This is a genomic window from Plantibacter sp. CFBP 8775, from assembly GCF_014839505.1.
Classification (GTDB): domain Bacteria; phylum Actinomycetota; class Actinomycetes; order Actinomycetales; family Microbacteriaceae; genus Plantibacter; species Plantibacter auratus.
Window position 1 is genome coordinate 227,620 of record NZ_JACYNV010000002.1, and the last position, 56,429, is coordinate 284,048.

Consider the following 56,429-nt stretch of genomic DNA (forward strand, 5'->3'; position numbering starts at 1 on the left):
CTCACCGGGCTCGTCTGGGGCGCACTCTGGAGCACCGGTCCGGTCGAACGGCGGGGCGGGATGATCGTCTTCCGCGGGATGCCGTCGTGGACGTTCGGCCGAGGTGGCTCATGCGTCGGCGGGGTGTACCTCACCGATCGGAACGTGTCGACCCGGGTGCTCGAACACGAGGCGGTGCACAAGCGGCAGTGGCAGCGGTACGGCATGCTCTTCCCGCTGATGTACGCGATCGCCGGTCGTGATCCGCTCCGGAACCGCTTCGAGATCGAAGCCGGTCTCGAAGCGGGAGGCTACCTGCCGAAACGCCGCTGACGAGCGTCGCGGCGTCTGTGCGCTGCTGTGCCGGTTCGAGGTCGTGTCAGTGCGATGCGCGCTCGACCGAGCTCGAGCGCTGACGCGCGCCGATGCTCGCCAGCGTCATCCTGAGGTCGTTCCGGAGGCCCGTGAGGTGCTCCGTCTCGCCGCCGATCCACACGTGGTAGTCGGCCGCGTCGTGTCCGTCGACGTCGAGCATCTCGCTCGCCCAGGCCCGGGTCGCTCGCGCGACGGCCTGACCGCGTGCGCACCGGTTGCCCGTTCCGGGTTCCCCCGTACGCGCTGCGCGGACGAGCCACGTCACGACGACGCGTCCCGGCGAGTCGAGGGTGGTGATCGACGCGGCGTCGTCGACCTCGACGAACACCTGACCGCGGGCGCAGATGGGGAGCAGCGCGAGGACGTCGGCCAGCTCGCCGACCGACGACTCGTCGCCCGCGAGCAGCACGTGGCGTGCGTCCGCGACGGCGAACTCCGCCGGATCCTCGAAATAGCTCACGCGATCAGTATAGGCGAGCCTAAGCTCACTTCGATCCCCTGCGCAGGGTCTTCCAAGGCGGCGGAGCACATCACGATCCGATCACTCTGTGACGCCCCCTGACACCGTGGCTGGCACCACACACGTCGACTGGGTACGCTCGCTGGAGCCCCAGCGATGCGGCTTTCCGGACGCGGTCCAGTATTCACGCGGCCCAGGCGGGAATGCCCGCTGCCCGGAACCGGTTGTGCGTCTCCAGATGCCGGCCACTCCAGCATCCCCGAAAGGACCTCCATGCGTCATCGTCAGCTGCGTCGTCAGCTCCTCACCGCCGCGATCGCGGTCACCGGCGCCGCCCTCGTCCTCACCGGCTGCGCAGGCCCGGCCGCGAAGCCGACGCCCGACGCCGACGCGACCCTGCGGGTCGGTCTCGTCCTGGAGCCCTCCGACCTCAACATCCGCACCACCTCGGGCGCCGCGCTCGATCAGATCCTCATCGACAACGTCTATCAGGGCCTCGTATCCCGCACCGAGGACAACCAGATCGTCGACACGCTCGCGAAGAGCCACGACATCAGCGCCGACGGCCTCACCTACACCTTCGTCCTCCGCGACGGCGTGACCTTCCACGACGGCGCCGCCCTGACCGCGGCCGACGTCGTCGACTCCATCACCCAGGTGCAGCAGGACCCGACCTTCGTCGACAACGTGGCGCTCCAGAAGGTCGCCTCGATCACGGCCGTCGACGACTCGACCGTGCAGTTGCAGCTCACCTCGCCCGACTCCAACCTGTTGTGGACCCTGACCGGACGCGCAGGACTCGTGCTGGAGTCGGGCGCCACCAACGACCTGTCGACGACCGCCAACGGCACCGGGCCGTTCACCCTGAAGACCTGGAAACAGGGCGACAGCATCACCTTCGACCGGAACGCGAAGTACTGGGGCGACGCCCCGAAGGTCAAGGAGGTCGTCTTCAGCTACATCCCCGACGCCTCCTCCGCCGTCAACGCCACCCTCGCAGGCGAACTCGACGTGCAGACGGCGCTCGACGCGAACCTCAAGGACCAGATCACCCGCGCCGATGGCTTCAGCATCACCGAAGGCAAGACGACCGACAAGTACACCCTCGCGTTCAACAACCAGCGCGCTCCCCTGAACGACCCCCTCGTCCGGCAGGCGCTCCGCTCCGCCATCGACCACGCCGCGATCGTCGAGGCCGTCGGCGGCGCCGCGGTCGAGCAGTACGGACCGATCCCCGAGCTCGACCCGGGCTACGAGAACCTCAGCGAGCTCGTGAAGTACGACCCCGAGCAGGCGAAGGCGCTCCTCGCCCAGGCCGGCCAGGAGAACCTGTCCCTGACACTCACGATCCCGAGCTTCTACGGCACCTCCGTGGCCAACGTCCTGGTGTCCGAGTTCAAGGCCATCGGCGTCACCCTCACGGTCAAGAGCGTCGAGTTCCCGACCTGGCTCAACGACGTCTACACCAACAAGGACTACGACCTCAGCTACGTGAACCACGTCGAGGCACGCGACTTCCAGAACTGGGCGAACCCGAACTACTACTTCGGCTACGACAACGCGCAGGTCCAGTCGCTCTATGCTGAATCCGTAGCGGCGACCGATCCGGCCGTCGCAGCCCAGAAGCTCAAGGAGGCGGCGTACCTCGTGTCGAAGGACAACGCCGCCGACTGGCTCTACACCGCGATCACCCTCACGGTGGTGCGCGACGGCGTGACCGGCTTCCCCGTGGACTCGGTCAACTCGCGCATCAACCTGGCGAAGGTCGCCGTGACCGGGTGACCCGGTTCATCCTGACGAGGCTGGTACTCCTCCTCGTCGGGCTCCTCGCCGCGAGCGCCCTGATCTTCTTCACCATCAGGGTGCTCCCGGGCGACGTCGCCCAGGTCATCGCAGGAACGGATGCGACGCCCGAAGCGGTCGCCGCGATCCGCGAACAGTTGGGACTCGGCCAGCCCGTCCTCCTGCAGTACCTCGACTGGATCGGCGGGTTGCTCCGGGGCGACCTCGGGAACTCGCTCATCACGGGCACCCCCGTCGCCAGCGAACTCGCCCAGAAGGCGCAGGTGACCGTCCCGCTCGGCATCATGGCCCTCGTGATCGCCCTCGCGTTCAGTGTTCCGCTCGGGGTGCTGGCGGCCGTCCGGCGCACCCGCGCGACGGGCGTCGTCATCTCCTTCGCGTCGCAGGGGCTCGCCGCCGTCCCGGTCGTCTGGGCCGGCATGATGCTCGTGCTCCTCTTCGCCGTCGTGCTCGGTTGGCTCCCAGCGCAGGGCTTCCCGCGCGCGGGCTGGAACGATCCGCTGGCGGCGATCCGCGCCCTCCTCCTCCCGGCACTCACGATCGGCGTCGTCGAGGGCGCGGTCCTGCTGCGCTTCGTCCGTTCCGCCGCCCTCGACGCGATCGGCCAGGATTACGTCCGGACGGCGGCGGCGAAGGGGCTGACCCGTTCGCAGGCGCTCATCCGCCACGGGCTGCCGAACGTGGCGCTCTCCGTCGTCACCGTGCTCGGGCTCCAGATCGCCGGGCTCATCGTCGGCAGCGTCATCATCGAACAGCTCTTCACCCTGCCGGGCATCGGGCGCATGCTGGTCGCCGACGTCGGCAACCGCGACCTCGTGAAGGTGCAGGGCGAGCTCCTCGTCCTCACCGGGGTGGTCCTCGTGATCGGTGCCGTCGTGGACGTCGTCCACCGCCTCGCAGACCCCCGACTCCGAGAACGGGAGCGGACCACATGACCGCCCGTCAGGATCACCCGCGCCGGCGCGCGGGATCAGGCGGACTCCGCACGCTCGTGTCCGGCCCGGCCGGTGTGTTCGGACTCGTCGTCGTCGCCCTCCTCCTCCTGAGCGCCGGCGTCTCCTTCCTCTGGACGCCGTACGACCCCCAGCTCACCGATCCGTTCGCGAAGTGGCTGGCTCCGTCGCCGGCCCATCTGCTCGGCACGGACGAGGTCGGACGCGACATCTTCAGCCTGCTGCTCGTCGGTGCGCGGGTGACCGTGGCCGTCGCGATCGGTTCCGCAGTCGTCTCGACGGTCATCGGGGTCGCCCTCGCCGCCCTCGGTTCGCTCACGCGGCGCTGGGTCCGGGAGACGGTCGCGGTGCTGATCGACATCCTCATCGCGTTCCCGACCCTCCTCATCGCCATGATGATCGCCTCGGTCTTCGGCGGCTCGCTGTGGGTCGTCATCTGGGCGGTTGGCATCAGCTTCGGCGTGAACATCGCCCGGGTGACCCGCCCCGAGATCCGCCGGGTCTCGCACAGCGAGTACGTGCTCGCCGGCAAGGCCGCCGGTCTCGGGCCGGTGAGGAACCTGACGCGGCATCTCCTGCCGAACGTCGCACCGGTGTTCATCGTCCAGCTGTCGTGGTCGATGGCGGTCGCGGTGCTCGCCGAGGCGGGCCTGTCGTACCTCGGCTACGGCGCCCCCTCCAGCGTCCCCTCGTGGGGTCGCATGCTCAGTGAGCTGCAGACCTACCTCGCGGTGCACCCGCTGTCGGTGCTGTGGCCGGGGCTCGCCATCACCATCACCGTCCTCGCCCTCAACCTACTGGGCGACGCCCTGCGGGACGCGACCGATCCGACCCTCGGTCGCCGAGGACCCGCCTCGACCCCCACCTCCCCCCAGGGGGTGACCGCATGAGTCTCGACGTCCAGGACCTCGTCGTCACGCTCGGCGGCCGCCGGGTCGTCGACGGAGTGAGCTTCAGCGTGCCGGCGGGCGCACGGTTCGGCCTCATCGGCGAGTCCGGATCCGGGAAGTCACTGACGGCGCTGGCGATCCTCGGACTGCTCCCGGACGGCGCCTCGGTGAGTGGCAGTATCCGCTGGCAGGGCGAGGAGCTCCTCGGCCGCGACGACCGCGAACTCGCGCGGATCCGCGGGCGTGAGATCGGGATCGTGTTCCAGGAGCCTCGGACGGCGCTCAACCCGATCCGCACCATCGGACGCCAGATCGGCGAGCCGCTGCGCATCCACGAGGGGCTGTCGAAACGGGAGGCGCTCGATCGGGCCGTCGAACTCGCCGCGCGGGTCCGTCTGCCCGACCCCGAGCGCATCGTCCGGCGGTACCCGCACCAGCTGTCGGGCGGGCAACGCCAGCGGGTCGCGGCCGCCATCGCCCTCGCGTGCGGACCCTCCCTGCTCATCGCGGACGAGCCGACCACGGCGCTCGACGTCACCATCCAGTCGGAGATCCTCGGCCTCTTCGAGCGTCTCGTGAGCGAGACCGGGGCGTCCCTCGTCTTCATCACCCACGACCTCGCGGTCCTCTCCCGGATCGCCAGTGATGCCGTGGTGCTCGCGCAGGGGAAGGTCGTCGAGGCCGGGCCGGTGGCCCAGCTGCTGTCGACGCCGGTGTCGCCCGTGACGCAGCGACTGTTGGCCGCCGCGAAGACCATGAGCTGGAAGGGCGAGGACGATGACTGAGCCGCTGCTCCACGCCCAGGGGCTCGGACGGGTCTACACCAACCCGCGGGAGTCGCTCTTCCAGCGCCCGAGCCGCACCGTCGCGCTCCACCCGAGCGACCTCGTCGTCGCCCCCGGTGAAGCCGTCGGCATCATCGGCGAGTCGGGGTCGGGCAAGTCGACGCTCGTCCGCCTCCTGCTCGCGCTCGACACCCCGAGCTCCGGGTCCGTCGCGTTCGACGGCCGTCCCGTCAGCGCTGCGGCGAGCGCCAGGAGCCTGCACTGGTTCCGTCGACAGACGGGCGTGGTGTTCCAGGACCCGTACGCGTCGCTCGACCCGCGCATGAGCGTCGGGCGGATCGTCGCCGAGCCCCTCTCGGCGCTCGGGATCGAGGGCGACCACCGTTCCAAGGTCCGCGCGGTGCTCCGGCTCGTCGGGCTCGACGCCGACGCGGCCGACCGCTTCCCGCACGAGTTCTCGGGTGGTCAGCGCCAGCGCATCGCCCTCTCGCGCGCGATCGTGCACCGCCCGCGCCTCCTCGTCGGTGACGAACCGCTCAGCGCGCTCGACGTCACCGTCCGCGCGCAGATCCTCGAGTTGCTCGGCGGGCTGCGGCAGGAGCTCGGGCTCGCGATCGTGCTCGTCTCACACGACATCGGCGTGGTGCAGCATCTCTGCGACCGGGTCGTCGTCATGCGCGACGGAGCGATCGTCGAGGAGGGTCCGGTCGCCAAGGTCCTCAGTCGGCCGTCACATCCGTACACGACCCAGCTGCTCGCCTCGGTCCCCCGCCTCTGACACCGTCCCGGTCCCTGAGCCACCACACGGTCCCTGGACCACCGTCGCTGGACCACCGTCTCGGCCCCTCAGCCACCATTCCCCGGTCCCTGAGCCTGTCGAAGGGCGACAATCCTCCGCGCAGAACCGCCCTTCGACAAGCTCAGGGACCGGAGACGGTTGGCGGCGCGATGACGCCCAAGAGGGCATGCCGACCTGCCGTCCGGTCCTGCGCCACCACCCGGTCCCTGAGCCTGTCGAAGGGCGAAGTACGGAACGCGGAGCGCAGCCCTTCGACAAGCTCAGGGACCGGAGACGACAAGCTCAGGGACCGGAGACAGCCGGCGGGTCCGCCAGGCGTCGATGCCGGCGCAGGGCCGCGCGCTGGCTCGGCGACTCACCGTGCAGGACGAGCCCCACGATCCACAGGACGACCCGGGTCGCCGTCACGACCGGCAGCGGGATCGGGCCGAGGTGGGCGGTGCGGAGCCCGAGGATGCGGCGGTACTCGGGTGGGATCGTCGCGACGGCTCCCGCGAAGAGGATCCCGTAGGCGGGGAGCAGCGAGCGGTCGAGCGGCGGTCGACGGAGGAACGCCAGGGTCTCGTCCACCCGCGGGCCGCCCGTCAGGTCGCCGGCGTCGAGGTACCCGCGCAGCTGCCTGGCCAGTTCGACCTCCGAGCGGGGCGGGTCGACGACGCCCATGAGCTCGCCCGCGAGCGCCCAGTCGGCCACATAGGCGTCCGCACCACCGGGGATCCGACCGCCCCAGGTCTGTCGCACGCTCAAGAAGGCGTCGGTGAACGCCAGGTGCACCCAGCGCAGGAGGTCCGGGTCGTTGGCCGCGTACGGGCGCACCACGCCATGGGCGTCGAGGTACTCCCCGACGACGCGTTCGTGGAGCTTGAGCACGTAGTCGCTCGTCCGACGGGCCGTGTCGCGATCGCCGTAGGTGACGGTGAAGATCCAGCGGATGGTGCCGTCCAGCCGTCCGAGCGGGTCCTCCCGGTACCGGGACCAGTCGTGCACGCCGGCGAGCGCCCCGGGGTGGGCCGCCTGCAGGAGGAGCGCCCGGATGCCGGCGACCATGGTCTCGACACCGCCGTGCACCGTCCAGGCCGCGGAGTCGGGGGTGAAGAACCCCACGTCGGTGCCGTCCTCGAGATCGAGCGTCCACTGCGGCGGGCGGTCCTGCTCCACCGCGAAGACCGCGAGGATGCGTGAGCGGAGCCCGGCGAGCAGGCGGGTGCGCAGGCGGGAGACCGGTCGCCGTCCGGTGCCGACATCCACCACTCGATCGTCCTCCACTCGCCGTCACGACGAGCCTACGTCGGGATGCCGGTGGCCCCACCCGTAGGGGGATCGTCTCCCGTCTTCCGGTCCCTGAGCTTGTCGAAGGGCGCCTCGGCAGGGCCGCGGTCACCGGGCGGGCTTGCGCGCTTCGATGAGGGTTCGGGAGGAGTGCGCGACGAACGGGCCGTCCTCCTGCAGGGAACGGTGCAGCTCCCGCAGGCGGTCGAGGTACCGCGCGGAGGTGAATCCGGGCACCATCCAGATCACCTTGCGCAAGAACCAGACGATCGCACCGACGTCGTGGAACTCGATCCGCAGCCGTTCGGTCCGCAGCTCCGCGATCTCGAGTCCGGCGGCGCGGGCGGCGTCGGCCTCGTCGTCAGGGTGACGTGCTCGACGGACGGCTTCGGGCTGCGGGCCGAGGAAGGCCTCGACGAGTTCGAACACGCTCGCCGGTCCGACGTGCTGGGCGAGGTAGCCTCCTCCCGGCGCGATCACCCGCGCTACGCCGGTCCAGTCCACGGCGACGGGATGCCGGCTCGACACGAGCGCGAACGAGTCGTCCGCGAACGGCAAGACGGCACCCTCCTCCGTGCGAACGACGACGACGCCGCGCGGGTGCAGGCGGGCGGCGGCTCGGGCGAGGTTCGGTGGCCAGGACTCGGTGGCGGCGGCGAGCGGCGGAAGCACCGGCACCGTGTCGAGCACCTCTCCCCCGCCGGTCTCGAGGTCGAGCGAGGACGGGACGCTCGCCAGACGTCTCCCGAGCAGCTCCGAGAACCGCCAGGAGGGGCGCTCCTCACTGGCCCGGCCGTCGAGCCAGGAGAAGTCCCACCCGTCGACCGAGGCGGCGTCGGCCTCGGCGACGAGGTCGTCGAACGATCGTGACATGGTCTCCTCCGTGCGTGGCTCGGTGGTCGGTGCGCTCATCCGACGGCCTCGAACCGGCTCGGATCGAGCCGCTCGACGTCGAACCTCGGCACCGCGTCGAGCAGCTCCCGAGTGTACGCGTGCTGCGGATGCCCGAGGACGGCCGTGGCCGGGCCCGACTCGACGACGCGCCCGTCCGACAGCACCGTCACCTCGTCGGCGATCTGCCGGACGAGACCGAGGTCGTGTGAGATGAACAGGTAGCTGAGCGCGTGCTCGTCCCGGAGGTCGAGGAGCAGTTCGACGATCTGCGCCTGCACCGAGACGTCGAGGGCCGAGGTGGGCTCGTCGAGGACGAGGACCGACGGCGCGAGGACGAGCGTCCTCGCGAGTGCGACCCGCTGGCGCTGGCCACCCGACACCTCCCGTGCACGACGCCCCAGCGCACTCGTGGGGAGGGCGACCTGGTCGAGGATGGTCGCGACGCGCCGCCGGCGTTCGGCGGCGCTCCGCACCCCGTGGATCCGCAGGGGCTCCTCGATGATCTGTCCGACGGTGTACCGCGGATCGACCGCCGAGAGCGGGTTCTGGTAGACCAGCTGGAGGTCGCGTGCGAAGGGGTTGGCGACGGCGTTGTCCCGTGGCAGCTCCCGGCCGGCCACCCGCACCGACCCGTCGTCGAAGGACGTGAGCCCGGCGACGATGCGCGCGAGCGTCGACTTGCCCGACCCGGACTCGCCGACGAGCGCGTGGATCGAACGCGGTCGGAGGACGAGCGAAGCCTCGTCGAGTGCGGGCGGCGTCTGGGGATCGCGCCCGTACCGTTTCGACACGTGGGACACCTCGACCACGGCGGATGGCACGATCGTCTCGCCGCGCTGCTCCGCCTGCACCTGCTCGGCCGCAGCGCGGATGCGTTCCCGGTAGCGCAGCGGCGACGACGCGGGCGAGTCCGAGAGCAGCCCCACCGTGTAGGGATGCCGCGGTGCGAGCAACACCTCCTCGGCCGGACCCGACTCGCGGACGTTCCCGTCCTGCAGGACCACGATCGCGTCGCTGCGCTCCTGCGCCAGCGCCAGGTCGTGGGTGATGAAGAGGATCCCGAGCCCGAGCTCCTGCCGGAGGCCGTCGAGGAGGTCGAGGATGCGCCGCTGGACGGTCACGTCGAGCGCGGACGTCGGCTCGTCGGCGATGAGCAGCTTGGGCCTCGCCGCGATGGCGATCGCGATGAGCACCCGCTGCAACTGCCCGCCCGAGAGCTCGTGCGGGTAGGACCGCACGCGGGCCGAGGCCTGACGGATGCCCACGTGCTCGAGCAACTCGATCACGCGCGCGGGGACCTCCGAGCGCGGGGTGTCGCCCGCCACCTGGACCGCCTGGGCGATCTGCACGCCGATCCGCTGCAGCGGGTCGAGTGAACTCAGCGGATCCTGCGGGATGAAACCGAGCGTCGAACCGCGCAGGGGGCGCCACTGCTTCCGGGAGAAGTCGGCCACCTCGTGTCCGGCGACCGCGACCCGACCGGCGGTGACCGAGCCGTTGCCCGGGAGGAGCCCCGCGACCGCCCGGGCGATCGTGCTCTTCCCCGAACCAGACTGGCCCACGAGCGACACCGTCTCGCCGCGCCCGACCTGGAACGACACGTCGCGCACCGTGTCGGTCGGCCCCCTCGAACCACGCGTCCGGTACCCGACGGCGAGTCCGTCGACGAGCAAGGGCACCGGAGCCGCGTCGACGACGTGGAGTGCGCTGTGCTGCAGGGCTGCCTGGTTCATGCGGTGGTCCTCTCGCGGGTGAGTTGGCTGAGACGGCTGATGGCGAGCACGGTGACGGCGATCACGAGGCCCGGGACGACGACGAGCCACGGCGAGGACACGACGTACTGACGACCCTCGGAGACGAGCAGGCCCCACTCCGGGTCGGGCGGCGGAGCTCCGTACCCGAGGAAGCTGAGCGAGGAGATCCAGATGATCGCGAGGCCGAACTGGAGGGCCGTGAGCGACAGCACCGCGGAGTACGAGTTCGGGAAGACGTGCTTCGCGAGGACGTACGCCCGCGAACCGCCGAGATGGTGACTCGCCTCGACGAACGGCAGGTCCTTCACCGTCAACACCTCGGAGCGCATGATCCTGGTGAACGCCGCGATCGAGGAGATCCCCACGGCGACGGCCGCGTTCAAGGTGCCGAAGCCGAGCGCCACGACGACGACCATCGCGAGGAGCAGCCCGGGGATCGAGAGCAGCACGTCGACGATCCGGCTGATGACGGCGTCGACGAGACCGCCGAACGACGCGGCGACGAGCCCGAGGACCGTGCCGGCGCCGAGACCGATGAGGACGGCGACCGCCGAGCCGAGCAGGGTCCGACCGGTGCCGTGGATCACCCGCGACAGCAGGTCGCGACCGAGGGAGTCGGTTCCGAACCAGTGCGCGACCGATGGAGCGGCGAGCGCGTTGGCGTCGTCGGGCTCGAGCGGGTCGTACGGCGTGAGGAGGCCGGGTGCGACGACGGACACGAGGACGAGACCGACGACGATGATCGCCAGGACGTCCGCGACCCCGAGGCGGCCGAGGAGTCGACGGAACACGTCCGGTCCGTCGTCGGCCGCGGTGACGTCGCGGTCCGGGTGGAGTCGGAGGCTCATGCGTCCACGCTCGCTTTCGACGGGATACCGTCGGGCACCGCCGTCCCCGTCGCCGCCGCTGTCGCGACAGCAGGCCTGGCGAGGCGGGAGCGTCGGGGCCGCCCATGCCCCGGGCGGACGATGCGCGGGTCGAGGACGGGGTAGACGAGGTCGGTCACGAGATTGATGCCGACGTAGATGGAGGAGATGAGGATGACGACGGCCAGGATCACCGGGGTGTCCTGATCGCGCACGCTCTCGAAGGTGATGAATCCGAGGCCGGTGCGGGTGAACACGGCCTCCACGACGACGGCACCGGCCAGCAACTCTCCGACGACGAGGGCGAGCATCGTGATCGACGGGATCGCACCGTTCTTCAAGACGTGGCCGAGGGCGATCCGGACCTCGCTCGTCCCCTTCGCGCGGAGCACGGTGACGAAGGGTTCGTCCGCAGCCTTCCGGAGTCCCTGGATCAACACCTGCGTCAACGGACCGTTGACGGCGAGCGCCAGGGTCAGCGCCGGGAGCACGTAGGACACGAAGCCCTGATCGCGGACCGACGACACCCAGCCGAGCTGGAAGGAGAAGATCGCGAGGAGCACGAAGCCGATGAGGAAGCTCGGCGCGGAGATGGAGGCGATGGGCGCCGATGCCGCGATGCTCCTGATCGCCCTGACGGGGGCGTACACGGCGGTGAGCGCGATCGCGAGCGACAGCACGATCGTCATGACGAACGCCACGCCCGCGAGCACGATCGTGTCCGAGAAGCCCTGCGCGACGAGGTCCGACACGGCACGACCGCTCACGAGCGAGTAGCCGAGGTCCCCGTGGAGCAGCCGACCGACCGTCAGCGTGAACTGTTCGATCGGCGACAGGTCGAAGTGGTAGTACGCCCGCAGCGCCTCGCCGGCGGACGGGGGTAGTGGGTTGAGCGGGCTCGTCAGCTTGTTCTCGATGGGGTCGCCGGGCAGGACGAAGAGGGTGAAGAAGACGAGCGTGTAGACGAGGGCGATCACGAGGAGCGCCTGGGCGACGCGCCTGATCACGTACTCGCGGTACTGCCGGCGTCGCGTGTCCGCCGCGCTGGCGTTCGGATGCTGGTTGGACATGTGGGGCCTCCTCTCGGAAGGGACGGGACCGGACACGGGAGGGCCGTCCGATCGACGGCCCTCCCGCTCGCTCAGTCCTCGATCGAGGTGTTGTAGAACTCCGGCAGGGCGCCGTCGGTGAGGGAGAAGCCCTTCACCCGATGCTGGGTGACGAACACCTGGCTGTCGTTGAGGATCGGGACGACGTAGGCCTGGTCGATCAGGTGGTCCTGGATCTGACCGAGGATCGCCGCGCGGGTGTCGTCGTCGGTCGCGGCGTTCTGCGCGTCGAGCAGCGACTGCAGGGTCGTGTCGGAGCCGGCGAGACCGAGGAGGTCTGAGCCGTCCTTGCTGTAGTACTCGCTGAGGCCCTTCGAGGGGTCAGGGTGCGGCCAACCGACCCGGAGCGCCCCGACCTCCGGGTCCGCGAACGCGGTCGCCCAGTAGGTGGAGTAGTCGAGCTCGTTGAGCGACAGCTCGATCCCGACGTCCTTGAACTGGTTCTGGATCTGCTGGAAGAGGCTCTTCGCCGTGTTGTCGTAGACGTCGATGTAGGTCTTCACCGTGAGCCGCTCGCCGCCCTTGGTGCGGTAGCCGTCCGCGTCGCGCTCGGTCCAGCCGGCTCCGTCGAGGAGGCGGTTCGCCGCATCCGGGTCGTAGGCGAACTTCGCCGATTCGTCGACGTAGCCGAAGGTGCCCGGCGACAGGACCGACGTCGCGGGCGTCCAGCTGTCGGTGTACTGCGTCTCGATGATCTGCTCACGGTCGATCGCGTGCAGCAGCGCCTTGCGGACGTCGACGTCGTCGAGGAACGGAGCCTGGCTGCGGAGGAACCACTGGTTGCTGAGACCGACACCCGTCTTGGACACGATGTCGTAGCCGGCGTCGACGAGCCCCTGCTCCTCGCTCGGCTGGACGTAGCGGATGACGTCGGCCTCGCCCGACTTCAGGGTGCCGAGCCGGACGCTGTCCTCCTGCACGGGGATGACCGTGACCGAGGCGAGGTGCGCCTCGCCCTGGTTCGGGGAGGACGGCGGGGCCCAGGCGTACCCCTCACGACGGTCGAGCACGATCTCCTTGCCGTAGGTCTCGGAGGCGACGACGAAGGGGCCCGAGCCGATGAGGTTCACGAACTTCGACTGCTCCTCCTTGCTCGCGTCGATCGTGGCGTCGGCGACGAGCCCGGATCCCCACCCGGTGAGCACGTTGAGGAAGGGCGCGTAGGGTGCGGCGAGGACGACGGTGACGGTGCTGGTCGCGTCGTCCGGCGTCGCGACGAGACCGGGCGGGAACTGCGCGTTCGGGGTCGTGCCCTTCGCCTCGTCGCCGGTCGACTGCCAGTTCAGGTTCTTCGCGACGCTCGTGGCGTCGACGGCGGTGCCGTCGCTGTAGGTGACGCCGTCCCGGATCACGAAGGTGTACGTGAGACCGTCGGGGCTGACGGTCCAGGAGTCGGCGATCCACGGTTCGAGTTCGCCCGTCTCCGCGTTCCGGTAGAGCAGGCGGTCGGTGATGTTCTGCTGGAGCGCACGGGTCTGCCACGTGCCAGCCTCCTGCACCTGCGCCGAGGTGGGGATCTCCGCGTCGAGGTAGGTGAGGCTGCCACCGTCCGCGTCTGACGAGGCCGACGCCGCCGAGCAGCCGGTCAGCGCGATGCTCACGGCGACGAGGGCTGCGGCGGCGAGTCGTGCTCGCCGTCTGGTGGTTCGGGTCATGACGGGTACTCCTGTGGGTCGGGGTGGTCCGGTGCTGTGCCGGTGTGGTTGCCCATCCTGGTCGGCGCACCGGGCCACCCCGCCGCTCTGTTACGACAGGTTTCCCGCGGGTTCCTTCGATGACGCCGTGTGACCGTCGAGCGCCCTCTCGTGCTGGTCGCCGAGGTTCCGTCCTCCGCGATATCGTGCGGCCGGGTGGTCGTCGGGGAGCCGGGCCGCCCCGCCCGTCAGGCGCTCGCGGAGCGTCTCCCCCGGTCGATACGCGTCGCGCAGCCGCCCTCGGCGACGCAGCTCCGGCACGACGAGTTCGACGAAATCGGTGAGCGTGTCGAGGCTGTGGTACTGCCGCAGGTTGATCCCGTCGATACCGACCTCGTCCAACCATCGCTCGATCTCGTCGGCGACGACCTCGGGGGTGCCGACAGCGAAGAAGTCCCGTTCGAGGTCGCTGCCGACCCGCACGATGAACTCGCCGACGGTGCCGGCCGTCACCTGCGGCGGCAGGGCGTCCGCCGGGACCCCCTCTGCGGCGAGCGCCTCGGCGACGGTCCGGTCCTCCGGGTGCGCCAGCGGGTCGAACGGCAGCCCGGCGTGCACGAACCGACCGACGATACTCGCATGCTCGCGGTACTGCGCGGCCTTGGCCTCGGCCTCCTCCTGCGTCCGCGCGACGATGACGGCCGCCTGGACGACGATCTTCAGCGCGGCCCCGTCGCGTCCGTTGTCGGCCGCTGCCGCACGGAACCGCTCCAGGAGGGGGCCTGCACCACCTGGACCCCGCACGCCCGTGAACACGGCCTCGGCGTGCCGTCCGGCGAACGCGATGCCGGCCGGTGAGGCGGTCGCGGTGTAGAGCAGCGGTGTCCGTTGGGCGCTCGGCTCGGACAGGTGCGGTCCGGCGACCTGGAAATAGCGCCCGACGTGATCGATGTACCGCACCTTGTCGGGGTCGGAGTAGACGCCGGCCTCCCGGTCACGGATGACGGCGTCGTCGTCCCAGGACCCCTCCCAGAGCTTGTAGAGGACGTCCAGGTATTCCTCGGCGATCGCGAACCGTTCGTCGTGCGGGATCTCCTCGACGAGGCCGAAGTTCCGTGCGGCGTTCGGCAGGTAGGAGGTGACGATGTTCCACGCGACGCGGCCGTTCGTCAGGTGGTCGAGGGTGCTCATGCGACGCGCGAAGGCGAACGGCGGCTCGTAGCTCGTCGAGAAGGTGATGCCGAAGCCGAGGTGCTCGGTCACGGCGGCCATCGCGGGGACGACGAGCAGCGGGTCGTTGTTGGGGATCTGCAGGCCCTCACGCAGGGCGTCGGCCGGGCCGCCGCGGAAGACGTCGTAGGCGCCGACCACGTCCGCGATGAAGATCGCGTCGAACCCGCCCGCCTCCGCTGTCCGGGCAAGTGTCGTCCAGTACCGGATGTCGGTGTACTGGTCGCGTCGGTTGTCCGGCAGGCGCCAGAGGCCGTGGGTGATGTGGCTCACGCAGTTCATCTCGAACAGGTTGAGGATGAGCTGCTTGGGGCTGGACCGCGTCGGGCTGGACTGTTCGCTGATGATCGACTCCTCCGGTGGAGCGGCGATCGGTCCGTCCGGACCGGGCCGCCTCAGCACCCTAGGCGCAGCGGGAGGGACGAGGTCCGGCCGCGGTGTCACATCCCGTCATACGCCACCGGGCGACGCGGGGCGACGATCGGTCAGCGGGCGACGGACGGGACGCGGTCCTGCCAGCGCAGTCGCCGTTCCAGTTGCGCACCGAGGGCGAGCAGGGTGGCCTCGCCACCGGGACGCCCGATCAGCTGGACGCCCATCGGCAGCCCCTCGGACGTCTCGTGCACCGGGAGCGTGATGGCCGGAAGGCCGGTCGCGTTCACGAAGGAGGTGTGCGGCGCGTAGCGCACCTGCTGCTCGAAGTTCAGCTCGGGCGAGTCCTGGTCGTACCACCCGATCGGCCGTGGTGTCTGGGCGAGCGCCGGCGTGATGATCGCGTCGAACGGCGCGAACTGCGCGAGGACGCTGCGTTCGAACCGGTGGAGACTGGCGAGCGTCTCCATGAGCCGGGTCGCCGGCAGCGCCCGACCGCGCTCGACGAGGGACCTCGTGACGGGTTCGAGGAGCGCCAGCTCCGCCTCCGAGGACGCCGGGACACCGGCCGCTGAGGCCTGCCAGATCGTCGTGAAGTCTGCCGGGTACCGTTCGGCGTCGCGGAGGGTGAGCTCCTCCAGGCCGTGCCCCATCGCGGTGAACGCCCGGGTGGCGACGTCGACGGCGGCGCGGGCCTCCGGGTCCACCGCCAGCTCGAAAGCGCTGTCCCAGGGTGAGCCGTCGAGGACCGCCAACTGGAACCGGCCTTCGCCGCGGACGGCGTGCCCGAGCAGTGGTCCGTCGTCGGCGTCGGGTGCGCGCAGCGTGAAGTGGTGGTCGATGCGTCCGTGCACGCGCTCGATCATCGCGTCGAGCAGGAGCGCCGCGTCGGCGACGGTCCGGGCGATCGGCCCGGGGACGACGAGGCCGGCGAGTCGGTCGACACCGGAGCCCGCGGGGACGAGCCCCCTCGTGGGCTTCAGGCCGACGAGCCCGCAGGCGGCCGCCGGGATGCGGACGGAGCCGCCACCATCGGAGCCGGGGGCGAACGGGAGGAGCCGCGCGGCGACGGCGGCTGCGGCCCCGCCACTCGACCCCGCCGCTCCGCGGTCGAGGGCCCACGGGTTCCGCGTCGGCACCCCGTCGAGCGGCTCCGTGTAGCCGTAGAGCCCGAACTCCGGGGTCGCGGTCTTCCCGAGGCTCACCGCTCCGGCCCGGTCGAGGACGCCGACCAGCTCGTCGTCGGTCGTCGCCACGACCTCCGCGGTGAGCCGTGACCCGAAGCGGACGGGCTGACCGGCACGGGACACGAGGTCCTTGTCGCCGATCGGGAGTCCCCAGAGCGGTGCGGTCCGAGGAAGTGCCTCGACCGCCTCCACGCGTTCGGCGAGCGATCCGGCGGCGACCGAGGTGAAGGCGCCGATCGCGTCGTCGAGGCGCTCGATGCGGTCGAGGTAGTGCCGGGCGAGCTCCGTCGGTGAGACTTCGTCCCGCTGCAACGCCTGCCACTGCTCGAGCGCCGTCAGCTCGTGGAGTTCCGCCATGCGACCAGCCTAGAGGCGGCACTCTCCTGTGGTCCCCGTTCCCCGGCCGTTCCGGTCCCTGAGCCTGTCGAAGGGTGTCGACCGGTTCAGCGCTTCAAGGACTTCTGGAGGAGGACCGTGCCGATCCAGCGGCCGAACTTGAAGCCGACACGGCCCATGCGGCCCACCTCGGTGAACCCGAACTTCTCGTGCAGGGCGATCGACGACTCGGCGCCCTTGTCGGCGATGACGGCCAGCATCTCCTTGAGCCCGGCGGCCTTCGAGCGCTCGATGAGCTCACCGAGCAGATCGGTGCCGAGGCCCTTGCCGGTCGCCGCCGCTCCGAGGTAGATCGAGCTCTCCACGGTGAATCGGTAGGCGCGCTTCTGCTTCCACGGTGCGCACAGCGCGTACCCGAGGATCTGTCCGGTCGGATTGACGGCGACGATGAACGGGAGCTGGAGCCGCTGCAGGTAGGCGAATTTGGAGCGCCACTCGGCGAGGGTCATCGCGTCCTCGTCGAAGGTGACCATGCTGTTGGCGACGTAGTGGTTGTAGATCGCCCGGATGTCGGGCAGGTCGGCCGCAGTGGCGTCGCGCATCGTGAAGGCGAACGGCGTCTCGGGGGTCGGCGGCTTGCGCAGGTGCGGCGGCAGCCGGCGCCTCGGCTCGTACTCCTCTTCCAGCATCCCCCAAGCCTAACGAGGGGGTGGGTCGCCGGACAGCCCTTGCGGCCGACGCCACGACCCGGTCGTCAGTCGAGCGACCAGTCGATCGGGTCCACGCCGCGGGAGACGAGGAAGTCGTTCGTGCGGCTGAACGGCTTCGAGCCGAAGAAGCCCCGCGAGGCGGAGAGCGGACTCGGGTGCGCCGAGACGATGACGTGGCGGTCGGGGTCGCCCGATGATTCGAGCAGCGGTGCCAGTCGTTCGGCGTCCTTGCCCCAGAGGATCGACACGAGCGGTGCGGGGCGTGCGGCGAGCGCGCGGATCGCCTGTTCCGTGACCGCCTCCCAGCCGTGTCGGCGGTGCGACCCGGCGGAACCCGCCTCGACCGTGAGGACGCGGTTGAGGAGCAGCACGCCCTGTCCGGTCCACGAACTGAGATCGCCGTGTTCCGGCGTCGGGACACCGAGGTCCTCGCGGAGTTCCCGATGGATGTTCGCGAGGCTGCGCGGCACCGGGCGGACCTCCCGGTCCGCGGCGAACGACAGGCCGATCGGATGACCCGGCGTCGGGTACGGGTCCTGCCCGACGATGAGGACCCGGACCGCGCTGAACGGCGTACGGAAGGCCCGCAGGACGAGCTCGGGTGCCGGCAACCATCGGGCACCGGCCGCTGTCTGCGCCGCGAGCCAGTGGTCGATCGTCGCGAGGTCGTCCGCGACGGGTGCGAGCGCGCCGGCCCACCCCTCGTCCATCGACCCCGCCGCGGCGAGCTGTGCCGGGGTGCCGCCGAGGATCCCGTTCGTCATGGACTACTGCTGCTGCGGCTGCTCGGCACCGATCGTGCGGACGACGACCCCGTGCTCGGCGGTGAAGACCTGCCAGACACTGCCGCCACCGAGGACGGAGAGCGCCCCCTGCCCGACGACGAGCGCCGTGTTCTCGTCGATCGCGACCCCGCCGTCGACGACCCCGGCCTCCGTCGCGGCGACGAGCCGCCCGAGGGTGCCCCACTGTGCGGCATGCGCCTCGACCGCGATGTCGACGAGCCCGAGACCGTCGCCGATCGTGACCTCGTCGAGTTCCTCGGACGCCGCCTCGGGGCTCACGGGGACCTCGCCGACACGCCATCCGCCGATGATCGCGTGCTCGGCGGCGATCATCGCGCCGGCCGAGATGCCGAGGTAGGGCAGACCGGACGCGACGAGGCGTCGGATGTCGGTGGCGACCGGCGCGACCGCCTCCGCGTAGGCCGAGGGCAGTCCGCCGCCGACGACGATCCCGTCGACCTCGGCCAGCTGAGCCTGCGCGACCACGCCGCCCTCGCGGACGACCACGCGGATCGCCTCGATCTCACCGGAGCGTGCGACGGCACGTTCCAGGGCGGCGGACTGCTCGAGCCCGTCACCGTCGTGCACGACGACGATCGCGATGCGCGGGGCCAACCGACCGGCGACGACCGCGAGCGCGGCCGCCTCGGCGATGAACGCTGCGTAGACGGTCGACTCGGTCTCTGGGGCGGCCGGACCGCCGAGGAGGAAAACACTCACCCTGAGACCCTACCCGGCACCCCGGATCAGGCGGGGACGATCAGGCCGTGATCGTCGGCAGCGTCGACCAGGGGAAGGAGATCCAGCGGTCGACACGCTTCCACACGTAGTCGGGGCGGAGCACCGTCTGCGGCTTCTCGTACAGCGTCACCGTGCGGACCTCCGCACCGCTCGCCTGCATGAGTTCCAGCACCATCGCGAGCGTGCGACCCGAGTCGGACACGTCGTCGACGAGCAGCACCCGGCTCCCCGGCAACCCGGCCACGTCGAGCAGCGGCGGGAGCACGACGGGCTCGGGGAGAGGCGCGTCGACCCCGGTGTAGAACTCGACGTTCAGCGCGCCGCACGCCTTCACGTCGAGGGCGTAGGCGATGGCACCGGCGAGCAGGAGCCCACCGCGCGCGATCGCGACGACGGAGTCGGGCCGGAACCCGCTCGCGACGATCGCACTGGACAGTTCGCGGGCCGCGTCACCGAACGTGGGCCAGTCGAGGACCTCTCGCTCCGGGGACGCTGCGCTGGGGTTCTCGGTCGACATCCTCCAACGCTATCCTGCCGGCCGGGCCGCCTGTACCATCCCCACATGGCGCGAGACAGCACGACGACCGGCGGAGCCTCGGCGACCGGATGGCGGACGTCGATCCGTGGGTCGGCAGCCGGCATCACCGCAGGACTCATCGGCTGGTTGTTCCTCGTCGAGATCACGAGCGGCGTCCTGCAGGGCTACTACGTCCCGCTCATCCCGGACCTTGTCGAGCACCTGGGCATCCACGACGCGGACTTCAACTGGTTCGAGGCCGCGCAACTGCTGTTGTCGGCGCTCGTCGTCCCCATCCTCGCGAAGCTCGGCGACATGTTCGGGCACAAGCGGGTCCTCCTCGTCTCCACCGTGTTGACGGCCGGCGCCAGCTGGTGGCTCGTCCTCGCCGGGGACTTCTGGTCGTTCCTCGCGGCCTGGGCACTGCAGGGCTTCTACGTCGTGTGGCTGCCACTCGAGATCGCACTCATCTTCGAGCGGGGCCGTCGCTCCGGAACCGGGGCCTCGCAGACCCGCCGGGCCGCCGGCCTGCTCGTCGTGGCGCTCGAGGCCGGCGCCATCATCGGTGCGCTGTCGAGCGGACGCATCCTCACCGCCCTCGGCGGCGACATCCCACTCACGATGATGCTGCCGGCCGTCGCGGTGACCCTCGTCTTCTTCGCCATCCTGTTCGGCGTCCCCGAGTCCGAACCCCTGCCGGGCAGGACTTTGGACCTCGCGGGCTTCGTACTCCTCAGCCTCGCGCTCCTGCTCATCACCTCTGGGCTCACCTTCCTGCGACTCAACGGTCCGCAGACGTGGTGGGTGTGGGGGCTCATCGCGATCGGCGTGCTCGCGTTCCTGCCGTTCGGGCGACATGAACTGCGGCAGCCCGACCCGGCGATCGACCTCCGGGTGCTCCGGCAACCCAACATGTGGCCGGTGCAACTGACCGCCGGGCTCATCGGGATCAGCCTGCTCGGCGCCCAGGCCCCGCTCAGCACCTATGCGGGGACACCTCGGGAGAACGGATACGGACTCGGGCTCGACGCCGGCGACATCTCCACGCTCATCGGCGCCTACCTGATCTCGATGATCGTCGGTGCGCTCCTGTTCCCACTCGTGTCGCGCTGGGCGACGCCTCGGATCGCGCTCATCATCGCCGCCTCACTCGTCGCGGTCGGGTACCTGCTGTTCCTCCCGTTCCACCTCGAGACGTGGCAGGTCTTCCTGAACATGGCGATCGCGGGGCTCGGCTCCGGTGCCCTCGTCGGAGCCATGCCGGCCGCGGCCGCGGCCGCGGCACCTCGCGGGCAGACGGGCGTCGCGTCGGCACTGACCAACACGACGAAGACGATCGGTGGCTCCTTCGCCTCGGCCGTCTTCGGCGTGGTGCTGTTCGCCGGCGCCGCGCAGGCCGTCACGGCCGGGGCGTCGAGCCTGTCCGGCTACCTCACGGTCTGGGCGATCTGCGGGGCGGGTGCGCTCGTCGCCGCCGTCCTGCTCTGCTTCGTCCCGAAACTCGCCTTCGCGGACGCGGCCCCGGTCGACGCGGAACCCGGGCCACGCATCGATCCCGCTGACGAGCACCCGACCGGTCACTGACCTCCCGCCCGGTCCCTGACTGCAACCGGTCCCTGAACTCCCGACCGGTCCCTGAACTCCCGACCGGTCTCTGAGCCTGTCGAAGGGTCTACTCCGCGACGCGCAACGGCCCCTTCGCCAGGCGGTACGGGGCGGCCTGGGCGACCGGCTTGATCGTGATGAGGTCGAGGTTGACGTGGGGCGGCAGGGAGGTCGCGTGGACGATCGCCTCGGCGACGTCGTCGGCCGAGAGCGGATCCGGCACGTCCTCGTAGACGGCGTCGGCGCGGTCCTGGTCGCCACCGAAGCGCACGAGCGAGAACTCCTCGGTGTGGACCATGCCCGGCGCCACCTCGATCACCCGGATCGGTTCGCCGTTGAGCTCGAGCCGGAGCACCTCGAAGAGCGCCCGCTCGGCGAACTTCGCCGCGTTGTACCCGCCGCCACCCACGTAGGCGACGTGGCCCGCGATCGAGGTGACACCGACGATGGTGGCGGCACCACCCTCCGGGATGCTCCGGCGAAGGATCGGCAGGAGCGCCTGGACCACGCGCTTCGTGCCGAGGACGTTGATGTCGAACATGCGGCGCCAGTCCTCCGCGTCGCCGTCCTCGACGGACGCGAGGCCGAAGGCACCGCCCGCGTTGTTGACGAGCGCCTGGGCGCCACCGAGTACCTCCACCCGGGCGGCGAGCGCGTCGACGTCCGCCTGCACGGTCAGATCCGCGACGACCGCCGTACCGCCGATGTCCGCGACGAGCGCTTCGAGCCGCTCTGCTCGGCGGGCCACCGCCACGACGTCCCAGCCGTCGGCGGCGAATCGCCTCGCGGTCGCCTCCCCGATCCCTGAACTCGCACCGGTCACCACCACACGTCTCGTCGTCATGCCTCCAGGGTAGCCACCGGTCCGAGGCGTTACGCCGTGTTTCCGCGTGGTTGGCGCGTGCAGGTGGGGCCGGTAGCCTCGGGGTCACGACGGAGCACTACCCGGAGCCACTCCCGGCGACATCGCTGTCGGACCGAGCGGCCACACCGGCGGCACCCATCACCCGAGCAGCACCGACCACCCGAGCAGAGGGGACCATCCACCATGAGCGATGCCACGAACGACTGGAAGTTCGAGACGAAGCAGATCCACTCCGGAGCTGCGCCCGACCCGGTCACGAAGGCTCGGGCCACGCCGATCTACCAGACGACGAGCTACGTGTTCGACAACGCCGACCACGCGAAGAACCTCTTCGCCCTCGCGGAGTTCGGCAACATCTACACGCGCATCCAGAACCCGACGCAGGCCGTCGTCGAGGAGCGCCTGACCGCGCTCGAGGGTGGCAGCGGTGCCCTCCTCCTCGCCTCGGGGCAGGCGGCGGAGGCCTCGGCGGTCCTCAACATCGCGCAGGCGGGCGACCACATCGTGTCGTCCTCGTCGATCTACGGCGGCACGTACAACCTGTTCAAGTACACGCTCGCGAAGCTCGGCATCGAGACCACCTTCGTGGAGAACCAGGACGACGCCGAGGAGTGGCGGCGTGCGGTGCGCCCGAACACGAAGCTGTTCTTCGCGGAGACCATCGGCAACCCGAAGATCAACATCCTCGACATCCGCCTCGTCGCCGACGTCGCGCACGAGGCCGGCGTCCCGCTGATCGTCGACAACACGATCGCCACGCCGTACCTCATCCGTCCCTTCGAGCACGGAGCGGACATCATCGTCCACTCGGCGACGAAGTTCCTCGGTGGTCACGGCACGGTCATCGGCGGGGTCATCGTCGACGGCGGCACCTTCTCCTGGACCGGGCACGCGGACAAGTTCCCGGGCCTCACGACGCCGGACCCCTCGTACCACGGCGCGGTCTACACGGACGCCGTGGGTGACGCGCTCGCCTACATCATCAAGGCGCGCGTGCAGCTCCTGCGCGACCTGGGTGCGGCCATCGCCCCGGCGAGCGCCTGGCAGCTGATCCAGGGCATCGAGACGCTCAGCCTCCGCATCGAGCGCCACGTGCAGAACGCCCAGCAGGTCGCCGAGTGGCTCGACGCCCACCCCGACATCGCGAGCGTCAACTACTCGGGTCTGCCGTCGAGCCCCTGGTACGCGGCGGCCAACCAGTACGCCCCGAAGGGTGTCGGAGCGGTCCTGTCCTTCGAGCTGAAGGGTGGGGTCGACGCCGGCCGCGCCTTCGTGAACTCCCTGCAGTTGTTCTCGCACCTCGCGAACATCGGCGACGTCCGTTCGCTCGTCATCCACCCGGCGTCGACGACGCACTCGCAGCTCACCCCGGAGCAGCAGCTCACGGCCGGCGTCACGCCCGGGCTCGTGCGGCTCTCGGTGGGGCTCGAGAACATCGACGACATCACGGCCGACCTCCAGGCCGGTCTGACCGCCGCGAAGCAGGTCGTCGAGGCCGCCCGGGTCTGAGTCCGTCCCGAGGCGTCTCCCTCCCGGGTTGCGCCAGCGCGGTGCGCTGACGCGAGCGCACCCCACAACCGCGAGCGCGGGTCTCCAGAGACCCGCGCTCGCGTCGTTCATTGCGCACTCGGACCGGTTCCGCGTCGCTCGGGCCGGTTCCCCGTCACGCGAGCCCGTTGCGGCGTGCCGGAGCCGACGGGAGCGCACTCGCGCCAGCGCACCGCGCCGACCTCGACTGATCGGGTGACGTAACACGGCCGGTCGACGCCCCAGGGCACGCCACAATGGAGACCTATGGACTGGCAGACCCCGGAAGACAGCGTGCCCTCCCGCTTCGTGACCGAAGCCGAGGTCGGCGCCCTGCTCGCGAACCCGCCCTCGAGCGGCGCCTGGCGCGACGGCGACCGGCCAGGCGACCGACTCTTCGCCCCGCTCGGCCGCCTCGACTTCGAGCACGGCGGGAGCATCCCGCACGCCAGACTCGCCTACGAGACCTGGGGCACGCTCGACGACGACGGCGGCAACGCGGTCCTCATCCTCCACGCGCTCACCGGAGACAGCCACGTCCTCGGTGGCGCCGGCAACGGGCATGCGACCGCCGGGTGGTGGGCCGGCATCGTCGGTCCGGGGCTCGCCGTCGACACGGACCGCTGGTTCGTCGTCGCGCCGAACATGATCGGCGGCTGCCAGGGCAGCACCGGCCCCTCCTCCTTCGCGCCCGACGGCGTCGAGTGGGGTTCGCGGTTCCCGTACACCTCGATCCGCGACCAGGTCGAGGCCCAGCACCGACTGCTCGGCCACCTCGGGCTCGACCGCTGGGCCGCGGTGATCGGCGGGTCGATGGGCGGCATGCACGCCCTCGAGTGGGCCGCCACCCACCCCGAACTCGTCGACCGACTGGCCGTGATCGCCGCACCCCCGGTCACGACGGCGGACCAGATCTCCCTGAACTTCGTGCAGCTCGAAGCGGTCCGCACGGATCCACACTTCCAGGGCGGCGACTACTACGACGCCCCGGACGGTGAGGGCCCGCACCGCGGCCTCGCCCTCGCCCGACGGATGGCCCTGCTCAACTACCGCAGCCCGGGTGAGTTGAACGCCCGCTTCGAACGCAGCTGGCAGTCGAGCGTGAGCCCGCTCGGGCATGGTGGACGCTTCGCCGTCGAGTCCTACCTCGACTTCCACGGCAACAAGTTCACCCGACGCTTCGACGCCGGGAGCTACGTGACCCTCGTCGAGGCGATGAACTCGCACGACGTCGGACGCGATCGTGGCGGCGTCGGGGCGGCGCTGCGGGCCTACACCGGTCCATCGCTCGTGCTCGGGATCGACAGCGACAGGCTCTTCCCGGTCAGCGGGCAGGAGGAGATCGCGCTCCATCTCCCCGGCAACCTCGACGGCACCCGACCGTCGGTCCTCCGGTCCGACTTCGGACACGACGGCTTCCTCATCGAGAACGCTTTGGTCGCCCCGCATCTCAGCCGGCTCCTCGCCGTCTGACAGCCGCGCCCCGTCTGTCCGACACCCGTTCCGCGGCGGTCGTGTCACCCGATAAGGTGACTCCTCAGAGGAGCGTGAGCATGGATCGGGTGGCGAGGACCCAGCGACGGCTGCTGCTGCGTACGACGCGTCTCTTCGGACTCGCGGGGTGCGTCACGGCCGCGATGATCCTCAGCGTCCCGGGCGTCGTCTCGGGAGGTCGGTACACCGTCCTCCTCATCCTCGTCGCCGCCCTCGCGCTCACGCACGTGGCCGCGGAGCAGTACGACGGCCGTCGCTGGCTGGTCCTGGTGTTCCTGGTCGGTGTCGGGGTCGTCGTCGTCATCGGTCTGTCCGACGGGAACACCGGCCAGGTCGGCTCCGCCAGCGCGATCGCCGCGATCACCTCCCTCGGCCTGGGCGCTGTCGCGGCGAGACTCGTGCCGCTCCGGCGCACCTGGCCGCTGCTCCTGACCGCGTTCGTCGTGACGGCGGTCACGATCATCGTCGTCACCGGGCCCACCGCGCTCACGATCCCGACCATCGGCCTGACCGCGGTCGTGTGGGTCGCGATCGGCGCCTTCGGCGGCTGGCTCGACACGAGCATCCCCCGACTCATCCGTCGGGTCGACACCATCGGCAGCGCCTACAACGCGGAGCGGCTCGCGAGTCAGGCCGAGTCGCAACGACGACAGGACGCACGACTCCTGCACGACACCGCGCTCGCGACCCTCACCATGCTCGCCCACTCCGGACGAGGCGTCGATGCCGCAGCCCTCCGCTCGCAGGCCGGGAACGACGCGCACCTGCTCCGCAGCCTCCGCCTCGGCGAGGAGCTGAGCCCCGTCTCCTCCGGCTCGTACATCCTGCAGCGCGGTGCCGACTTCACCCTCGACGAAGGTATCGAGGCCGTGACGGACCGGTTCGCCGGGCTCGGGCTCACGGTCAACGTCTACGGCGGTGGACAGGCGAACCTCGACCCACGTGTGCGGGAGGCGTTCCTCCTCGCGCTCGGGGAGTGCCTGGAGAACGTCCGGCGTCACTCCGGCGTGGATTCGGCCGACGTCACGGTCTCGATCGACGAGCTGACGGCCCGACTCCTCATCACCGACACCGGCACCGGGTTCGATCCGTCGGCGGTGCCGGACGGCCACCTCGGCGTCGCGGAATCGGTCGTCGCGCGCATCCAGGAGGTCGGCGGACAGGCCCGTGTCTTCTCCGCCCCCGGGGCCGGGACGACCGTCATCCTGGAGGTCCCGCAAGCATGAGTGTCGACGCCCTCGAGGAGACCACCGGACCGACCCGGCGCTACCGCCATCGGCGCGCCATCGACCGGCAACGCTCATCACTCGGAACGACACAGCTCGGCATCGGTCTCTCTGTGTCCGGCGTCATCCTCATCGTCTACGCCGCGATCCGCTTCGTCGGGTCGGTCCACCATTACCCGCGACCACTGCTCAGCGCCGTCGCGTGGCTGTTGCTCACCGCGGCGATCGCGTCGACCTTCCTCCTGCTCCGCCGTTCCGCGTTCCACCTCTCGGACCGGCTGTTCGTCGCGCTGCTGATCCAGCTGGTGGTGGTCGCCGCGCTCGACCTGGCGAGCGTCTGGAGTCGCGACGCCGTAGGGGTCTATCCGACGGCGGCAGCGGCGGTCGGCGGCGTCCTGCTCGCGGTCGTCACCCTCCGCCCGGTCCGCGACATCGCCGCCGCGACCGTGGTGCTCGGGCTGATGCTCGTGGGGTCGATCCTCACCGTCACGCGGACCCAGACCGCGACGCTCGGAGCCGAGTTGCTCTTCGCCGCGGTCGCCGTCGTCCCGCCGCTCATCGCCTGCGCGATCGTCTCCCAGTATCGGCGGATCGTCCGTCTCGAACTCGACCGGGTCATGGTCGCCTCCACGGTCGCGAGCGTCCGGGACGCACTCGGGTTCTTCGACTCGGAGGAACTCGTCACCCTCGACCTCGAAGCGGAGGAACTGTTCGTCGGTGTCGCCGACGGCTCGGTCGACCTCCCGCTCGGCCCCGAGCTCGCGGCGCGCGCCTCCCGCCTCGCGACCGAGCTCCGGCGTCATCTCATGTCCGAGGGCAAGGAGTCCTGGCTCGAGCACGCGTTCCAGGAGTCGTCCGTGCTGTCGGACCGCGCGACCCTGCGCGACCCCGAGCGACTCGCGACGTATCTCGCAACGGATCAGCGGGATGGCCTGCTCTCTGCAGTATGGTTGCTCCTCGGGGAAGCAGATGCGCAGAGTGCCAGAGCTGTGCTGACGCTCGGACCGGTCGACCGCTCCGAACGACCGGGCCGATCTGGTGCGCTCGTCATCCCGATCGTCCTCGAAGCGGTCGGAGTGCAACGCGCCAAGGTGGATCCCGCGGTGTGGGAAGCGCTCGGACGCGTGGGCAGCTCTACGGACACGTACCAGAAATCCCGGATCAGGATCGAGATCGACAGCACCGTCGACAATCCTGCTGCGGGCCAGCGGAAAGGGGAACGTCAATGACGTCACAGGAGTCTCGCATCAGGGTCGGCATCGTCGATGACCACCGGATGCTGCTCGGCGCGCTCACCGAATGGATCAGGAGCGTCGCCGACGACATCGAACTCGTCGTCGTGACCCCGTCCTGGCCGGAGCTGCTGACGCACCCCGCCTTCCCCGTCGACGTCCTGCTCCTCGACGTCGACCTCAAGGACAACGTCCCGGTCGCCGTGAAGCTCGCGACGCTGAAGACCACGGGCGTCACGACCGTCCTCATGAGCACCTACAGCGACCCGGCGGTCGTCCGAGAGGCATTGGCAGCCGGTGCCCTGGGCTACCTCGCGAAGAGCGAGGACGCCGAGACCATCGTGCACGCCCTCCGTGCGGCGTCACGCGGTGAGTCCTACATCTCCCCCGAGCTCGACCTCGCCCTCGCGAGCGGGGCCTCCGGCACCGGCCCTCGCCTCAGCGCGCAGGAGCGTCGCGTCATGGCGCTCTACGCCGCGGGTGAGCCCGTGAAGATGGTCGCAGAGAGCCTCGGTATCTCCGACGAGACCGCGAAGAGCTACCTCAAGCGCATCCGCGAGAAGTACCGCAACGCCGGCATCGACGTCGGCACGAAGGTCGCCCTGCGCAAGCGGGCGATCCTCGACGGCATCATCGTCGACTAGCAGCGCGGTGCGCCGACGCGAGCGCGCGGGTATCGGTTCCAGCGCGGTGCGCTGACGCGAGACCGCATTGTTCGGCGTGAGCGCTACCCGGAGACGTCGGCGCGCATCTCCGGAGACCCGCGCTCACGCGTGCGGGGTGCGCTCGTGCGAGCGCACCGCGCTGGCACCCCACCCCACGGGCCGGGACGGGCGCCGGGTATCGGTCAGACGGGGATCGGTGCCGTCGGCGGATTGCGGTCCGCGATCCTGCGCTCCTCGGCGTCGTTCGCCCGCAGGAGTTCGCGCCGGAGCTGCCGTCGTTCGACCGTGAAGCTCGTGATGACGATCCCGAGGCCGATCACGGTCAGCACCACGCCGGTCCAGACCGGGGCGAGGTAGCCGAGTCCACCGGCGATGACCACACCGCCGAGGAACGCCCCGAGCGCGTTGCCGATGTTGAGCGCCGAGTGGTTGAGCGCGGCGGCGAGCGACTGGCTGTCACCCGCGACGTCCATGAGCCTCGTCTGGATCGCCGGACCGAGGCCCTGCGACGCGAAGCCGACCGCGAAGACGAAGAGGAACATGGTCGGGGTCCACGTCGCGGTGAGTGCCAAGGCGGTCAGGACCACGATCATGAGCGCGAAGAAGACGATCAGGGCCCGCTTCACCCCGCGGTCCGCGAGATGCCCGCCGACCAGGTTGCCGATCGTCATGCCGACCCCCATGGTCGCGAGCGCCCACGGGACGAGTGTCGCCGACTCCCCCGCGACCTCGGTCACGAGGGGCGCGAGATAGCTGTAGACGGCGAAGAGCCCGCCGAACCCGATGGACCCGAACCCGAGCACGAACCACACCTGGCCGCGACGGAAGACACGGAGCTCCCGACGCATCGTCTGCTGCGGGTTGCCCGCCTGCACCGGCACGGCGAACCAGATGGTCACGGTCGCGAGCGCGAAGATGCCGGTGACGATGAGGTAGGCGGAGCGCCACCCGAACTCCTGGCCCACCCAGGTCGCGAACGGCACGCCCACGACGTTCGCGATCGTCAGCCCGGTCATGACGAGCGCGACGCCCTTGCCGCGCTTCCCGGGCCCCATGAGACTCGCGGCGACGAGGGCGGCCATGCCGAAGTAGGCGCCGTGCGGCAGCGCCGCGACGAACCGTGCGAGGAGGACGAGGCCGAAGCTCGGCAGGAGCGCAGACGCGAGCGTGCCGACGGTGAACGCGACGCCCAGCCAGAGGAGGACGGTCTTACGCCGGTATCGCGCGACGAGCGCGGCGATCGTCGGCGCACCGACGACGACGCCGAGCGCGTACGCCGTGATCAACCAGGCGGCCTGCGCGTTCGCCTGCTCCTGGCTGCGCGCGGCCAGCTCGGGCAGGAGGTCGGTCGCGATGTTCGGCAGCAGACCCATCGCCACGAACTCGGTCGTGCCGATGCCGAACGCCCCGACGGCGAGCGCGAGGATGGCAAGACGAACACGGGTCGGCGACAGCTGCGTCGACCCGTCCAGGATGGTGGGCATGGATCGAGTGTACGGGAATCCTCGAATCGATTCGAGTCCCCCGAGCGGCAAAACCGGACCACCGCCTCCCGGTGGGTTCAGCCGTCGTTCTCGAGCGCGGCGTCGAGGCGGTCGAGCTTGGCGGTCAGCTCACCCGTGTAGCCGGGACGGATGTCGGCCTTGAGGACGAGTGAGACCCGGCTACCGTAGGCGCCGACCGCCTCGGTGGCGTCCTTGATGACCGCGAACACCTCGTCCCACTCCCCCTCGATGGTCGTGAACATGGAGTCGGTCCGGTTGGGCAGGCCGGACTCTCGGACGATCCGCACGGCGGCGGCGACCGCGTCGTGGACGGAACCGTCCGAGTTGCCGGTGCCGCTGGGGGCGACGGAGAAGGCGACGAGCATGGTCACTCCTTGTGGGTTGGAGCGGGGACGGGGATGGACGCCGAGGAGACGTCCTCGTCATGGTGGGACGGGGTGAACAGTGCGTGGACGGCCCAGCCTGCGAGGACCAGGTAGGCGAGGTTGCGGACCGTCAGCACCGTCACGAGGACCGGGTCGACGTTGAGCAACCAGAGGTACAGGTAGGGGTAGACGAGCTGCGTGAGCGCGGCGATCATCAGCGCGAGCACGGCCGGCGCGAGGAAGCGCCGACGCTGCAGGACGATCCCGAGGATCACCGGTGCCGCCAACCACATCGCGAACTGCGGTGACCCGACCTTGTTGAAGATGATGAGCGTGAGGACGAAGAGGAGCGACAACGGCGCGAGCACCTGCACGAGGGGGCGTCCGGACCGCACCGCGAGCACCCCGAGGAGCACCGCACCGGCGACGGCGAGGCCGAGGAGCGGCGTCATGACGGCGATCGCCGTGTCGACGCCCGGGCCCGTCACCTGGAAGGTCAGGATGTCGCGGTCGTAGTAGACGAAGCTCTGCGGGACACCCAGGACGGCGAGCCACAGGTAGGCGTTGCCGATGGGCGACTCGATCTGGAGACCACGTCCGGTCTGCTCCGTCACGAAGCTGACGGCGTTCGCACCGCCGAGCACGAGGCCGACCCCGAGGACCACGACCGACGTCGCCGCCGCCGCGACCAGGACCTGACCGCGATGGCGGTGCGCCAGGACGATCGCGCCGATCAGCGCCGCCGGCCAGATCTTCATCCAGGCGGCGAGCGTCAGGAGGACGGCGGCGACCCGCGGGCGGCCGGCGACCCAGAGGAGCCCGACGATCGCGATGGGGACGGTCACGGAGTCGATCCGGGCGAGCGCGATCGGTCCGAGCAGGAGGAGGAACGCGAGCCACCACCATGCCGCGATCAGCCGTGGGCGCGAGTGGCCGTTGCCGAGGAGGACCGCGAACGCCCCGGCGTTCATCGCGGTCACCAGCAGGAGCCAGCCGACGCCGTACCCGGCACTGCCGAGCAGCAGCGGGATCAGCATCGGCACGATCGCGAGGATCGGATAGACCCAGGGCTGGTCGATGGCGGGGATCGGGCCACCGGACGTCGCCTGTTCGACCCACGGCCGGTACACGAGGACGACGTCGCCGAGCGGGAGGCCCTCCGCCACGAGGCACAGCCACCCGACGAGGAGGTGCACGAGGCCGAACCCGCACCAGAGGAGCCAACGCCGCATCACGTGGACCATCCTAGGCTCGTGCCGCCGATGGGACCGGTCCGCCACTCGCTCGACGCCCGAGTGGGTCGGCTCCGCGAGCCTGCTGATCAGTACCCGCTGAAGGCGTCGGTGCGGACGTGTCCGACGCCGATCCCGCGCAGGGCGGGCTTCAGGGCCTCGATCATCGCGGGCGGACCGGAGATGAAGACCTCCCGCTCGGCAAGGTCGGGGACGGCCTCGGCGAGGCGCTCGTGGTCGAGGCGCCCGGGTCCGAGGCCACGCCAGCCGTCCGGCAGCCGGACGTCGTCGGTCGGTCCCACGACGAGCACCGGTGTCCCCCAGGTCTCGAGCTCGGCCGCGTAGGCGAGCTCCTGCGGGTCGGACACGACGTAGACGAGGACGACGTCACGCTGGTCGGCACGGAGGTGCAGCCGGGAGAGCTGGCTGACGAACGGGGTGATCCCGATCCCGGCGGCGATGAGCAGGATCGGCTTGCTCGCATCCTTCGGCAGGACAAAGTCGCCCCACACGCCGGTCGCCGAGAGGCTCGCGCCGACCGGCAGCGCGCTCAGCGCCCGCTTGAAGCTACTGGCCCGCTCGGGCACACGCATGGCCACGCGGATCGTACGGTCGTCGTCGGGCGGCGAGGAGATACTGAAGACGCGCCTCGAACCGCGGACGTCGGCCCCACGGTGTGGCAACGACAGCTCGAGGTACTGGCCGGCCGCGAACGGGATCGAGCGCTTCGAGCTGAACTGGTACTCGACCGCCGTCGGGGTGAGCGCGCGGGTGCCTTCGAGCGTCAGTCGCATCCCCCGACGACGGGCGACGGCGAAGGCCAGCACGTTGCCCACGATGAGCGCGAGCTCGGGGGTCGACGCCACCTGGCCGAGCATGAACGGGATGGAGAACAGCACCGCGACGATCGCCGCCTCGGCGAGCTGCTGCCAGCGCCGCGGTGGAAGCGTGAGCGGCTCGGTGAGCATGAACGCTGCGAGGAAGAGGATCGGGTACGACGTGAGTGGGGCCAGCAGTGCCGGTCCCAGCTCTTGACCGCCGGTGACGAGCCGGACGGTGACGAGCGCCCAGGAGAGCACGATGAAGACGAGTGCCATCGTCAGTCGCTTCGTCCGGATGAGGACGAGTCCGCCGAGGATGACGACACCGGGCAGCAGCCACGGGTTGGCGACCCACCAGACCGACGGTGACACGCCGGGGAGGGTGACGTAGCTCGCCAGCACGCTCATCACGAGTGCGGCGATGGCCGCCGGGTTGAGGACGTGTCGGCCTCGGATCGCGAGCAGGTACTTCGACGCCGAGGCGACCGTGGCGGCGAGGGCGATCCAGGCCAGCGCGGTGGGCTCGCTCGTCGGCCACAGGATGAAGAACAGCAGGAGGGAGGTGATGACGGACGACTCGCTGTGCGGCTGCACCTGGAACAGCGCGCCGAACAGGCGGTTCGTCAGGTAGCCGACGACGAGCAGCGTTGCCAGGGTGGCGAGGAGCTCGAGCGGCTTGTAGAACACCTGCCCGAACAGCGACAGCACGAAGGCGTAGATCGCGAGGGTGCCGAGTGACAGCGTCACGAGGCGGTACATGGTGACCCGCCCGAGGACGGTGCCGAAGAAGGAGCCGGTGCGGCCGTTCATGTGCGGTCTGCTTTCTGGGAGATGGTGCCGTCCGGGCTCAGGCCCTGTGGCGCGTGACTCAGGTGAAGAGTTCGCCGGGGAACCCGACGGACCGGTCGGTGAGACCGGTCGTGAACATACGGACGCTCTCGAAGGTGAACGCCTCCGCCAGGGTCTCGTGATCGGTGAAGAACAGCGCGGTGGCCAGTCCGTCGGCGACCATCGCGTCCGGGGCGGTGACCCAGGTCGCCGCGACGGTCCTCGTCGGTTTACCGGTCCGGCCGTCGATGACATGGTGGAGCCCGTCGCCCCAGGCACGACGATTGGTCGCGGAGGCGCACAGGGCTCCGTCGTCGACCGTCGCGACCCCGATGGCCTTGCTGGGATCGTACGGATGCTCGAGCGCGATGCGGAGCGGGTCCGCCACGCGGGACCCGTGCTCGTGACGCAGGTCGCCCGAGGCGTCGACCGTGAAGGACTCGTGGCCGTGGCTGCGGAGGAGGTCCGCGACGAGGTCCACGAGCCGCCCCTTGCCGGCCGCGCCGATGTCGATCACGAGCGGACGGCTCGTCTCGAGCACCTCGCCGTCCCATCGGGCCACGTCGTCCCAGTGCGGGGCGGCGACCGCCGGGCCCTGGGGGACGAGCGAGTAGGAGGCGTCGTAGCCGAGCCGTTCGAGCGAGGTGCCGATGAACGGCGTCACGGCTCCGGCGGTGGCATCGTGCAGACGCCGGTACGTGTCGAGCAGCGCGACCGCATCCTCGCGCGCATCATCGGGGAAGGCGGTCGAGACCGGGCCGGCGGCGAACCGCGCGATGAACGCGTCGTCCCGGAACCTCGACCAGGTCCGGTCGAACCGGTCGATGCACGCGGCGACGGCCTCTGCGGTCTCGGGCTCGAGCGGCAGAGCCGTGTCGAGCTCCCATCCGGTGCCGATCGCCTCGAAGCGCAGTGTCGTCTCGCTCATCGTCGGTCCGGCCCCGCGGCTCAGCCCTTCGCTTCGGTCTTGATCGTGTCGATGGCCGAGTTGAAACCGCCGCTGGTGAGCGAGGAACCGGCGACCTTGGAGACCTTGAGGCTGTCGATGTCCTTGCCGACCACCTCGGCGGCGATCCCGGAGATGAACTCCGCCTGGTAGCGCTTGCTGTTCGCGCTCTCGGCGTGCGAGACGACGTCGACCGCCGTGACCTTGTCCTCGGCGAGTGTGACGGTCACCGTGATCGACTCGGTGCCGTTCGGCGACTGGTAGCTGCCGTCCGCGGTGTAGGAGCCGTCCTGGTAGTCGGTGGAGCCGGAGCCCGCCGCGGCGTCGGTGGAGGTGGTCGCCTCCGGCGCCGCCGTGCTCTTCGTCTCGGGCGACGTGGTCGTGGTCGAACTGCCGGCGTCGGCCGCCGAGCAACCGGCCAGGCTGCCGACGAGGGTGAGGCCGGTCAGGGCCGCGAAGGTCGTCTTCTTCGCCGCCACGGACAGGCGTGGCGTGCGGACGGGAGGCTGGGTGGTGGTGGGGTTGCGCATCGTTCAATCTCCTCGGGCGATGTGTGTGCCGCGGTGCGGCGACCGCCGCGGCGAGGTCTCTGCCGCGGTGGCACCAGTGTCCTGAGCTTCCCTATGGGCGAGCTATGAGCGTTCTGGGAGTTGTCCTTCGTCCACCGATGAACGATCGTTCAGCGGAGGAGACCACCGACGACGCCGCGCACCGCTTCGGCCACGTCGAGCGCGGCCAGCGGGCCCTCGGCTGCCGCGGCGTCCCCGGCGGCCGCGTGCAGCAGCACCCCGCTGGCGGCCACGCTCGCCAGGCAGCCGGGGTCGGCGAGCACGCGCTCGGCGTTCGTGGCGACGAGCGCCCCGATGATCCCGGCCAGGGCGTCGCCGGTGCCGGCGGTCGCGAGCCAGGGCGATCCGCCGGAGACCGTGATGGCGTCGCCGTCAGGCGCGACCACGTGGGTCGTGCCGCCTTTCAGCACCACGACGATGCCGAGGCGGGCGGCGACGTCGGCCGCGTACGACACCGGGTCGGCACGGATGGCCTCGACCTCGGCCGGGCTCCCCAGGCCGCTCAACATGGTCGCCAGTTCACCGACGTGGGGTGTGGCCACGATGCGCCACGACTCGTCGACACCGAACGCCCGCTGGTGGGCACCTGCGGCGACGCGACGGAGTGAACCGGCATCGGCGACGACCGGCTCGCCCCCGTGCAGGGCGGCGTCGAGCAGGGAGCTCTCCTCGCGGGTCAGCTTGCCGGGGTCCATGCCGGAGCCGATGAGCCACGCCTGCACGCGCCCCTCCGCCGTCACGATCTCGGGGCGGCGCTGCAGCACGAGGTTCGCCGGTCGGTCCGCGCCGAGGTAACGGACCATGCCGACGCCGGTGCGGATCGCCGCCTCGACACCGATGACGGCGGCACCCGGGTAGCGGTCGGACCCGGTCACGACGCCGAGGACACCCCGGGAGTACTTGTCCGATTCGGCGTCGGGCACGGCGATCCAGTCGCGTGCGTCGGCAGGGGTCCAGAGTCGCGGTTCGGCCATGCCATCACCCTAGGCCAGTCGTCGCGGCGGACTGACGCTGAGCCGTCGATCGTCGGTCATCCCGGAGACGGGAATCCGAGCGCGCGCCGGGACGTTGAGCCGGGTGGCGACGCCCGTCGCCCAGAGACCCGAGGAGTTCCGTGCCCCAGCTGTTCGATCCGATCACCATCCGCGACCTCACCATCCCCAACCGCCTGTGGATCGCCCCGATGTGCCAGTACAGCGTCGCCGCCCAGGACGGCGTCCCCACCGACTGGCACCTCATGCACCTCGGCCAGTTCGCGGCGGGCGGCTTCGGCCTCGTCATCTCCGAGGCGGCGGCGATCAGCCCCGAGGGTCGGATCTCGCCCCAGGACGCAGGCATCTGGAACGACGAACAGCGCGAGGCCTGGCGACGGATCACCGCGTTCATCACCGAGCAGGGTTCCGTCCCCGGCATCCAGCTCGCGCACGCCGGCCGGAAGGCCTCCACGTTCGCCCCCTGGGGCACCGACGGACACGGCAGTGTGCCGATCGAGGAGGGTGGCTGGTCGACGGTCGCTCCATCACCCGAGGCCTTCCCGGGCTACGCGGTTCCGGAGGCCCTCGACGACGAGGGGATCGACCGCGTCGTCGACGACTTCCGCGCGGCGGCCGTCCGGTCGGTCGACGCCGGCTTCCAGGTGATCGAACTCCACGCGGCGCACGGCTACCTGCTGCACCAGTTCCTCTCACCACTCGTCAACCACCGCGAGGACGGCTACGGCGGCTCGCTCGAGAACCGGGCCAAACTCCTCCTGCGGGTCGTCGAAGCGGTTCGCGGGGTCCTCCCGGCCGGTCTCCCGTTGTTCGTCCGGTTCTCGGCCACGGACTGGGTGGACGACGGATGGGATGAACATCAGACCGCTACCGTCGCCGCCTGGTGCGCCGAGCGCGGGGCCGACTTCTTCGACATCTCCACCGGTGGAGCCGTCGGCGGCGTCCGCATCCCGCTCTCCCCCGGGTACCAGGTCCCGTTCGCGGCGCACATCGGGTCGACGGGTGTCGACACGAGCGCCGTCGGGCTCATCACCGACGCCCAGCAGGCCGCGGCCATCGTCGCCGACGGGCAGGCGGAGGCGGTCATGGTCGCCCGCGAGGCGCTCCGTGACCCGCACTTCGCGTTGCGCGCCGCGACCGAGCTCGGCGTGGAGGTCGCCTGGCCGGGCCAGTACGAGCGGGCCAAGCCGCNTCCGATCAGCGACGCCGGGTGGCGTCCTGGACCTCGCCGACGAGTTCCTCGATGATGTCCTCGAGGAAGAGGACCCCGGTGGTGGCGCCCGCTTCGTCGAACACCCGGGCGACGTGCGCTCCCGAGCGGCGCATCGTGGTCAGCGCGTCTTCGACGTCCGAATCCTCGAACACCGACACGAGCTGCCTGATGTGCTTCGCGGGCACCGGCCGCTCCTCGTCGCCACTGCCGTCGAGGTCGTCGTACCGCAGCACGTCCTTCAGGTGCAGGTAGCCGATCGGCACCGACTCGTCGTCGACGATCACGTACCGCGAGTAGCCGTACTTGGCGACGGCGCGCTCGACGTCCGAGGGGGTGGCCTCCTCCGTGAGCGTGATGAGGCTCCCGAGCGGCAGGGCCACGTCGTGGACCTTCTTCTCGGTGAACTCGAACGCCGCCACGAGCGCACCCGTCGAGTCGGTGAGCACACCCTCGCGGGTGGACTGGTCGACGATGGTCGCCACCTCGTCCAGCGTGAACGCACTCGCGGCCTCGTTCTTCGGCTCCACCCGGAACAGGCGGAGGACGGCGTTCGCGGTCGCGTTGAGGGACACGATGATCGGACGGAAGACGCGCGCCACGAAGACGAGCGGCGGAGCGAGCAGCAGGACCGCGCGATCCGGGATCGAGAAGGAGAGGTTCTTCGGGACCATCTCGCCGAAGACCACGTGGAGGTAGGAGACGAGCAGCAGCGCGATGATGAACGCCACCGTGCCGATGGTCTCCTCGGGCCAGCCGGTGAGCGCCAACGGCACCTCCAGCAGGTGGTGGATCGCCGGCTCGGAGACGTTCAGGATGAGCAGCGAGCAGACGGTGATGCCCAACTGACTCGTCGCCAACATGAGCGTGGCGTGTTCCATGGCCCACAGCGCGGTCTTGGCGCTCCGGCTCCCCTGCTCGGCGAGGGGTTCGATCTGCGACCGACGCGCGGAGATGACCGCGAACTCGGCACCGACGAAGAAGGCGTTCGCGAGCAGCAGCACCACGAGCCAGGCGATTCCTGCCCAGTCGCTCATACGTCACCACCGTCCTCCGACACGACGGGTCTCGGGGTGAATCGGATCCGATCGATCCGTCGGCCGTCGAGTCGCTCGACGCGGAGCGTGCCGTCCTCGAGCTCGAGCTCGTCGCCCGAGACCGCGAGTCGTCCGAGCTCGCTCATGACGTAGCCCGCGACCGTCTCGTACGGGCCGTCCTCGGGGACGCGCACGCCGGCTCGCTCGAGGAGCTCGTCGGGACGGAGGCTGCCCGGGAAGGTCGTGGAGTCTCGTCCGCGGACCACTCCGGCACGCGAACGGTCGTGCTCGTCGGCGACCTCGCCCACGAGTTCCTCGACGAGGTCCTCGAGGGTGGTCACGCCGGCGGTGCCGCCGTACTCGTCGACCACGACGGCCATCTGGTATCCGCGTCCGCGCAGCTGCGAGAGCAGCACGTCCAGCTTCATCGTCTCGGGGACCCGCAGGGCCGGCGACTGCAGGGCCGAGACGGGCACCTCGCCGCGGCGGTCACGCGGGACCGCGATGGCCTGCTTCACGTGCACGACACCGGTGATGTCGTCGACGTCGGCATCGGTGACCGGGAAGCGCGAGTGGCCGGTCGACCTCGCCAGGGCGAGCACCGCCTGGGCGGGTTCGCCACGCTGGATCGACGCGATGCGCGGCCTGGGCGTCATGACGTCCGACGCATCGTGGCTCGAGAAGCGGAGGGTGCGGTTGAGCAGGGTCGCGGTGTCGGCCTCGAGTGTGCCCTCGAGCGCCGATCGACGCACGAGCGACGACAGCTCCTCGGCCGTCCGGGCTCCGGACAGCTCCTCCTTGGGCTCGATGCCCATCGACCGCAGCAAGCCGTTGGCGCTGCCGTTGAGGACGACGATGGCGGGCTTGAACACCCAGGTGAAGGCCGTCTGGAACGGCACGACGAACTTGGCCGTCTGTCGGGGCAACGCGAGCGCGAAGTTCTTCGGGACGAGCTCGCCGATGATCATGCTGAGCAGCGTGGCGAGGGTGATCGCGACGATCGTCGCCACGACGGCGACGACGCCCTCGGGGATCCCGATGGAGCCGAGCGGGCCGGCGAGCATCGACGACAGCGCAGGCTCCATGGTGTAACCGGTGAGGAGGGTGGTCAGGGTGATCCCGAGCTGCGCGCTCGACAGGTGCGTCGAGGTGATCTTGAGCGCCGCGATCGTCATCGTCAGGCGGGTCTCGCCACGGTCGCGGCGGGCTTCGAGGTCGGCGCGGTCGAGGTTCACGAGCGCGAACTCGGAGGCGACGAAGAAGCCCGTCCCGATGGTCAGTACGAGGCCGACGCCGAGCATGATCCACTCAGACATGACGATCCCGTCCGTGCTGAGCGGGCGATGCCGGAGTGGGGGTACCGTCGCCCGGGTGGGCGGTCGTCTCCCGTGAGCGGGTCAGCACGGGGCTGGGATGGTGGCCGGGGGATCTGTCTGAAGGAGGGTCGTCCATTGTGCGGACGAGTCTATCGGACATCCGCGGCTGTGGACCCCGGATTTCCGGGGTTCTTCTCAGCCTCCGCGAGACGCCGGCGATGCTCTGCCGCGCGACGCTTCCGACGCCGCACGAGGAGGAACCGCACGCCGATGCACGCCGCGGCGAGCGCCGGGACCCCGCCCGAGACGATCATGCCCACGTGTGCCCCGGCGACCTCGACGAGCCAGCCCATGAGCGGACCGCCGATCGCCTGACCGCCGAGCAGCACGAGGATGTACAGCGACATCACACGGCCACGGATCGCCATGTTGGACGACAGCTGGACGAGTGAGTTCGCCGCCGTGATGAAGAGGAGGTTCGCGACCCCGCCCGCGACGAGCAGGAGGGCGAACGGGAGGAGCACGGGCATCGCCCCGGCGGCCGCCTGCAGGACGCCGACCGCCGCCGCCGCGACGATCACGATGCGCAGGTCCACACCCCCGCGCCTCGTCGACGCGAGCGCCCCGGTCAGCGCGCCGACGGCGACGAGGGCGTTGAGGAACCCGTAGCCGCTCGCACCGATGTCGAAGACGTCCGAGGCGTAGGCGGCGAGCAGGACCGGCAGGTTGAAGGCGAACACCGACATGAACGCGACCATGATGACCGTCCACCGGATGGCCGGTTTCCGCATGGCGTAGCCGAGCCCCTCCTTGAGCTGGCCCTTCGCCTTCGCGACGACCGGGGTCGGGACGAGTTCCGAGACACGCATGAGCGCCAGGGTGAGCACGACGCCGGAGCAGGCGAGGGCGTTGATCGCGAAGGACCACCCGGAACCGACGGCGGTGATGAGGACACCGCCGACGGCCGGACCGACGAGCTGGCCGAGCTGGAAGACGGCGGAGTTGAGGCTGATGGCGTTCCGCAGTCTCGCCGGGCCCACGAGCTCGTTCACGAACACCTGTCGCGCCGGGTTGTCGACGACGGTGACGAGGCCGAGCATGAAGGCGATGACGTAGATGTGCCACACCTCGACCGCGCCGCTGAGCGTCAGGATCGACAACGCGACCGCGAGGACGGCGGCGAGCGACTGCGTGATCATGAGCAGCACACGCTTGGAGTAACGGTCCGCGATCACGCCGCCGAGCAGTCCGAACAGCAGCATGGGCGCGAACTGCATCGCGACCGTGATCCCAACGGCGGCGACACTGCCGGAGAGCTCGAGGACGAGCCAGTCCTGCGCGATGCGCTGCATCCCGATCGCGGTCGTCGCGACGATGTGTCCGATCGTGAAGAGTCGGAAGTTCGGGACGCGGAGCGAGGAGAAGGTGTCCCGCCAGGCGGGGCGCTCCCCCACGATCGGCATGGGGGCGGTGGGCGGCGGCGGAGCGACGGCGGTGTCGGAGGGAGGGGTCACGGAGAGAGCCAGCGTTTCGTATGTCGAGTGCGTGTCGTATGGGTGGAGCCGCGGAGGCCGTCGGCTCCCATCCACGCTATTGCCGACGCGGCCATTTCCGAGCAGGATGATCCCTATCAGTCCTATTCGATTCCCGAATGATCGGCTCACGCATGTTCGACCCCGCACTGCTGCGCACCTTCCTCGCTGTCGCCGAGACGAAGAACTTCACGCGCGCCGCCGCGCAGCTCGGGTTGAGCCAGCCGACGGTCAGTCAGCAGATCCGACGGCTCGAGGAGGCCGCCGGCCGGTGGCTCGTCGTCCGGGACACGAGGGCGGTCCGCCTGACCGACAACGGTGACGCGATGGCCGGGTTCGCGCGGACCATCCTCGCTGCACACGCCTCGGCGGAGAGCTACTTCACCGGCTCGGCGATGAGCGGTCGCCTCCGCTTCGGGGCCGCCGACGACCTCGCGATGACCCAGCTCCCCCGGATCCTGCGGCACTTCCGTCAGGGTCACCCGCAGCTGAACCTCGAACTCACCGTGAACCAGAGCGGGCCGCTCTACCGTCGGCTGAAGGCGGGCGCCCTCGACCTCATCTTCATCAAGATGCACCCCGGCCAGAACGAGGGCAAGCTCGTGCGGACCGACTCGATGGTCTGGGTCGGTCTCGAGAAGACCACGATCGAACCGGGCCAGCCCGTCCCCCTCATCGCCTACCAGGACCCGAGTCTCTCCCGGCAGCTGGCGATCGACGCCCTCGAGGCCGCCGGGCGCACCTGGCGGATCACCTGCAGCACCCGGGAGGTGAACGGCGTCCTCGCAGCGGTGCGGGCCGGGCTCGGCGTCGCGGTCTTCCCGCGCAGCCTCATCCCCAGCGACCTCGTCATGCTGAGCAACCGGCTGGAACTCCCGCCCCTGGGCGGCGTCGACTTCACCCTGCTCGCGAACCCGTTGGCGGCGGCCGGCCCGGTCGAGGCGCTCTCCTCGGCCATCATGGACCGGTCGCTCGCCTGAGCGAGCACACAGCGGTCAGGCGTCGACGGACTCCGACGCATCGGCGAACGGCGCCGGGATGAGGTAGGTCTCGCGGACCTCGGCCGATTCGTGCGGGCCGCTACCGTCGGGCGCGGTGAACGGTTCGTCGAACTCGACGATCCACGTCGTCAGCTGTTCGGTCCACACCGAGACGAACGCCGCGGCGCGCTGGCGGCCGGGCGCGACGATGACCCCGGAGGCACGCTCCCCCGTCGAGGGATCGGATCCCGGGTCCACGAGCACGAGGACCTGCATGCCGACACCGAACCCGTGCGTCCCACCGTTCACCACCATGGGCCCATCATCCCACCGCGGTCGTGCGCGCCGCACCAGCGCCCCGGCTCACCAGGAGACGGGCAGCGCCTTGCCCTCCTCGTACCCGGCGGCCGACTGGACACCGACGATGGCGCGCTCGTGGAAGCCGGGGACCGAGTCGGCACCCGCGTAGGTGAACGACGAGCGCACACCGGCGGTGATCATGTCGAGGAGGTCCTCGACCGAGGGCCGGAGCGGGTCGATCGTGATGCGGGAGGACGAGATGCCCTCGGCGAAGAGCGTCTTCCGCGCGAGTTCGAAGGGATCGAGTCGGCCGAAGCGCTCGTGCACGGCCTTGGTCGACGCCATGCCCCAGCTCTCCTTGTAGAGCGACCCGTCGGCGGCGCGCTGCAGCTCACCGGGGGCTTCGATCGTGCCGGCGAACCAGGAACCGATCATGACCGAGGACGCACCGGCCGCGAGGGCGAGGGCGACGTCGCGGGGGTAGCGGACGCCGCCGTCCGCCCAGACCTTCGCGCCGAGTGCGCGGGCGGTCGCGGCCGTCTCGAGCACGGCCGAGAACTGCGGACGTCCGACCGCCGTCATCATCCGCGTGGTGCACATCGCACCGGGTCCGACACCGACCTTGAGGATGTCCGCACCGGCGTCGACGAGGTCCTGCACCGCGACGGCGGACACGACGTTGCCGGCGACGATCGGGAGGCCGAGACCGAGCGCACGGACGGCCGCGATCGCGCGGAGCATGCCCTCCTGGTGCCCGTGGGCGGTGTCGATCACGAGGACGTCCACCCCGGCGGCGGCGAGCGCCTGCGCCTTGACGGCGACGTCGCCGTTGATGCCGATCGCCGCGGCGACCCGGAGCCGGCCCGACGCGTCGAGCGCCGGCGTGTAGATGGTCGACCGGAGCGCGCTCGTCCGGCTGAGGGTGCCGACGACGGCGCCGTGGTGCAGCACGGGCGCGAACTCGAGGTCGGCGGCGACCATGAGGTCGAACGCGGCCCGGCCACCGGTCACGTCGTCGGCGTCGATCGAGGCGAGCGACCCGCGAGCGAGGTCGCCGAGCCGTGCGTCGGGCAGCGCCGTGGCGAGACGTGCGGCCGGGATGCAGCCGGCGAAGGCGTCGCGCTCGTCGTGGAGCACGATGCCGTGACCGGCGACCGCGGGGATCAGGCGCAGGGCGTCGGCCGCGGTCTGATCGGCGCGCATGATCAGCGGCGTGTCGAAGGCGACCGGCTGCTCCTTGACCCAGCGGATCGCCGCGTCGAGCTCTTGGAGCGGCATGTCCTGCGGCAGGACGCCGAGTCCGCCGCGCCGCGCCAGTGCCGCCGCGAGGCGTGGCCCGGTGACGGAGTTCATGTTGGCGGAGACGATCGGGATCGTGGCGCCGGTGCCGTCGTCCGGAGCCAGGTCGACGTCGAGTCGACTCGTGATCCCGGAGCGGCTGGGGACGAGGAACACGTCCGAGTACGTCAGGTCGTGGCTGGGAATCTCACCGATGAACCGCATGAGAACACCGTATCCCGACCGGCGTCCGAGCCGCACCGACGACGGAATGGGTTTAGGCTTGATGACTGGATCGTGCGGGCATGTTCCCTGCCTGCAAACAGTGAGAATTCAACGGAGAGAGTGGGCGATCGACGGTGTCGAGCCAGATGACCGGAGTGGGCGCCGATGACGGCGCAACGAACGAATTCGGAGCCAATGAATGGCTCGTCGACGAGATGTACGAGCAGTACCTCGTCGACAAGGATTCCGTGGACCGCTCCTGGTGGCCGATCCTCGAGCACTACCGGCCGGTGAACGGCGCAGCCCAGGGAACGACGGGCGGCCAGTCGGACGACGATGCGGCAGCGGCCGGCGCCACGGCGTCGGCCCCCACCCCTGCGGCGGCGGACGAGGCGGCGGCCCGGGTCAACCCGCCGACGGCCCCGATCCAGGTCATCGGCGCGCAGCCGGTCGCGCGCACCACCTCGGTCCAGGCGAAGCCGGCCCCGATCCCGGCCGACGCCCCGATGACGAGCCCGAACCAGGTCCAGCAGCCGAAGAGCGACCAGACCGAACCCGCTCCGGAGGACGTCGACAAGGTCACCGTGCTGAAGGGCATGGCCAAGTCGCTCGCCACCAACATGGACGCGAGCCTGACGGTCCCGACCGCGACGAGCGTGCGCACCATCCCGGCGAAGCTGATGATCGACAACCGCATCGTCATCAACAACCACCTGAAGCGCGCCAGAGGCGGCAAGGTCAGCTTCACCCACCTCATCGGCTGGGCCCTCATCCAGGCGTTGAAGGACTTCCCGAGCCAGAACGTCTACTACGAGGAGGCCGACGGCAAGCCCACGGTCGTCGCCCCGGCGCACATCAACCTCGGCATCGCCATCGACCTCCCGAAGCCCGACGGCTCCCGCGCCCTCATGGTGCCGGGCATCAAGCGCGCCGACACCCTCACCTTCAACGAGTACCTCTCGGCGTACGAGGACCTCGTGACCCGCGCCCGCAAGGGCAAGCTCACCGGAGCCGACTTCCAGGGCGTCACGATCTCGCTCACGAACCCCGGTGGCATCGGGACCGTGCACTCGGTCCCCCGTCTCATGAAGGGCCAGGGCTGCATCATCGGCGCCGGCGCCCTCGAGTACCCGGCCGAGTTCCAGGGCGCCTCCGAGCGCACGCTCAACGAGCTGGCGATCGGCAAGACGATCACCCTCACGAGCACCTACGACCACCGCGTCATCCAGGGTGCCGGCTCGGGCGAGTTCCTCAAGGTCGTCCACGAGCTGCTCATCGGCAGCCGCAGCTTCTACCAGGACATCTTCGCCGCGCTCCGCATCCCGTACGACCCGATCCACTGGTCGCCCGACATCAGCGTCGACCTCGCCGACGCCGTCGACAAGACCGCCCGCGTCCAGGAGCTCATCAACGCGTTCCGCGTCCGCGGCCACCTCATGGCCGACATCGACCCGCTGGAGTACGTGCAGCGCTCGCACCCCGACCTCGAGATCGAGACCCACGGCCTGACCTTCTGGGACCTCGACCGCGAGTTCGTCACGGGCGCCTTCGGCTCGGCCCGCACGGCCAAGCTGCGCGACATCCTCGGCGTCCTCCGCGACTCGTACTGCCGCACCACGGGCATCGAGTACATGCACATCCAGGACCCCGCGCAGCGCAAGTGGATCCAGAGCAAGGTCGAGCGCAAGTACGAGAAGCCGACGCACGACGAGCAGATGCGCATCCTCGGCAAGCTCAACGAGGCCGAGGCCTTCGAGACCTTCCTGCAGACGAAGTACGTCGGCCAGAAGCGCTTCAGCCTCGAAGGCGGCGAGTCCACCATCGCCCTGCTCGACACCATCCTCCAGGGTGCGTCGCAGGCCCAGCTCGACGAGGTCGCGATCGGTATGGCCCACCGCGGCCGCCTCAACGTCCTCACGAACATCGCCGGCAAGACGTACGGTCAGATCTTCCGCGAGTTCGAGGGAACGCAGGACCCTGCGAGCCACGGTTCCGGCGACGTGAAGTACCACCTCGGCACCGAGGGCACCTTCAAGGCCGAGGACGGCCGCGAGATCCCGGTCTACCTGGCAGCGAACCCCTCGCACCTCGAGGCCGTCAACGGCGTGCTCGAGGGCATCGTCCGCGCGAAGCAGGACCGCGGGCCGATCGGCGCGTTCGGCACCCTCCCGATCCTCATCCACGGCGATGCGGCGATGGCCGGTCAGGGCGTCGTCCTCGAGACGATGCAGCTGTCTCAGTTGCGCGGCTACCGCACGGGCGGCACGGTCCACGTCGTCATCAACAACCAGGTCGGCTTCACCACGCCTCCTGGCGAGGGCCGCTCCTCCATCTACAACACCGACGTCGCGAAGACCATCCAGGCGCCGATCTTCCACGTGAACGGCGACGACCCCGAGGCCGTCGTGCGGGTCGCGGAGCTCGCCTTCGAATACCGCCAGGAGTTCAAGCGCGACGTCGTCATCGACCTCGTGTGCTACCGCCGACGCGGCCACAACGAGGGCGACGACCCGTCGATGACGCAGCCGCTCATGTACAGCCTCATCGAGGCGAAGCGCTCCGTCCGCAAGCTGTACACCGAGGCGCTCGTCGGCCGTGGCGACATCACCGAGGAGGAGTACGAGGCCGCGCACCGCGACTTCCAGGACCGCCTCGAGCGCGCCTTCATGGAGACGCACGCCGAGCAGACCTCGCCGACGCCGATCCCGACCGAGGTCCTCGACGAGGACGGCTACTCCGGCGAACTCGAGACGACCGGTGTCTCCGAGGGCGTCGTGCAGCTCATCGGCGACGCGTTCAACAACAAGCCCGCCGGGTTCACCGTCCACCCGAAGGTGCAGCAGCTCCTCGAGAAGCGTCTCGACATGAGCCGCAACGGCAACATCGACTGGGGCTTCGGAGAACTGCTCGCGCTCGGATCGGTGCTCATCGAGGGCACCCCGGTGCGGATGTCCGGACAGGACTCCCGCCGCGGCACCTTCGTGCAGCGTCACGCCGTCCTCCACGACCGGGTCAACGGCCAGGAGTGGCTGCCGCTCGCGAACCTCAGCGACAACCAGGCCCGCTTCTGGATCTACGACTCGCTCCTCAGCGAGTACGCGGTCATGGGCTTCGAGTACGGCTACTCGGTCGAACGTGCCGACGCGCTCGTGCTGTGGGAGGCGCAGTTCGGCGACTTCACCAACGGCGCGCAGACGATCATCGATGAGTTCATCTCCTCCGCCGAGCAGAAGTGGTCGCAGCGGTCGAGTGTCACGCTCCTCCTCCCCCACGGCTACGAAGGCCAGGGCCCCGACCACTCGTCCGCGCGGATCGAGCGGTTCCTGCAGCTCTGCGCCGAGGACAACATGACCGTCGCACGGCCGTCGACCCCCGCGTCGTACTTCCACCTCCTGCGTCGCCAGGCGTACGCCCGCCCGCGTCGGCCGCTCGTCGTCTTCACCCCGAAGGCGATGCTACGTCTGCGTGGCGCGACCAGCCCGGTGGCGGACTTCACCTCCGGCCGCTTCGAGCCGGTGATCGACGACGCACGGATCACCGACAAGGCCGCGGTCAAGCGGGTGCTCCTGCACTCCGGGAAGATCCACTACGACCTCCTCAGCGAGCTGCAGAAGCAGCCGAACGACGAGATCGCCCTCGTCCGCGTCGAGCAGTTCTACCCGGTCCCGGTGGCCGAGCTGAACGCCGTGGTCGCGCAGTACCCGAACGCCGAACTGGTGTGGGTGCAGGACGAGCCGGAGAACCAGGGCGCGTGGCCGTTCATCTGCCTGGAGGCCGCCAAGCACCTCGAGGGTCGGACGATCCGCAACGTGTCGCGCACCGCGTCCGCCTCCCCCGCCACGGGTTCGGCGAAGCGTCACGCCGCCGAGCAGGCGGAGCTCCTCCGCACCGCGCTGGCGCTCTGACCTCAGCCGCACGACCGACGACCGCCTGTTCCGACAGGCGGTCGTCGTCGTCTGCGTCGTCGTCTGGACGCGGGTGGTCAGCACGGCGACAGCGATCCGTGAGTGGCCGGTGAGCCACCGCCAATAGGCTGACGCCATGGACTTCGCATTCCTCGCCGTCGTCGCGGTGGTGACCATCGTCGCGGTCGCCCGCTTCGCGAACAAGCTGCGCGTGGCAGCCCCGCTCATCCTCGTCCTGGTCGGGCTCGCCCTCAGCTATCTGCCGTTCGTACCGGACGTCGAGGTCAAGCCGGAGTGGATCCTCGCCGGCGTGCTGCCACCGCTCCTCTATTCGGCCGCCGTCAACGTGCCCCTGGTCGACTTCCGCCGCAACCTCAAGGCCATCTCCGGACTCTCGGTCGTCCTCGTCGTGGTGTCGTCGGTCCTCATCGGCTGGATCCTGTCGACGATCCTCCCCGACCTGAGCCTGGCCGCCGGCATCGCCCTCGGCGCCGTCGTCAGCCCGACCGACGCGGTCGCCGCGACCTCCATCGGTAAGCGGCTGGGCATGCCGTCGCGCCTCGTGAGCGTCCTCGAGGGCGAGAGCCTCGTCAACGACGCCTCGGCCCTCGTCCTCCTGCGCTCCGCCATCGCCGCGACCGCCGGCACGGTCTCGTTGTGGGGCGTCCTGGGCGACTTCGCCTATGCCGTGGCCCTCGCGATCGCGATCGGGATCGTCGTCGGGTTCATCACGGTCCGGATCCGCTCCCGCCTGGGCGACCCGGTCCTGACGACGGTCATCTCCTTCGCCGTGCCGTTCATCGCGTATCTCCCCGCCGAGCACTTCCATGCCTCAGGCGTGCTGTCGGTCGTGGTCGCCGGGCTCTACACCGGACATCAGAGCGCGAAGTACTTCACCGCCCAGGACCGGATCAGCGAGCGCATCAACTGGCGGACGACGCAGTTCCTCCTCGAGAACGGGGTGTTCCTGCTCATGGGGCTCGAGCTCGAGGCCATCGTCTCGCAGGTGGAGCAGGACGACCTCGGCATCTGGTCGTCGATCGGCCTCGGGTTACTGACCGCGATCACCCTCATCGTCGTCCGCATCGTGTTCGTCGGCGTCCTCGTCTGGTCGTTGCGACGCGATGAACGGGAGGCCCTCGCCCGGCGGCCGAGACTGGAGCAGGTCTCCGCACGCCTCGAGGAGCATCCGACGGAGAACGCGCGTTCAGCCAAACGCAAGGCCGCCTTCTCGAGGTCGATCGCCCGGCGGAGCGCCGACCTGGACTTCCTGCAACGCGAGGGCCTCGGATGGCGGGGCGGCGCGGTGCTCGCCTGGGCGGGGATGCGTGGCGTCGTCACGATCGCCGCCGCGCAGTCGCTGCCACTCGACACCCCGTATCGGGCGGAGCTGGTGCTCATCGCGTTCACGGTCGCGATCGTCACCCTCCTGCTCCAGGGTGGTTCCCTCCCGCTCGTCATCCGGCTGACCCGGGTCGGCGGGACGGACGAGCAGGCGGCGATGGCGGAACTGGCCGGTCTCGTCGAGGAGATCTCGACCGTCGGTGTGGCCGCCCTCGACGACCCGCAGCTGCGCACGGACGGCGGGGAGCCGTTCGACTCCGCGGTCGTCGACCGGGTACGCACGAGCAGCCTCATCCGCGTCGAGTCGGCGGCGGAACGCACCGATGCCGGCGTGGGCCCGCACGAGCAGTTCCGACAGCTGCGACGCCGGGTGCTCGACGCCGAACGCGATGCGCTCCTCGATGCGCGGGCGACCGGGAGCTACTCCTCCGAGGTGCTGGCGAAAGCGCAGCGAATGCTGGACGTCGAGGAGTCACGCCTCGACGGCGCCGGCTGATGCGGTCGGTCCGTCGTCAGGCGCTCTCGTGGGTGGCCTGGGTGGCCCGCAGCGACGCCAGGACCTGGTTCTTCAGGTCTTCGGGTGCCGTCTCCTTGCACGCCCGCTGGACGGCCTCGGTGAGGGTCTGCGCGACGAGCGCCTCGTTCTGACACTCCGGGCAGTTCGCGAGGTGCTCGCGGATGTCTGCCGCTTCGGTCGTGCACACCTCGTGACGGAGGTACTCCTCGAGGTCCTTCTTGGCCTTGTCGCAGCCGCAGTCGCTCATTTCTTGCTCCCCTGCTTCGTCACGGTGAACCCCCGCGACTCGGCGTAGTCGGCCAACAGGTCGCGGAGGAGTCGTCGGCCACGGTGCAGACGACTCATCACGGTCCCGATGGGCGTTTTCATGATGTCGGCGATCTCCTGGTAGGCGAAACCCTCCACGTCGGCGAGGTACACCGCGAGGCGGAAGTCCTCCGGGATGGCCTGCAACGCGTTCTTCACGTCGCTGTCCGGCAGGTGATCGATCGCTTCGGCCTCGGCAGAGCGGCTGGAGGTGGCGCTGATCGACTCGGCGCCGCCCAACTGCCAGTCCTCGAGGTCGTCGATGGTGCCCTGGTACGGCTCGCGCTGCTTCTTCCGATACGTGTTGATGTACGTGTTCGTGAGGATGCGGTAGAGCCACGCCTTGAGGTTGGTGCCCTGTTCGAACTGCGCGAACGCGGCGAAGGCCTTCACGAACGTTTCCTGGACGAGGTCCTGAGCGTCCGACGGGTTCTTCGTCATGCGCATGGCAGCGCCGTACAACTGATCGATGAACGGCAGTGCCTGTGCTTCGAACAGTGATCGGGGGTCCGGCTCGGCCGGAAGGGCTTCTGGGTCGACGGAGGTCATCACCGGCCAGTCTACGGCCAGCGCCAGACGGCCGTGATCGGCCTCCGTCACCGGTCGTTCCAGTACCGCTGTGGACATCCGCTCCTCCTTCTGCTCTCGACCCCGACTACTGTTGGAACCAATGTTGACCAATCCGTATTCCGCACCAGATTTCGACGTGTACGGCGATGCCGAACCCGAGCACGACGACGCAGCCTGGCCGGCGCCCGTCGCGGGCGGTCCGGTCGATGCGACCGTCTCGCTCCCGGGCTCGAAGTCGCTCACGAACCGCGAGCTCGTCCTGGCCGCTCTGGCCGACGGGCCCTCCCTCCTGCGCGCCCCGCTCCACTCGATGGACAGCACCAACATGGTCGAGGCGCTGCGCGCACTCGGGACCACCATCGTCGAGCGACCGGCGTCGGGCGCGTTCGGCAAGGACTGGCTCGTCACGCCGGGTGAGCTGTTCGGCAGCACGACCGTCGAGTGCGGGCTCGCCGGCACCGTCATGCGGTTCGTTCCTCCGCTGGCCGCCCTCGCCCTCGGGCCGACCGTGTTCGACGCCGACCCCTCGGCCAGGAACCGGCCGATGGCCACCATGATCGGCTCGCTCCAGGCGCTCGGCGTCGACATCAGCGACGACGGCCGGAAGGCGCTCCCCTTCACGGTGCACGGCACGGGCACGGTGAAGGGTGGCAAGCTCACGATCGACGCGTCGTCGTCGAGCCAGTTCGTTTCCGGCCTCCTGCTGGCCGCAGCCCGCTTCGAGCAGGGTCTCCACCTCGTCCACGAGGGCGAGCGTCTGCCGAGCCTGCCGCACATCGAGATGACCATCGCGGCCCTCGCGGCCCGCGGGGTCACCGTGGAACAGCCCTCCGTCGGTGAGTGGGTCGTCGCCCCCGGCACGATCGCCGCGCTCGACGTCGACCTCGAGCCCGACCTCTCCAACGCCGCACCGTTCCTCGCCGCGGCGCTCGTCACCGGCGGAAGCGTCACGCTCCGCGGCTGGCCCACCTCCACCACCCAGGTCGGTGCCGACCTGGCGGACCTCCTGCCCCGCTTCGGCGCGACGGTCACCCTGGACGGCGACCGCCTCACCGTCACCGGCGGCGAGCGGATCACCGCGGTCGACCTCGACCTGACCACCGGCGGTGAGCTCGCGCCCGCCCTCACCGCGCTCGCGGCACTCGCCGACGGCCCGTCGACCATCACGGGCATCGGGCACATCCGTCACCACGAGACCGACCGCCTCGCGGCCCTCGCGACGGAGATCAACAAGCTCGGTGGCGCCGTCACGGAGCTGCCGGACGGTCTCCGCATCGAGCCGCGCCCCCTCCACGGCGGCGAGTGGTCGAGCTACCATGACCACCGCATGGCGACCACGGGAGCGATCCTCGGTCTCGTCGTGCCCGGGGTCACCATCGAGAACGTCGCCACGACCGCGAAGACGCTCCCGCAGTTCACCGAACTGTGGCACGCGATGCTCGGGGGCTGAGCCGATGAGCTGGTGGGACGACGGCGTCGACGACGACGAGCCGGAACTCGACGAGTCGAGCATCAGGATGCGGCCGAACCCGAAGGCGAACCGCCCACGGACGAAGACGCGGCCCGAGCACCTCGATGCACTGACCGCACGCGTCCTCGCGGTCGACCGCGGTCGCTACACCGTGCTCCTCGACGAAGGCACGCCCGAGGAGCGCGTCCTGACGTCGACCCGCGCTCGTGAACTCCGTAAGCAGGCCATCGTGACCGGCGACCGGGTCGACGTCGTCGGCGACACCTCGGGTGCCGAGGGCACGCTGTCGCGCATCGTGCGGATCGTGCCGCGCACGACGCTGCTTCGCCGCAGTGGCGACGACACCGACGCCATGGAGCGCGTCGTGGTCGCCAACGCCGACCAGATGCTCATCGTCGTCGCCGCCGCGAACCCCGAGCCTCGGGCCCGACTCGTCGACCGCTACCTCGTCGCCGCCTACGACGCGGGGATCACCCCGATCCTCTGCATCACGAAGACGGACCTCCAGGACCCCGACGAGTTCCTCGCGAACTTCGCCGGGCTCGGCCTGCGCGTGTTCCGCAGCCGGGAGGACGACGTCCCGCTCACCGAGATCACCGAGGCCCTCATCGGCCACGACACGGTCTTCGTCGGCCACTCGGGCGTCGGCAAGTCCACCCTGGTCAACGCCCTCGTCCCGACCGCTGAGCGCGCCACAGGGCATGTGAACGTCGTCACCGGGCGTGGGCGCCACACCTCCTCCTCGACCGTCTCGCTGCGCATCGAGGCGCCCGCAGGGTCCGGGTGGGTCATCGACACCCCGGGCGTCCGCTCGTTCGGTCTCGGACACGTCGACACCGCCAACATCCTGAAGTCGTTCACCGACCTCGCGGAGATCGCCCTCGAGTGCCCGCGTGGCTGCACCCATCTGCCCGACGCGCCCGACTGCGCGATCATCGAGGCCGTCGCCGAGGGACGACTCGGGGAGAACGGCCCGGCACGCCTCGACTCGCTCCAGCGGCTGCTGGGGACCTTCGCGACGATCAAAGCCGACCAGTACTCCTGACTAGGCTTGGGGTATGCCTGAAGCACTCCGTCTCTCCGCCGGCGACCCGGCCCCCGCGTTCACCCTCACCGACCAGGACGGCACCAGCGTGTCCCTGTCCGACTTCGCCGGACGACGGGTGATCCTCTACTTCTACCCCGCCGCGATGACGCCCGGCTGCACCACCCAGGCGTGCGACTTCCGCGACAACCTCGCATCGCTCGGCGGTGCCGGGTACGTGGTGCTCGGCGTCTCGAAGGACTCCGTCGAGAAGCTCAAGGCCTTCCAGGAGGAGGACGGGCTCACGTTCCCGCTCCTCAGCGACCCGGAGCTGACGGTCCACCATGCGTACGGAGCCTACGGTGAGAAGAACTCGTACGGACGTATCGTCACGGGGGTCCTCCGCTCGACGTTCGTCATCGACGAGACGGGCACCCTCACCCTCGCCCGGTACAACGTCAAGGCCACCGGCCATGTGAAGAGCCTCCGCAAGGCCCTCGGCCTCGACGCCTGACGCGTCGCTGCTGGACCATCACGACCGACCCGTCGCGCTCAGATCTCGCGTCGGGTCACGGCGGCGACCGCGGGCGTGAACAGGAGCCCGAGGACGGCCAGCGACGGCAGCAGCAGGAACCACCCGATCGCGGGTTGCGCGAAGACCCCCTGGAACGCGCCGACGGCGACGGCGATCTGCACGAGCTGCCAGGTGACCGCTCCCCCGCGGATCCAGCTCCGTCCGCGGATCGCGCCGAGGGCGAGCGCCGTGACGAACGCCGTGGCGATGAGCAGGATCACGAAGATCGCCAGTGCGCTCGTGAACGAGGCCGGCGTCGCCGCGACCAGCTCGAAGAGGAACCAGGCCGAGAGCCCGATCATGAGCAACGCCTCGGCGACGAGCAGGACGATGAAGGCCAGCACCGCGGGCTCACGACGCCTCCCCGGGTTCGGAGCGGAGGCGGCGTTTCGATCGGTACTCACAGGGTTCACCCAAACTTGACTATTGATTTGCTCTTACCGATATGAAACCATGTTTGAGGCCGACATGAGGTCCACGAGGGTGTGGACAGATCCCGATTCCCGGACGATCATCCCCCTCGCATTTCGGCTTTCGCTTCCCGAGACCCCTCACTCGGTTGAAGAAATCTCACCATGCAATAAAAGGAGCTCCCCTATGGATTGGCGCGATAAAGCTGCCTGCCTGACCGTCGACCCGGAATTGTTCTTCCCGGTCGGGAACACCGGTCCGGCGGTCGATCAGATCGACAAGGCGAAGGCCGTGTGCGCCACCTGCAGTGTCACGGAGCTCTGCCTCCAGTACGCGCTCGAGACCGGCCAGGACTCCGGCGTGTGGGGCGGCCTCAGCGAAGACGAGCGTCGCGCCCTCAAGCGTCGCGCTGCTCGCGCTCGCCGCGCCTCCTAATCGCAGACGAGAACCCCGGGTGCCGAACGGCCCCGGGGTTCTCGCATGTCTGCGGCCGTTCGTGACGGACCAGGACCTCAGCTCTTGGCGACCCAGCGCATCGGGATCGCGATCGTGACCTCGGTTCCGCTCCCCATGAGCGTGTGCCAGTCGATGGTCCCGCCCAGTTCACCCTGGATGAGCGTCCGCACGATCTGGGTGCCGAGACCGGACCCGACCTTCCCCTCCGGGAGCCCCACGCCGTTGTCGCGGACCTGCACGCTCAGCAGCTCGTCCGTGCGATCGGCCGTGATCTCCACGTCGCCGTCGCGCCCGTTGAGTCCGTGCTCCACCGCATTGGTCACGAGTTCGGTGAGCGCGAGGGCGAGTGGCGTCGCGTACTCGCTCGGGAGCACGCCGAACGAGCCGGAGGACTTCGGGCGGACCGTCGTGTTGTGCGAGCTCGCCACTTCGGCGATGAGCAGGAGCACGCGCTCGAAGACCTCGTCGAAGTCGACGTTCTGATTGAGCCCCTCGGACAGCGTGTCGTGCACGACCGCGATGGCGGCCACGCGCCGCATGGCCTGCGTGAGGGCGTCGTGGGCGTCCTCCGAGTGCGTCCGCCTGGCCTGGATCCGCAGGAGCGATGCGACGGTCTGGAGGTTGTTCTTCACCCGGTGGTGGATCTCGCGGATCGTCGCGTCCTTGGTGATGAGTTCCTGCTCCTGGTGACGCAGTTCGCTGACGTCGCGGCAGAGCACGATCGCGCCGACCCGCTCGCCGCGGCTCCGCAACGGGATCGCCCGGAGGGAGACCGTCACGCCCTTGTCCTCGATGTCGGTCCGCCACGGCGCCCGACCGGTGACGACGAGTGGCAGGGACTCGTCGACGGTGACGGTCCCCGTCCCGGAGAGCAGATGGGTCGTGACGTCCGCGAGCGACTCGCCCTCGAGTTCCTCGGCGAATCCGATCCGGTTGAAGGCCGAGAGCGCGTTGGGGCTCGCGAAGGTGACGGTGCCGTCGACATCGAGACGGATCAGGCCGTCGCTCGCGCGCGGCGCGCCCCGGCGCGGTCCGGTCGGCGCTCCGAGATCCGGGAAGTCGCCGACCGCGATCATCTCGAACAGGTCGCTCGCGCAGTCGTTGAACGTGAGTTCCTGGCGGCTGGGCGTCCGAGCCTCACCGAGATTGGTGTGGCGGGTGATGACCGCGATCGGTCCGTCGGCATTGGTCGTCTCGGTCGGAGATATCCGCCGGGCGACGGGTACGGCACGAACCCTGGTCGGGGTCTCCTCGTACCAGTCCGGTGCGGACGACTCGATGATCCGTCCACTCTCGAAACAGTCGGTGACCTGCTTGCGCCATTCCTGCTTGATGGATTGCCCGACGAAGTCGCGATAGAAGAGTGTCGCGGCACTCGACGGACGCGAATGCGCGACCGCTATGAAACTGCCGGAATCGGTCGGTACCCAGATGACGATATCGGCGAACGCCAGATCCGCGAGGAGTTGGCTGTCCGCGAGCAGCATGTGCAGCCACTCCACGTCGGCCGCACTGGAGCGGCCCTGGGCGAGAACGAGATCACTGAGCGTCGACACGATTCCAGTCTAGGCTCGGCCGGCCGACACCGAGTGCGCCGAGCCTGCCCTGACGACCACTGGTCAGGCAGGCGTGGAACGGCGACGGCGCTCAGCGGCGCGTGGGGGGCCGCTGAGCGCCGTCGCCGGACGTGATGTCAGTTGGCTGCGCGGTAGGCGTCCTGGACCGCCTGAGGGATGCGTCCGCGCGACGACACGGCGTGCCCGTTCTTCGCGGCCCACTCGCGGATCGCGGCGAGGTTCTCGGCGCTGTTACGGGTGCTGGTGCTCGAGGTGCGGCGCCCACGCTTGACCGGGCGTCCGGCTCCGATATAAGGCTTCAGCGACTCGCGGAGGTTCTTCGCATTGTCTGCCCCGAGATCGATCTCGTATTCGGTTCCGTCGATCGCGAACCGGACGGTCTCTCCTGCACCGGAAGCGAGTTCGCTGCCGTCGAGATCGTCGATGTATGTGGTGATGACTTTCTGAGCCATGGGGGGTCCTCCTGAAGATATCCGTGGTGGGTCCGACGGTTATCCGATCATATCGAACACCATCAAGCGAATTTGAATACCGACACGATACCGAAGTAATTCATCACCCAACGGATAGCGATGCTTCGGAGAAGAATGCAGATGCATATATCGGCGAGCCAATGCATATTCGGTTGATCACCCAATTGTATTGAGTGAATCTGTCGAGACTATTCCGCTCGGCGTGACCGACTCCGCGCACGACGCCCGCGTGCTCCACCCGCCGAGCGCCGCGAGCGGTCGCGCACCGGCGCCGGCTCCTGGTCGAGGAGGGTGGACACGAACCGCCGCAACGCGACGGGCAGCGCCCCGCGCGGGGCCTGGTCGCGGAAGCTCCTCCCCGCGATCACCGCGGCGTCCACCACCCGCTGGTCCTCCGGCAGGAGCGCGGCCGCCTCGATCCCGCCGAAGCGGGAGAGCGTGGACGCCAATTGACCGGCCGGGCCGGTACCGAGCGCGACGCCACGCAGCCGGTTCACCACCACCGAGATGCGCGACGGGTCGACGAGTTCGACGAGTTCCGCGTGGCCGCGGAGCAGCCTCGTGACCCCGACCGGGTCTGCCGCACCGACCTCGACCACCCGG

General features: G+C 70.0%; 52 protein-coding genes (2 of these 52 only partly in view). 20 read left to right on the top strand and 32 right to left on the bottom strand.

Annotated elements, in window-relative coordinates:
• Nucleotides 1-312: the 3' portion of a hypothetical protein gene (locus tag IFR14_RS13665; RefSeq protein WP_064295281.1), read on the top strand. It extends 99 nt beyond the left edge of the window; the window shows 312 of its 411 coding nt (coding positions 100-411); its start codon lies beyond the left edge, outside the window; the stop codon is at nt 310-312.
• Nucleotides 313-358: 46 nt separating this feature from the next.
• Here the strand turns inward: IFR14_RS13665 and IFR14_RS13670 are convergent, their stop codons facing one another.
• Nucleotides 359-814: an SIP domain-containing protein gene (locus IFR14_RS13670; protein WP_191941422.1), complete on the bottom strand. Its 456-nt coding sequence runs from the start codon at nt 812-814 to the stop codon at nt 359-361.
• 273 nt (nt 815-1,087) lie between these two features.
• On the opposite strand from IFR14_RS13670, the gene IFR14_RS13675 reads away from it, so the two are divergent.
• Genes IFR14_RS13675 through IFR14_RS13695 form a run of 5 tightly spaced genes read left to right on the top strand, consistent with a single transcriptional unit; the run spans nt 1,088 to nt 6,023 of the window.
• Nucleotides 1,088-2,596 (top strand): ABC transporter substrate-binding protein, encoded by a 1,509-nt coding sequence (locus tag IFR14_RS13675; RefSeq protein ID WP_191941423.1) that lies wholly within the window; start codon nt 1,088-1,090, stop codon nt 2,594-2,596.
• Nucleotides 2,593-3,552, top strand: coding sequence for an ABC transporter permease (locus IFR14_RS13680; RefSeq protein ID WP_079707217.1), 960 nt, complete (start codon nt 2,593-2,595; stop codon nt 3,550-3,552). The genes IFR14_RS13675 and IFR14_RS13680 overlap by 4 nt, the downstream gene beginning before the upstream one ends.
• Entirely contained in the window at nt 3,549-4,460 is a 912-nt protein-coding gene (locus IFR14_RS13685) for an ABC transporter permease (protein WP_191941424.1), read from the top strand. Before IFR14_RS13680 ends, IFR14_RS13685 begins: the two co-directional genes overlap by 4 nt.
• A complete protein-coding gene (locus IFR14_RS13690) occupies nt 4,457-5,245 on the top strand; it encodes an ABC transporter ATP-binding protein (RefSeq protein ID WP_086473981.1) in 789 nt (262 codons plus the stop codon). Before IFR14_RS13685 ends, IFR14_RS13690 begins: the two co-directional genes overlap by 4 nt.
• Nucleotides 5,238-6,023 carry an ABC transporter ATP-binding protein gene (locus IFR14_RS13695; protein ID WP_086473982.1) on the top strand — a complete coding sequence of 262 codons (786 nt, stop codon included), beginning with the start codon at nt 5,238-5,240 and terminating at the stop codon, nt 6,021-6,023. The genes IFR14_RS13690 and IFR14_RS13695 overlap by 8 nt, the downstream gene beginning before the upstream one ends.
• 303 nt (nt 6,024-6,326) lie before the next feature.
• Here the strand turns inward: IFR14_RS13695 and IFR14_RS13700 are convergent, their stop codons facing one another.
• The 12 genes from IFR14_RS13700 to IFR14_RS13755 form a co-directional block, all read right to left on the bottom strand.
• A complete protein-coding gene (locus IFR14_RS13700; RefSeq protein ID WP_342365707.1) occupies nt 6,327-7,292 on the bottom strand; it encodes an oxygenase MpaB family protein in 966 nt (321 codons plus the stop codon).
• Between the two features lie 129 nt (nt 7,293-7,421).
• Nucleotides 7,422-8,186 carry an SAM-dependent methyltransferase gene (locus IFR14_RS13705; RefSeq protein ID WP_191941425.1) on the bottom strand — a complete coding sequence of 255 codons (765 nt, stop codon included), beginning with the start codon at nt 8,184-8,186 and terminating at the stop codon, nt 7,422-7,424.
• Nucleotides 8,187-8,221: 35 nt separating this feature from the next.
• On the bottom strand, nt 8,222-9,940 hold the full coding sequence (locus tag IFR14_RS13710) for a dipeptide ABC transporter ATP-binding protein (protein ID WP_191941426.1): 1,719 nt from the start codon (nt 9,938-9,940) through the stop codon (nt 8,222-8,224).
• On the bottom strand, nt 9,937-10,809 hold the full coding sequence (locus IFR14_RS13715) for an ABC transporter permease (protein ID WP_191941427.1): 873 nt from the start codon (nt 10,807-10,809) through the stop codon (nt 9,937-9,939). The genes IFR14_RS13710 and IFR14_RS13715 overlap by 4 nt, the downstream gene beginning before the upstream one ends.
• A complete protein-coding gene (locus IFR14_RS13720; protein WP_194718993.1) occupies nt 10,806-11,897 on the bottom strand; it encodes an ABC transporter permease in 1,092 nt (363 codons plus the stop codon). Before IFR14_RS13720 ends, IFR14_RS13715 begins: the two co-directional genes overlap by 4 nt.
• Nucleotides 11,898-11,968: 71 nt before the next feature.
• A complete protein-coding gene (locus tag IFR14_RS13725) occupies nt 11,969-13,591 on the bottom strand; it encodes an ABC transporter substrate-binding protein (protein ID WP_124769614.1) in 1,623 nt (540 codons plus the stop codon).
• 90 nt (nt 13,592-13,681) lie between these two features.
• Nucleotides 13,682-15,172, bottom strand: a complete 1,491-nt coding sequence (locus tag IFR14_RS13730) for an NtaA/DmoA family FMN-dependent monooxygenase (RefSeq protein WP_342365768.1) — start codon at nt 15,170-15,172, stop codon at nt 13,682-13,684.
• 113 nt (nt 15,173-15,285) lie between these two features.
• The gene (locus IFR14_RS13735) at nt 15,286-16,716 is read right to left on the bottom strand and encodes an amidase (protein WP_191941428.1); all 1,431 of its coding nucleotides are present in this window, start codon (nt 16,714-16,716) and stop codon (nt 15,286-15,288) included.
• A gap of 86 nt (nt 16,717-16,802) precedes the next feature.
• Nucleotides 16,803-17,384 carry a GNAT family N-acetyltransferase gene (locus tag IFR14_RS13740; protein WP_079707223.1) on the bottom strand — a complete coding sequence of 194 codons (582 nt, stop codon included), beginning with the start codon at nt 17,382-17,384 and terminating at the stop codon, nt 16,803-16,805.
• A gap of 65 nt (nt 17,385-17,449) precedes the next feature.
• Nucleotides 17,450-18,169, bottom strand: a complete 720-nt coding sequence (locus tag IFR14_RS13745) for a uracil-DNA glycosylase (protein ID WP_124769616.1) — start codon at nt 18,167-18,169, stop codon at nt 17,450-17,452.
• Between the two features lie 3 nt (nt 18,170-18,172).
• The gene (locus IFR14_RS13750) at nt 18,173-18,910 is read right to left on the bottom strand and encodes a Type 1 glutamine amidotransferase-like domain-containing protein (protein WP_064295268.1); all 738 of its coding nucleotides are present in this window, start codon (nt 18,908-18,910) and stop codon (nt 18,173-18,175) included.
• Nucleotides 18,911-18,950: 40 nt separating this feature from the next.
• The gene (locus IFR14_RS13755) at nt 18,951-19,448 is read right to left on the bottom strand and encodes a phosphoribosyltransferase (protein WP_191941429.1); all 498 of its coding nucleotides are present in this window, start codon (nt 19,446-19,448) and stop codon (nt 18,951-18,953) included.
• A 45-nt stretch (nt 19,449-19,493) separates the two neighbouring features.
• Between IFR14_RS13755 and IFR14_RS13760 the strand changes: the two genes are divergently transcribed.
• Nucleotides 19,494-21,032, top strand: a complete 1,539-nt coding sequence (locus IFR14_RS13760) for an MFS transporter (protein WP_124769617.1) — start codon at nt 19,494-19,496, stop codon at nt 21,030-21,032.
• An 88-nt stretch (nt 21,033-21,120) separates the two neighbouring features.
• Here the strand turns inward: IFR14_RS13760 and IFR14_RS13765 are convergent, their stop codons facing one another.
• On the bottom strand, nt 21,121-21,897 hold the full coding sequence (locus IFR14_RS13765; RefSeq protein WP_191941430.1) for an SDR family oxidoreductase: 777 nt from the start codon (nt 21,895-21,897) through the stop codon (nt 21,121-21,123).
• Between the two features lie 204 nt (nt 21,898-22,101).
• On the opposite strand from IFR14_RS13765, the gene IFR14_RS13770 reads away from it, so the two are divergent.
• From IFR14_RS13770 to IFR14_RS13790, 5 genes are all read left to right on the top strand, one after another.
• Complete coding sequence (locus IFR14_RS13770) at nt 22,102-23,427, top strand: bifunctional o-acetylhomoserine/o-acetylserine sulfhydrylase (protein ID WP_086473990.1); 1,326 nt, start codon at nt 22,102-22,104, stop codon at nt 23,425-23,427.
• A 285-nt stretch (nt 23,428-23,712) separates the two neighbouring features.
• On the top strand, nt 23,713-24,918 hold the full coding sequence (gene metX, locus IFR14_RS13775) for a homoserine O-acetyltransferase MetX (protein ID WP_137243323.1): 1,206 nt from the start codon (nt 23,713-23,715) through the stop codon (nt 24,916-24,918).
• An 89-nt stretch (nt 24,919-25,007) separates the two neighbouring features.
• The gene (locus IFR14_RS13780; RefSeq protein WP_159453432.1) at nt 25,008-26,165 is read left to right on the top strand and encodes a sensor histidine kinase; all 1,158 of its coding nucleotides are present in this window, start codon (nt 25,008-25,010) and stop codon (nt 26,163-26,165) included.
• Nucleotides 26,162-27,394 (top strand): hypothetical protein, encoded by a 1,233-nt coding sequence (locus IFR14_RS13785; RefSeq protein ID WP_191941431.1) that lies wholly within the window; start codon nt 26,162-26,164, stop codon nt 27,392-27,394. The genes IFR14_RS13780 and IFR14_RS13785 overlap by 4 nt, the downstream gene beginning before the upstream one ends.
• Nucleotides 27,391-28,041, top strand: a complete 651-nt coding sequence (locus IFR14_RS13790) for a response regulator transcription factor (RefSeq protein WP_056012577.1) — start codon at nt 27,391-27,393, stop codon at nt 28,039-28,041. The genes IFR14_RS13785 and IFR14_RS13790 overlap by 4 nt, the downstream gene beginning before the upstream one ends.
• Nucleotides 28,042-28,244: 203 nt before the next feature.
• Here the strand turns inward: IFR14_RS13790 and IFR14_RS13795 are convergent, their stop codons facing one another.
• The 7 genes from IFR14_RS13795 to IFR14_RS13825 form a co-directional block, all read right to left on the bottom strand.
• Nucleotides 28,245-29,546 (bottom strand): MFS transporter, encoded by a 1,302-nt coding sequence (locus IFR14_RS13795; protein WP_191941432.1) that lies wholly within the window; start codon nt 29,544-29,546, stop codon nt 28,245-28,247.
• A 77-nt stretch (nt 29,547-29,623) separates the two neighbouring features.
• A complete protein-coding gene (locus IFR14_RS13800) occupies nt 29,624-29,932 on the bottom strand; it encodes a thiamine-binding protein (RefSeq protein WP_064295260.1) in 309 nt (102 codons plus the stop codon).
• Between the two features lie 2 nt (nt 29,933-29,934).
• Nucleotides 29,935-31,164: a glycosyltransferase 87 family protein gene (locus IFR14_RS13805; RefSeq protein WP_249407023.1), complete on the bottom strand. Its 1,230-nt coding sequence runs from the start codon at nt 31,162-31,164 to the stop codon at nt 29,935-29,937.
• Nucleotides 31,165-31,253: 89 nt separating this feature from the next.
• Complete coding sequence (locus IFR14_RS13810; RefSeq protein ID WP_191941433.1) at nt 31,254-32,795, bottom strand: FAD-dependent oxidoreductase; 1,542 nt, start codon at nt 32,793-32,795, stop codon at nt 31,254-31,256.
• Nucleotides 32,796-32,853: 58 nt separating this feature from the next.
• Nucleotides 32,854-33,741, bottom strand: a complete 888-nt coding sequence (locus IFR14_RS13815) for an FAD:protein FMN transferase (RefSeq protein WP_191941434.1) — start codon at nt 33,739-33,741, stop codon at nt 32,854-32,856.
• Nucleotides 33,742-33,761: 20 nt separating this feature from the next.
• A complete protein-coding gene (locus tag IFR14_RS13820) occupies nt 33,762-34,289 on the bottom strand; it encodes an FMN-binding protein (RefSeq protein ID WP_191941435.1) in 528 nt (175 codons plus the stop codon).
• A 149-nt stretch (nt 34,290-34,438) separates the two neighbouring features.
• Nucleotides 34,439-35,302, bottom strand: a complete 864-nt coding sequence (locus tag IFR14_RS13825) for an ADP-dependent NAD(P)H-hydrate dehydratase (protein ID WP_137243331.1) — start codon at nt 35,300-35,302, stop codon at nt 34,439-34,441.
• A gap of 140 nt (nt 35,303-35,442) precedes the next feature.
• On the opposite strand from IFR14_RS13825, the gene IFR14_RS13830 reads away from it, so the two are divergent.
• Nucleotides 35,443-36,511 (top strand): NADH:flavin oxidoreductase/NADH oxidase (locus tag IFR14_RS13830; protein WP_191942095.1); only part of this gene is annotated, 1,069 nt, incomplete at its 3' end.
• Between the two features lie 6 nt (nt 36,512-36,517).
• On the opposite strand, the gene IFR14_RS13835 is transcribed toward IFR14_RS13830, so the two are convergent.
• From IFR14_RS13835 to IFR14_RS13845, 3 genes are all read right to left on the bottom strand, one after another.
• The gene (locus IFR14_RS13835) at nt 36,518-37,567 is read right to left on the bottom strand and encodes a hemolysin family protein (RefSeq protein ID WP_064295254.1); all 1,050 of its coding nucleotides are present in this window, start codon (nt 37,565-37,567) and stop codon (nt 36,518-36,520) included.
• Nucleotides 37,564-38,883 carry a hemolysin family protein gene (locus IFR14_RS13840; protein WP_137243333.1) on the bottom strand — a complete coding sequence of 440 codons (1,320 nt, stop codon included), beginning with the start codon at nt 38,881-38,883 and terminating at the stop codon, nt 37,564-37,566. The genes IFR14_RS13835 and IFR14_RS13840 overlap by 4 nt, the downstream gene beginning before the upstream one ends.
• Nucleotides 38,884-39,032: 149 nt before the next feature.
• Entirely contained in the window at nt 39,033-40,346 is a 1,314-nt protein-coding gene (locus IFR14_RS13845) for an MFS transporter (RefSeq protein ID WP_191942096.1), read from the bottom strand.
• 203 nt (nt 40,347-40,549) lie between these two features.
• Between IFR14_RS13845 and IFR14_RS13850 the strand changes: the two genes are divergently transcribed.
• Nucleotides 40,550-41,395 (top strand): LysR substrate-binding domain-containing protein, encoded by an 846-nt coding sequence (locus IFR14_RS13850; RefSeq protein ID WP_121292042.1) that lies wholly within the window; start codon nt 40,550-40,552, stop codon nt 41,393-41,395.
• 15 nt (nt 41,396-41,410) lie between these two features.
• Here the strand turns inward: IFR14_RS13850 and IFR14_RS13855 are convergent, their stop codons facing one another.
• Together IFR14_RS13855 and guaB1 are read right to left on the bottom strand one after the other, a co-directional pair.
• Nucleotides 41,411-41,710: a hypothetical protein gene (locus IFR14_RS13855; RefSeq protein WP_137243334.1), complete on the bottom strand. Its 300-nt coding sequence runs from the start codon at nt 41,708-41,710 to the stop codon at nt 41,411-41,413.
• 48 nt (nt 41,711-41,758) lie between these two features.
• Entirely contained in the window at nt 41,759-43,198 is a 1,440-nt protein-coding gene (guaB1, locus tag IFR14_RS13860) for a GMP reductase (protein ID WP_071262471.1), read from the bottom strand.
• A gap of 134 nt (nt 43,199-43,332) precedes the next feature.
• Here guaB1 and IFR14_RS13865 point away from each other — a divergent pair, with 134 nt between their 5' ends.
• Both IFR14_RS13865 and IFR14_RS13870 read left to right on the top strand, forming a co-directional pair.
• The gene (locus tag IFR14_RS13865; RefSeq protein WP_191941436.1) at nt 43,333-47,103 is read left to right on the top strand and encodes a multifunctional oxoglutarate decarboxylase/oxoglutarate dehydrogenase thiamine pyrophosphate-binding subunit/dihydrolipoyllysine-residue succinyltransferase subunit; all 3,771 of its coding nucleotides are present in this window, start codon (nt 43,333-43,335) and stop codon (nt 47,101-47,103) included.
• A gap of 136 nt (nt 47,104-47,239) precedes the next feature.
• The gene (locus IFR14_RS13870; RefSeq protein WP_085513347.1) at nt 47,240-48,943 is read left to right on the top strand and encodes a cation:proton antiporter; all 1,704 of its coding nucleotides are present in this window, start codon (nt 47,240-47,242) and stop codon (nt 48,941-48,943) included.
• A 16-nt stretch (nt 48,944-48,959) separates the two neighbouring features.
• Here the strand turns inward: IFR14_RS13870 and IFR14_RS13875 are convergent, their stop codons facing one another.
• Both IFR14_RS13875 and IFR14_RS13880 read right to left on the bottom strand, forming a co-directional pair.
• On the bottom strand, nt 48,960-49,211 hold the full coding sequence (locus IFR14_RS13875) for a zf-HC2 domain-containing protein (RefSeq protein WP_079707242.1): 252 nt from the start codon (nt 49,209-49,211) through the stop codon (nt 48,960-48,962).
• On the bottom strand, nt 49,208-49,897 hold the full coding sequence (locus IFR14_RS13880; RefSeq protein ID WP_079707243.1) for a sigma-70 family RNA polymerase sigma factor: 690 nt from the start codon (nt 49,895-49,897) through the stop codon (nt 49,208-49,210). The genes IFR14_RS13875 and IFR14_RS13880 overlap by 4 nt, the downstream gene beginning before the upstream one ends.
• Nucleotides 49,898-49,940: 43 nt before the next feature.
• Here IFR14_RS13880 and aroA point away from each other — a divergent pair, with 43 nt between their 5' ends.
• From aroA to bcp, 3 genes are read left to right on the top strand one after another with little or no spacing between them, the layout of a single operon-like run.
• The gene (aroA, locus tag IFR14_RS13885; protein ID WP_191941437.1) at nt 49,941-51,290 is read left to right on the top strand and encodes a 3-phosphoshikimate 1-carboxyvinyltransferase; all 1,350 of its coding nucleotides are present in this window, start codon (nt 49,941-49,943) and stop codon (nt 51,288-51,290) included.
• Between the two features lie 4 nt (nt 51,291-51,294).
• Nucleotides 51,295-52,356 carry a ribosome small subunit-dependent GTPase A gene (gene rsgA / locus IFR14_RS13890; protein ID WP_191941438.1) on the top strand — a complete coding sequence of 354 codons (1,062 nt, stop codon included), beginning with the start codon at nt 51,295-51,297 and terminating at the stop codon, nt 52,354-52,356.
• A gap of 13 nt (nt 52,357-52,369) precedes the next feature.
• Nucleotides 52,370-52,849 (top strand): thioredoxin-dependent thiol peroxidase, encoded by a 480-nt coding sequence (gene bcp, locus IFR14_RS13895; RefSeq protein ID WP_124769632.1) that lies wholly within the window; start codon nt 52,370-52,372, stop codon nt 52,847-52,849.
• A 38-nt stretch (nt 52,850-52,887) separates the two neighbouring features.
• Here the strand turns inward: bcp and IFR14_RS13900 are convergent, their stop codons facing one another.
• A complete protein-coding gene (locus IFR14_RS13900; RefSeq protein WP_124769633.1) occupies nt 52,888-53,313 on the bottom strand; it encodes a hypothetical protein in 426 nt (141 codons plus the stop codon).
• A 193-nt stretch (nt 53,314-53,506) separates the two neighbouring features.
• Here IFR14_RS13900 and IFR14_RS13905 point away from each other — a divergent pair, with 193 nt between their 5' ends.
• Nucleotides 53,507-53,755: a WhiB family transcriptional regulator gene (locus IFR14_RS13905; protein WP_056012627.1), complete on the top strand. Its 249-nt coding sequence runs from the start codon at nt 53,507-53,509 to the stop codon at nt 53,753-53,755.
• Between the two features lie 77 nt (nt 53,756-53,832).
• Here the strand turns inward: IFR14_RS13905 and IFR14_RS13910 are convergent, their stop codons facing one another.
• From IFR14_RS13910 to IFR14_RS13920, 3 genes are all read right to left on the bottom strand, one after another.
• Complete coding sequence (locus IFR14_RS13910; RefSeq protein ID WP_079002802.1) at nt 53,833-55,332, bottom strand: sensor histidine kinase; 1,500 nt, start codon at nt 55,330-55,332, stop codon at nt 53,833-53,835.
• A 137-nt stretch (nt 55,333-55,469) separates the two neighbouring features.
• Nucleotides 55,470-55,805 carry a histone-like nucleoid-structuring protein Lsr2 gene (locus tag IFR14_RS13915; protein WP_085513359.1) on the bottom strand — a complete coding sequence of 112 codons (336 nt, stop codon included), beginning with the start codon at nt 55,803-55,805 and terminating at the stop codon, nt 55,470-55,472.
• A gap of 209 nt (nt 55,806-56,014) precedes the next feature.
• Nucleotides 56,015-56,429: the 3' end of an AAA family ATPase gene (locus IFR14_RS13920; RefSeq protein WP_124769634.1), read on the bottom strand. Its footprint extends 851 nt past the window's final position; only the last 415 of its 1,266 coding nucleotides appear in the window; its start codon lies off the right edge, out of view; the stop codon is at nt 56,015-56,017.

Bases quoted from the DNA above. Each gene is read 5' to 3' on its own strand.
- IFR14_RS13675 (WP_191941423.1), top strand. From the start codon at position 1,088: ATGCGTCATCGTCAGCTGCGTCGTCAGCTCCTCACCGCCGCGATCGCG.
- IFR14_RS13685 (WP_191941424.1), top strand. From the start codon at position 3,549: ATGACCGCCCGTCAGGATCACCCGCGCCGGCGCGCGGGATCAGGCGGA.
- IFR14_RS13690 (WP_086473981.1), top strand. From the start codon at position 4,457: ATGAGTCTCGACGTCCAGGACCTCGTCGTCACGCTCGGCGGCCGCCGG.
- IFR14_RS13695 (WP_086473982.1), top strand. From the start codon at position 5,238: ATGACTGAGCCGCTGCTCCACGCCCAGGGGCTCGGACGGGTCTACACC.
- IFR14_RS13705 (WP_191941425.1), bottom strand. From the start codon at position 8,186: ATGTCACGATCGTTCGACGACCTCGTCGCCGAGGCCGACGCCGCCTCG.
- IFR14_RS13710 (WP_191941426.1), bottom strand. From the start codon at position 9,940: ATGAACCAGGCAGCCCTGCAGCACAGCGCACTCCACGTCGTCGACGCG.
- IFR14_RS13715 (WP_191941427.1), bottom strand. From the start codon at position 10,809: ATGAGCCTCCGACTCCACCCGGACCGCGACGTCACCGCGGCCGACGAC.
- IFR14_RS13720 (WP_194718993.1), bottom strand. From the start codon at position 11,897: ATGTCCAACCAGCATCCGAACGCCAGCGCGGCGGACACGCGACGCCGG.
- IFR14_RS13725 (WP_124769614.1), bottom strand. From the start codon at position 13,591: ATGACCCGAACCACCAGACGGCGAGCACGACTCGCCGCCGCAGCCCTC.
- IFR14_RS13735 (WP_191941428.1), bottom strand. From the start codon at position 16,716: ATGGCGGAACTCCACGAGCTGACGGCGCTCGAGCAGTGGCAGGCGTTG.
- IFR14_RS13740 (WP_079707223.1), bottom strand. From the start codon at position 17,384: ATGCTGGAAGAGGAGTACGAGCCGAGGCGCCGGCTGCCGCCGCACCTG.
- IFR14_RS13745 (WP_124769616.1), bottom strand. From the start codon at position 18,169: ATGACGAACGGGATCCTCGGCGGCACCCCGGCACAGCTCGCCGCGGCG.
- IFR14_RS13755 (WP_191941429.1), bottom strand. From the start codon at position 19,448: ATGTCGACCGAGAACCCCAGCGCAGCGTCCCCGGAGCGAGAGGTCCTC.
- IFR14_RS13760 (WP_124769617.1), top strand. From the start codon at position 19,494: ATGGCGCGAGACAGCACGACGACCGGCGGAGCCTCGGCGACCGGATGG.
- IFR14_RS13765 (WP_191941430.1), bottom strand. From the start codon at position 21,897: ATGACGACGAGACGTGTGGTGGTGACCGGTGCGAGTTCAGGGATCGGG.
- IFR14_RS13770 (WP_086473990.1), top strand. From the start codon at position 22,102: ATGAGCGATGCCACGAACGACTGGAAGTTCGAGACGAAGCAGATCCAC.
- metX (WP_137243323.1), top strand. From the start codon at position 23,713: ATGGACTGGCAGACCCCGGAAGACAGCGTGCCCTCCCGCTTCGTGACC.
- IFR14_RS13785 (WP_191941431.1), top strand. From the start codon at position 26,162: ATGAGTGTCGACGCCCTCGAGGAGACCACCGGACCGACCCGGCGCTAC.
- IFR14_RS13790 (WP_056012577.1), top strand. From the start codon at position 27,391: ATGACGTCACAGGAGTCTCGCATCAGGGTCGGCATCGTCGATGACCAC.
- IFR14_RS13795 (WP_191941432.1), bottom strand. From the start codon at position 29,546: ATGCCCACCATCCTGGACGGGTCGACGCAGCTGTCGCCGACCCGTGTT.
- IFR14_RS13800 (WP_064295260.1), bottom strand. From the start codon at position 29,932: ATGCTCGTCGCCTTCTCCGTCGCCCCCAGCGGCACCGGCAACTCGGAC.
- IFR14_RS13805 (WP_249407023.1), bottom strand. From the start codon at position 31,164: ATGCGGCGTTGGCTCCTCTGGTGCGGGTTCGGCCTCGTGCACCTCCTC.
- IFR14_RS13810 (WP_191941433.1), bottom strand. From the start codon at position 32,795: ATGAACGGCCGCACCGGCTCCTTCTTCGGCACCGTCCTCGGGCGGGTC.
- IFR14_RS13815 (WP_191941434.1), bottom strand. From the start codon at position 33,741: ATGAGCGAGACGACACTGCGCTTCGAGGCGATCGGCACCGGATGGGAG.
- IFR14_RS13820 (WP_191941435.1), bottom strand. From the start codon at position 34,289: ATGCGCAACCCCACCACCACCCAGCCTCCCGTCCGCACGCCACGCCTG.
- IFR14_RS13825 (WP_137243331.1), bottom strand. From the start codon at position 35,302: ATGGCCGAACCGCGACTCTGGACCCCTGCCGACGCACGCGACTGGATC.
- IFR14_RS13835 (WP_064295254.1), bottom strand. From the start codon at position 37,567: ATGAGCGACTGGGCAGGAATCGCCTGGCTCGTGGTGCTGCTGCTCGCG.
- IFR14_RS13840 (WP_137243333.1), bottom strand. From the start codon at position 38,883: ATGTCTGAGTGGATCATGCTCGGCGTCGGCCTCGTACTGACCATCGGG.
- IFR14_RS13845 (WP_191942096.1), bottom strand. From the start codon at position 40,346: ATGCCGATCGTGGGGGAGCGCCCCGCCTGGCGGGACACCTTCTCCTCG.
- IFR14_RS13850 (WP_121292042.1), top strand. From the start codon at position 40,550: ATGTTCGACCCCGCACTGCTGCGCACCTTCCTCGCTGTCGCCGAGACG.
- IFR14_RS13855 (WP_137243334.1), bottom strand. From the start codon at position 41,710: ATGGTGGTGAACGGTGGGACGCACGGGTTCGGTGTCGGCATGCAGGTC.
- guaB1 (WP_071262471.1), bottom strand. From the start codon at position 43,198: ATGCGGTTCATCGGTGAGATTCCCAGCCACGACCTGACGTACTCGGAC.
- IFR14_RS13870 (WP_085513347.1), top strand. From the start codon at position 47,240: ATGGACTTCGCATTCCTCGCCGTCGTCGCGGTGGTGACCATCGTCGCG.
- IFR14_RS13875 (WP_079707242.1), bottom strand. From the start codon at position 49,211: ATGAGCGACTGCGGCTGCGACAAGGCCAAGAAGGACCTCGAGGAGTAC.
- IFR14_RS13880 (WP_079707243.1), bottom strand. From the start codon at position 49,897: ATGTCCACAGCGGTACTGGAACGACCGGTGACGGAGGCCGATCACGGC.
- aroA (WP_191941437.1), top strand. From the start codon at position 49,941: ATGTTGACCAATCCGTATTCCGCACCAGATTTCGACGTGTACGGCGAT.
- rsgA (WP_191941438.1), top strand. From the start codon at position 51,295: ATGAGCTGGTGGGACGACGGCGTCGACGACGACGAGCCGGAACTCGAC.
- bcp (WP_124769632.1), top strand. From the start codon at position 52,370: ATGCCTGAAGCACTCCGTCTCTCCGCCGGCGACCCGGCCCCCGCGTTC.
- IFR14_RS13905 (WP_056012627.1), top strand. From the start codon at position 53,507: ATGGATTGGCGCGATAAAGCTGCCTGCCTGACCGTCGACCCGGAATTG.
- IFR14_RS13915 (WP_085513359.1), bottom strand. From the start codon at position 55,805: ATGGCTCAGAAAGTCATCACCACATACATCGACGATCTCGACGGCAGC.